At 69.5% G+C, this 57671-nt stretch carries 42 protein-coding genes and 1 pseudogene (1 of these 43 running past the window's edge); 29 read left to right on the top strand and 14 right to left on the bottom strand.

The annotated features are described in order from the left end of the window. The 5 genes from K206_RS37695 to nadC form a co-directional block, all read left to right on the top strand. A protein-coding gene (locus K206_RS37695) for a serine aminopeptidase domain-containing protein (RefSeq protein WP_196812850.1) crosses the window boundary here: on the top strand, positions 1–1366 show its 3' portion. It extends 404 nt beyond the left edge of the window; 1366 of the gene's 1770 nt are visible here — the last part of the coding sequence; its start codon lies beyond the left edge, outside the window; its stop codon occupies positions 1364–1366. A gap of 178 nt (positions 1367–1544) precedes the next feature. Continuing rightward, complete coding sequence (locus K206_RS0107045; protein WP_020201709.1) at positions 1545–2948, top strand: mechanosensitive ion channel family protein; 1404 nt, start codon at positions 1545–1547, stop codon at positions 2946–2948. A 371-nt stretch (positions 2949–3319) separates the two neighbouring features. After that, positions 3320–4510, top strand: coding sequence for an acyl-CoA desaturase (locus K206_RS0107040; protein WP_020201708.1), 1191 nt, complete (start codon positions 3320–3322; stop codon positions 4508–4510). Positions 4511–4666: 156 nt separating this feature from the next. After that, entirely contained in the window at positions 4667–5818 is a 1152-nt protein-coding gene (nadA, locus tag K206_RS0107035; protein ID WP_020201707.1) for a quinolinate synthase NadA, read from the top strand. Positions 5819–5841: 23 nt separating this feature from the next. Beyond that, positions 5842–6708 (top strand): carboxylating nicotinate-nucleotide diphosphorylase, encoded by an 867-nt coding sequence (gene nadC / locus K206_RS0107030; RefSeq protein WP_020201706.1) that lies wholly within the window; start codon positions 5842–5844, stop codon positions 6706–6708. Positions 6709–6789: 81 nt separating this feature from the next. Here nadC and nadB read toward each other — a convergent pair whose 3' ends face one another. The 4 genes from nadB to radC all read right to left on the bottom strand — a co-directional run bounded on the left by nadB (position 6790) and on the right by radC (position 9940). Further along, positions 6790–8388, bottom strand: a complete 1599-nt coding sequence (gene nadB / locus K206_RS0107025; RefSeq protein ID WP_020201705.1) for an L-aspartate oxidase — start codon at positions 8386–8388, stop codon at positions 6790–6792. Between the two features lie 216 nt (positions 8389–8604). After that, positions 8605–8775 (bottom strand): 50S ribosomal protein L33, encoded by a 171-nt coding sequence (gene rpmG / locus K206_RS0107020; RefSeq protein ID WP_017227115.1) that lies wholly within the window; start codon positions 8773–8775, stop codon positions 8605–8607. Positions 8776–8788: 13 nt separating this feature from the next. Further along, entirely contained in the window at positions 8789–9022 is a 234-nt protein-coding gene (gene rpmB / locus K206_RS0107015) for a 50S ribosomal protein L28 (RefSeq protein WP_006575661.1), read from the bottom strand. 243 nt (positions 9023–9265) lie between these two features. Further along, entirely contained in the window at positions 9266–9940 is a 675-nt protein-coding gene (radC, locus tag K206_RS0107010) for a DNA repair protein RadC (RefSeq protein ID WP_020201704.1), read from the bottom strand. A 110-nt stretch (positions 9941–10050) separates the two neighbouring features. Between radC and K206_RS0107005 the strand changes: the two genes are divergently transcribed. The 7 genes from K206_RS0107005 to K206_RS0106975 all read left to right on the top strand — a co-directional run bounded on the left by K206_RS0107005 (position 10051) and on the right by K206_RS0106975 (position 17328). Beyond that, on the top strand, positions 10051–10542 hold the full coding sequence (locus K206_RS0107005; RefSeq protein WP_020201703.1) for a peptidylprolyl isomerase: 492 nt from the start codon (positions 10051–10053) through the stop codon (positions 10540–10542). Positions 10543–10590: 48 nt separating this feature from the next. Beyond that, positions 10591–11547, top strand: coding sequence for a 4-hydroxy-3-methylbut-2-enyl diphosphate reductase (ispH, locus tag K206_RS0107000; RefSeq protein WP_020201702.1), 957 nt, complete (start codon positions 10591–10593; stop codon positions 11545–11547). A gap of 743 nt (positions 11548–12290) precedes the next feature. Further along, on the top strand, positions 12291–13496 hold the full coding sequence (locus K206_RS0106995) for a branched-chain amino acid ABC transporter substrate-binding protein (RefSeq protein ID WP_020201701.1): 1206 nt from the start codon (positions 12291–12293) through the stop codon (positions 13494–13496). A gap of 206 nt (positions 13497–13702) precedes the next feature. Continuing rightward, positions 13703–14638: a branched-chain amino acid ABC transporter permease gene (locus tag K206_RS0106990; protein WP_020201700.1), complete on the top strand. Its 936-nt coding sequence runs from the start codon at positions 13703–13705 to the stop codon at positions 14636–14638. 11 nt (positions 14639–14649) lie between these two features. Further along, on the top strand, positions 14650–15807 hold the full coding sequence (locus K206_RS0106985) for an ABC transporter ATP-binding protein (protein ID WP_020201699.1): 1158 nt from the start codon (positions 14650–14652) through the stop codon (positions 15805–15807). Between the two features lie 13 nt (positions 15808–15820). Beyond that, positions 15821–16597, top strand: a complete 777-nt coding sequence (locus tag K206_RS0106980) for an ABC transporter ATP-binding protein (RefSeq protein WP_020201698.1) — start codon at positions 15821–15823, stop codon at positions 16595–16597. Positions 16598–16611: 14 nt separating this feature from the next. Next, on the top strand, positions 16612–17328 hold the full coding sequence (locus tag K206_RS0106975) for an ABC transporter ATP-binding protein (RefSeq protein ID WP_020201697.1): 717 nt from the start codon (positions 16612–16614) through the stop codon (positions 17326–17328). 86 nt (positions 17329–17414) lie between these two features. Here the strand turns inward: K206_RS0106975 and K206_RS0106970 are convergent, their stop codons facing one another. Together K206_RS0106970 and K206_RS0106965 are read right to left on the bottom strand one after the other, a co-directional pair. Further along, positions 17415–18602: an acetylornithine transaminase gene (locus K206_RS0106970; RefSeq protein WP_029043321.1), complete on the bottom strand. Its 1188-nt coding sequence runs from the start codon at positions 18600–18602 to the stop codon at positions 17415–17417. Between the two features lie 317 nt (positions 18603–18919). Beyond that, the gene (locus tag K206_RS0106965) at positions 18920–19975 is read right to left on the bottom strand and encodes a CDP-6-deoxy-delta-3,4-glucoseen reductase (protein ID WP_029043320.1); all 1056 of its coding nucleotides are present in this window, start codon (positions 19973–19975) and stop codon (positions 18920–18922) included. Positions 19976–19984: 9 nt separating this feature from the next. On the opposite strand from K206_RS0106965, the gene K206_RS0106960 reads away from it, so the two are divergent. From K206_RS0106960 to hutG, 7 genes and pseudogenes are all read left to right on the top strand, one after another. Then, entirely contained in the window at positions 19985–20965 is a 981-nt protein-coding gene (locus K206_RS0106960; protein ID WP_020201694.1) for an NAD-dependent epimerase/dehydratase family protein, read from the top strand. Between the two features lie 389 nt (positions 20966–21354). Further along, a pseudogene (locus K206_RS0106955) lies at positions 21355–21540 on the top strand (UTRA domain-containing protein); the annotation flags it as partial. Between the two features lie 78 nt (positions 21541–21618). After that, positions 21619–23196, top strand: coding sequence for a histidine ammonia-lyase (gene hutH, locus K206_RS0106950; RefSeq protein WP_020201692.1), 1578 nt, complete (start codon positions 21619–21621; stop codon positions 23194–23196). Positions 23197–23425: 229 nt separating this feature from the next. Continuing rightward, positions 23426–24010 carry a HutD family protein gene (locus K206_RS0106945; protein ID WP_020201691.1) on the top strand — a complete coding sequence of 195 codons (585 nt, stop codon included), beginning with the start codon at positions 23426–23428 and terminating at the stop codon, positions 24008–24010. Further along, positions 24007–25257: an imidazolonepropionase gene (hutI, locus tag K206_RS0106940; RefSeq protein ID WP_020201690.1), complete on the top strand. Its 1251-nt coding sequence runs from the start codon at positions 24007–24009 to the stop codon at positions 25255–25257. The genes K206_RS0106945 and hutI overlap by 4 nt, the downstream gene beginning before the upstream one ends. Beyond that, positions 25254–26654 carry a formimidoylglutamate deiminase gene (locus K206_RS0106935; protein WP_020201689.1) on the top strand — a complete coding sequence of 467 codons (1401 nt, stop codon included), beginning with the start codon at positions 25254–25256 and terminating at the stop codon, positions 26652–26654. The genes hutI and K206_RS0106935 overlap by 4 nt, the downstream gene beginning before the upstream one ends. A gap of 200 nt (positions 26655–26854) precedes the next feature. Further along, complete coding sequence (gene hutG / locus K206_RS0106930; protein WP_020201688.1) at positions 26855–27667, top strand: N-formylglutamate deformylase; 813 nt, start codon at positions 26855–26857, stop codon at positions 27665–27667. A gap of 102 nt (positions 27668–27769) precedes the next feature. Here hutG and K206_RS0106925 read toward each other — a convergent pair whose 3' ends face one another. Further along, positions 27770–28582 (bottom strand): TetR/AcrR family transcriptional regulator, encoded by an 813-nt coding sequence (locus tag K206_RS0106925; protein ID WP_081651340.1) that lies wholly within the window; start codon positions 28580–28582, stop codon positions 27770–27772. 258 nt (positions 28583–28840) lie between these two features. On the opposite strand from K206_RS0106925, the gene K206_RS37690 reads away from it, so the two are divergent. The 3 genes from K206_RS37690 to K206_RS0106910 all read left to right on the top strand — a co-directional run bounded on the left by K206_RS37690 (position 28841) and on the right by K206_RS0106910 (position 34028). After that, complete coding sequence (locus K206_RS37690; RefSeq protein ID WP_020201686.1) at positions 28841–30133, top strand: MFS transporter; 1293 nt, start codon at positions 28841–28843, stop codon at positions 30131–30133. Positions 30134–30219: 86 nt separating this feature from the next. Then, positions 30220–32430 carry a hypothetical protein gene (locus K206_RS0106915; protein WP_020201685.1) on the top strand — a complete coding sequence of 737 codons (2211 nt, stop codon included), beginning with the start codon at positions 30220–30222 and terminating at the stop codon, positions 32428–32430. A gap of 413 nt (positions 32431–32843) precedes the next feature. Beyond that, the gene (locus K206_RS0106910; RefSeq protein WP_081651339.1) at positions 32844–34028 is read left to right on the top strand and encodes a porin; all 1185 of its coding nucleotides are present in this window, start codon (positions 32844–32846) and stop codon (positions 34026–34028) included. 37 nt (positions 34029–34065) lie between these two features. Here the strand turns inward: K206_RS0106910 and cls are convergent, their stop codons facing one another. The 4 genes from cls to K206_RS0106890 form a co-directional block, all read right to left on the bottom strand. After that, positions 34066–35628 (bottom strand): cardiolipin synthase, encoded by a 1563-nt coding sequence (gene cls, locus K206_RS0106905; protein WP_081651338.1) that lies wholly within the window; start codon positions 35626–35628, stop codon positions 34066–34068. Positions 35629–35758: 130 nt separating this feature from the next. After that, a complete protein-coding gene (locus K206_RS0106900; RefSeq protein WP_020201682.1) occupies positions 35759–36946 on the bottom strand; it encodes a fumarylacetoacetate hydrolase family protein in 1188 nt (395 codons plus the stop codon). Positions 36947–36995: 49 nt separating this feature from the next. Next, positions 36996–38780 (bottom strand): IlvD/Edd family dehydratase, encoded by a 1785-nt coding sequence (locus tag K206_RS0106895; RefSeq protein WP_020201681.1) that lies wholly within the window; start codon positions 38778–38780, stop codon positions 36996–36998. Positions 38781–38994: 214 nt separating this feature from the next. Further along, entirely contained in the window at positions 38995–39996 is a 1002-nt protein-coding gene (locus K206_RS0106890; protein ID WP_020201680.1) for a substrate-binding domain-containing protein, read from the bottom strand. Between the two features lie 478 nt (positions 39997–40474). Here K206_RS0106890 and K206_RS0106885 point away from each other — a divergent pair, with 478 nt between their 5' ends. Next, positions 40475–41827: an MFS transporter gene (locus K206_RS0106885; RefSeq protein ID WP_020201679.1), complete on the top strand. Its 1353-nt coding sequence runs from the start codon at positions 40475–40477 to the stop codon at positions 41825–41827. Between the two features lie 21 nt (positions 41828–41848). Here the strand turns inward: K206_RS0106885 and K206_RS37685 are convergent, their stop codons facing one another. The 3 genes from K206_RS37685 to K206_RS0106870 form a co-directional block, all read right to left on the bottom strand. Further along, entirely contained in the window at positions 41849–44512 is a 2664-nt protein-coding gene (locus K206_RS37685) for a bifunctional diguanylate cyclase/phosphodiesterase (protein ID WP_020201678.1), read from the bottom strand. 162 nt (positions 44513–44674) lie between these two features. Next, positions 44675–45685 (bottom strand): sensor domain-containing diguanylate cyclase, encoded by a 1011-nt coding sequence (locus K206_RS0106875; RefSeq protein ID WP_020201677.1) that lies wholly within the window; start codon positions 45683–45685, stop codon positions 44675–44677. Positions 45686–46049: 364 nt separating this feature from the next. Then, positions 46050–47087, bottom strand: a complete 1038-nt coding sequence (locus K206_RS0106870; protein WP_020201676.1) for an alpha/beta hydrolase — start codon at positions 47085–47087, stop codon at positions 46050–46052. Between the two features lie 183 nt (positions 47088–47270). Here K206_RS0106870 and K206_RS0106865 point away from each other — a divergent pair, with 183 nt between their 5' ends. The 6 genes from K206_RS0106865 to K206_RS0106840 form a co-directional block, all read left to right on the top strand. Continuing rightward, positions 47271–48125, top strand: coding sequence for an AraC family transcriptional regulator (locus tag K206_RS0106865; protein ID WP_020201675.1), 855 nt, complete (start codon positions 47271–47273; stop codon positions 48123–48125). A gap of 640 nt (positions 48126–48765) precedes the next feature. Next, positions 48766–50259, top strand: coding sequence for an efflux transporter outer membrane subunit (locus K206_RS0106860; RefSeq protein WP_052165800.1), 1494 nt, complete (start codon positions 48766–48768; stop codon positions 50257–50259). Positions 50260–50275: 16 nt separating this feature from the next. Beyond that, positions 50276–51346, top strand: a complete 1071-nt coding sequence (locus K206_RS0106855; protein ID WP_020201673.1) for an HlyD family secretion protein — start codon at positions 50276–50278, stop codon at positions 51344–51346. A gap of 3 nt (positions 51347–51349) precedes the next feature. After that, positions 51350–54121 carry a ribosome-associated ATPase/putative transporter RbbA gene (rbbA, locus tag K206_RS0106850; protein WP_020201672.1) on the top strand — a complete coding sequence of 924 codons (2772 nt, stop codon included), beginning with the start codon at positions 51350–51352 and terminating at the stop codon, positions 54119–54121. 86 nt (positions 54122–54207) lie between these two features. Further along, a complete protein-coding gene (locus tag K206_RS0106845) occupies positions 54208–55332 on the top strand; it encodes an ABC transporter permease (protein ID WP_029043316.1) in 1125 nt (374 codons plus the stop codon). 89 nt (positions 55333–55421) lie between these two features. Further along, positions 55422–57671 (top strand): DUF3141 domain-containing protein (locus tag K206_RS0106840; protein WP_020201670.1); only part of this gene is annotated, 2250 nt, incomplete at its 3' end.

Here is a 57671-nt window from a genome sequence, read left to right as displayed (position 1 = left end):
GCTGGCGCTGCTCGCGCCGGTGGCGAGCGGGCGCATGCTGATGCGCGAGATGCGCATGATCGCCCAGACCTGGCGCTCGCTGGCGGGGCGCGCGGTGACGGCGGCGGCCGATGCTGCGCCGGTTTCCGCGCCGGCGGGCGCCGACATCCTGGGCATCCACTTTACCGCGGCCGACCTCGAGGCGTTCTCCCGCATCGACCTGCGCGCCGCCGCGAGCGCGCCGGCGCCGCGCGTGTTCATCGCCGGGGCCGGGCCCGATGAGGCGCTGCCCCGGCACTACGCGGCGCTGGGCGCGCAGGTCAGCACCGTGCCGTTTCCCGAGGTGATCGGCTGGCTGCAGGACCCGCTGCACGGCACGCCGCCCGACGCCACCTTCGCCGCCGTCGCCGGCTGGCTCGCCGGCATGGCGCCGGCCGCCGGCAGGGCCGGAGCGCGGGCGGGGGAGGGCATTGGCGCGGCGGGCGTGGCGCCGTGCCTGCGCGCGGCGGCCTGGGTGGAAACGCCGGTGCGCTTCGGCCACGGGCTGTTCGGCATGCTGTGCGAGCCGCGCGGCGAATGGCCCGGGCGGCCGGCCGTGCTGATCAACAACGCGGGCGGCACGCACCACGTCGGCGCCGGCCGTGGCGGCGTCATGCTGGCGCGGCGGCTGGCCGAACACGGCGTGGCGTCGTTGCGCATCGACGTGCGCGGCATCGGCGACGCCAGCATCGGCGCGCGGGCCATCAAGGACGCGGTGCCGGCCGACCCGGAAGGCTATCTCGACGCGATTGCCGCCTGCGACTGGCTGCAGGCCCGCGGCTATGGCGAGGTGGTGGTATTCGGCGTGAGCTACGGCGCCAACGTCGGCCTGCATGCGGCCGGCGCGCATCCCGGCGTGGTGGGCGCGGTGCTGGTCAACCTGCAGCGGCTGCTGCGCCGGGAGACCTTCACCCGCCCGCGCTGGCTGATCCACGGCCGCAGCGCGCCCACGGCGGAAGAGGGCGTGCCCGGCACGGACGCGGCCTCGGTGCTGCCCCGGCCGGCCCCGGCCGAGCAGCAGGAGATCGAGGCGCTGCTGCGCAAGCTCGAGGCGCGCGGCACCGTGCTGCGCCTGCTGTTCGGGCCGGAAGATCCCGGGCCGTACGAGCTGGCGCGTTTCTTCGGGCCGCGGCTCGAAGGCCTGGCCGGGTTCGGCATGCTGCAGATCGAGACCATCGAAGGGCTCGACCACGGCATGCTGAACCCGCCGGGGCGCGCGCGCGTGATCGGCTATTGCGTCGATCTGCTGAGCGGCGCGCTGCATCCCGGCGCGGACCTGCCGGCCCGGTTGCGCCGCGCAGTGCAGCCGTGGCGCGGCATGCCCAGCTGCCGCGGACGGTGCGGCTGAGGCCGGCCGCGCCACGGAGGTGGGTCCAGGAAGTGGGCCCAGGAAGTGGGCCCAGGAAGTGGGCCGCCGCGCCGCGGGCGGCTAGAATGGCTGACCTTTCGCGGGTCGGGCGCCGGGCGCCCGTGCCGCCCGCCGGCCGCGCCGCTTGCCGCGCGTGCCTGGCCAGCCACATCCAAGCATGAACCCGAATTCCCTGACCGAACTCCATGTATCGCATCCCGCCTTTGGCCGCATGCTCAACGACCTGATCCTCGATGCCGGCGGCCCCGGCTTCATCTGGCAACTGGCGGTGCTGGCCGGCTGCCTGGCGGTGGCGTGGCCGCTGGCGCGGCTGGTGGTCAAGCGGCTCGAGGCCCGCTACGACGGCTCCAGCTTCGCGCTGCGCTTCGCCGCGACCAGCCTCGAGCGCGCCATGTTCCCGCTGTTCGGCTGGCTGCTGGTGACGGTCGGGCGCTTCGGGCTGGAGCAGCTGATGTCGGTCAGCGTGCTGCGGCTGGCGCTGGTGCCGCTGTCCGGCATCACGTTCCTGTATTTCGCCTTCTACATCCTGCGGCGCGTGCTGTCCGGCAATGGCCAGCTGCAGGGCATGCTGCTGCTGGTGGAGAAGGTGCTGACCACGCTGGTGTGGGCCGGCATGGCGCTGTACGTGCTGGGCCTGCTGTGGGACGTGGTCGGCTGGATGGAGTCGGTGCGCTTTTCCGTCGGCGGCAAGCAGAAGATCAACCTCGCCGACACGCTGGCGGGGGTGGTGTGGATCCTGCTCACGGTGCTGGTGGCGATGTGGTTCGGCTCGTGGCTGGAAGAGCGCCTGATGCGCTCGGCCGGGCTGGACAGCAACCTGAAAGTGGTCCTGACCAGACTTTCGAAGGCGCTGCTGCTGCTGGTGTCGCTGCTGCTGAGCCTGTCGCTGGTCGGCATCGACCTGACGGTGCTGTCGGTCTTCGGCGGCGCGCTCGGCGTGGGCCTCGGCCTGGGCTTGCAAAAGATCGCCAGCAACTACATCTCGGGTTTCATCATCCTGCTGGACCACTCGGTCAAGCTCGGCGACCAGATCACGGTGGACAAGTACACCGGCATCGTCTCGCAGATCCGCACGCGCTACACCGTGGTGCGCAACGGCGACGGCGAAACCCTGGTGCCGAACGAGCAACTGGTGGCGCAGGCGGTGCAGAACCATTCGTTCTCGAACACCAATGTGCGTGTGGCCACACGCGTGCAGGCCGACTACGCCGCCGACCCGGAAACGGTGCTGGCGCTGCTGGCAGAAGCGGCGCAGGGCGTGCCGCGCCTGCTGGCCGAGCCCGCGCCGGCGGCATTTCTGGTGGCGTTCGCCGACAATGGCATCGAATACGAGCTGGCCGGCTACATCGCCGACCCGCAGAACGGCAAGCTGGGCGTGCAATCGGCGCTGAACCGGGCGATATGGCGCACGTTCCGCGAACATGGCATCTCGATCCCCTATCCGCAGCGCGAGGTGCGGATGCTCGGCCAGGCGGCGCCGGCGGTCGGCGGGGAAGGCGAAGAAGTATTTGATAAGACGCTTTTGGCGGCCTCCGCCGCGCGCGAGGGCGATGCAACATAGGCATTCGCGGGACGTTTGATGCACCTTGCGGAACGTTCCGCGTTGCTTACCATCAAATTCGGGGAAAAACGGATGTTCCGTTGATGACGTTCCGGTAGAATTGTCATAGTTGCGGGTTCCGAATTTTCGACCTCCCGCCCCCACACCAGACAGCCGCCAGATTGCAGCGGCTCGTGCCCAGTCCCGCCGGCGGCAGAATCTGCCCAAGGCGCCAGACGCGCATGCCGGGGGCTCCGGCGAGCGCCGGGGTTTCCGGCAGGCGCCCTACGACGCAATCACTGATTTTGCAGTCCTTTTTCTGCACCTGTTTGCGGTCCGCCCTGTCGTGCCGCAATAGCGCAATAGCACCTGTTTAATCGACGGAGAACAGTTTGTTCGACACTATTCTTGACTGGGCCTCGAACGGCCTTGCCAACTGGTCCTGGTGGGAGATCGTCATCTACACGCTGGTGGTGACGCACATCACCATCGCGGGCGTCACCATCTACCTGCACCGCTGCATGGCGCACCGGTCGCTGGATCTGCACCCGATCGCCGCGCATTTCTTCCGCTTCTGGCTGTGGCTGACCACCGGCATGGTCACGAAGGAGTGGACCGCCATCCACCGCAAGCACCACGCCAAGTGCGAGACCGAGGAAGATCCGCACAGCCCGCAGACCCGCGGCATCCGCAAGGTGCTGCTGGAAGGCGCCGAGCTGTACCGCGCCGAGGCCAAGAACCGCGAAACCGTCACCAAGTTCGGTCACGGCACGCCGGACGACTGGGTCGAGCGCAATGTGTACTCGCGCTTCGGCTGGCAGGGCGTGGGCCTGATGCTGATCATCGACGTCGCGCTGTTCGGCGTGATCGGCCTGAGCGTGTGGGCCGTGCAGATGCTGTGGATCCCGATCCACGCCGCCGGCATCATCAACGGCCTGGGCCACTGGTGGGGCTATCGCAACTACGATTGCGAGGACGCCTCGACCAACGTGTCGCCGTGGGGCCTGATCATCGGCGGCGAAGAGCTGCACAACAACCACCATACCTACCCGACCTCGGCCAAGTTCTCGATCAAGTGGTACGAGTTCGACGTGGGCTGGGGCTACATCCGCGCCATGCAGGCGGTCGGCCTGGCCAAGGTCAAGAAGACCCCGCCCAAGGCGCGTCTGGTGGAAGCCCGCCCGGTGGACCACAACACGCTGGAAGCCATCATCGCCAACCGCTACGACGTGATGGCGCGCTACGCCAAGGCCGTCAAGAGCGCGTACAAGCAGGAACTGGAAAAGCTCAAGGAAGCCCGCGTGGCCGAGTACAGCAGCTTCAAGCCGGCGCGCAAGTGGTTCCACCGCGAGGAAGGCAAGCTGGCCGACCCGCAGCGCAAGCAGCTCGCGAACATCGTCGAGCAGAACAAGTCGCTGCATACCTTCGTGGAAATGCGCCGCGAGCTGGCCGCGATCTGGGGTCGCTCCAACCTGACGCGCGAGCAGTTGCTGCAGCAGCTGCAGGCCTGGTGCCACCGCGCCGAGGCCAGCGGCATCCAGGCCCTGCACGATTTCTCGCTGCGCCTGCGCCGCTACGCGTAAGGCCAGGCCCGTGGCGGGCCGCAGCCCGATCCGGCGCGGCCTGTTACAATGCACTGCGCCCGAAAGCCCCGCCCCTGGCGGGGCTTTTGTTTTCGCTAAACTCCCCCATGTCAGGGCCAGCAGCGAGGCACGCGGCGGCCAAGAGGAGTATCGGAGATGACCCCACAAACGATCAAGACCGTCGAGTTCGAGAAACCGAACCTCTCGGCGGTGTCCCCCGAGGGCGTGAGCTGCGTCGCCCACGCCTGGGCCAAAGTGCCGCCGGTGCTGTCCGCGCCGGAGCGCGACGCGCTCAAGGAGCGCATCAGGGCACTGCTCAAGGCCCGCGACGCGGTGCTGGTCGCCCACTATTACGTGGATGCCGACCTGCAGGACCTGGCCGAGGAAACCGGCGGCTGCGTGTCCGACTCGCTCGAGATGGCGCGCTTCGGCCGCGATCACCCGGCCAAGACGCTGGTGGTCGCCGGCGTGCGCTTCATGGGCGAGACCGCCAAGATCCTGAGTCCCGAAAAGACCGTGCTGATGCCGGACCTCGACGCGACCTGCTCGCTCGACCTGGGCTGCCCGGCCGACGAATTCACCGCGTTCTGCGACGCGCACCCCGACCGCACCGTGGTGGTCTACGCCAACACCAGCGCCGCCGTGAAGGCGCGCGCGGACTGGATGGTGACGTCCAGCATCGGCCTGAAGATCGTCGAGCACCTGCATGCCCAGGGCAAGAAGATCCTGTGGGCGCCCGACAAGCATCTCGGCAGCTACATCCAGAAGCAGACCGGCGCCGACATGCTGCTGTGGCAGGGCTCGTGCCTGGTGCACGACGAGTTCAAGGGCATCGAACTGGACCTGCTGCGCCGCGAATTCCCCAAGGCCAAGATCCTGGTGCACCCGGAGTCGCCGGCCCATGTGGTCGAGCAGGCCGACGTGGTCGGCTCCACCTCGCAACTGATCGCGGCGGCGGTGGCGCTGGACGCCGACGAGTTCATCGTCGCCACCGACAACGGCATCCTGCACAAGATGCGCATGGCCGCGCCGGGCAAGCGCTTCATCGAGGCGCCCACGGCCGGCAACAGCGCCACCTGCAAGAGCTGCGCGCACTGCCCGTGGATGGCCATGAACGCGCTGACGAACCTGGCCGAGGTGCTCGAGCGCGGCCACAACGAAATCCACGTCGACGCGCAGATCGGCCGCCAGGCCGTGACCTGCATCGACCGCATGCTCGATTTCGCCGCGCAGCAGAAGGCCAATGTGCGCCCGCGCGGGGATCTCGCCGCGGAGCAGGCGCTGTTCAAGGGCATCGGCCCGGCATGAGTGACAGGAGCAAGGCAGGCAGCATGAGCATCAACAACCCGATTTTCGACAGTTTCGGCCCCGCGCTCGCCGAGGCGCTGCAGGCCAACGTGCGCGCGGCCATCGCCGAGGACGTCGGCAGCGGCGACCTCACCGGCCTGCTGGTGCCGGCGGACAAGCGCGCGCAGGCGCGCGTGATCGTGCGCGAAGAGGCCGTGCTGTGCGGCCAGCCGTGGTTCGAGGCGTGCATGCGCGCCGTTGACCCGGCGCTGGAAGTGCGCTGGCTGCAGGCCGAGGGCGCGCGCATGGCGCCCGATTCCGCGGTGTGCGAGATCGCCGGCCCGGCGCGCACGCTGCTGACCGCGGAGCGCCCGTCGCTGAATTTCCTGCAGCTGCTGTCCGGCGTGGCCACCGCCACGCGGCGCTACGCCGACCTCATCGCAGGCACCCGCGCGCGCGTGCTGGACACGCGCAAGACCCTGCCCGGGCTGCGCCTGGCGCAGAAGTACGCGGTGCGCGTCGGCGGCGGCGAGAACCAGCGCCTCGCGCTCTACGACGGCATCCTGATCAAGGAAAACCACATCGCGGCGGCCGGCAGTATCACCGCGGCGATGCGGGCCGCGCAGGCGCTCGAGACCGGCGTGTCGGTGCAGGTGGAAGTGGAGACCCTGGCCGAGCTCGAAGAAGCGCTGGCCGCCGGCGCCAAGTCGATCCTGATCGACAACTTCACCGTGCCGATGATGCACGATGCCGTGCGCATCAACGCAGGGCGCGCGCTGCTGGAAGTGTCGGGCGGAGTCAACGCGGACACCATCCGCGTGTTCGCCGAGACCGGCGTGGACCGGATCTCGGTGGGCGCGCTGACCAAGGATGTGCGCGCCACCGACTACTCGCTGAGGATCTCAGCCTAGCGCGGCGCAGCCGCGCTCCGTTCTCACTCTCCCCCCCGGCCCCTCTCCCGCAAGCGGGAGAGGGGAGCAAATCCCAAGATCCTACTTCCCCGCTTCCCGCTTGAACACCGGCTGCATGACGGTCGGCAGTGCCTTGGGCAGCGTGTCGGGATAGTCCCGGCTGTAGTGCAGGCCGCGGCTTTCGTGCCGCGAGTAGGCGCTGTCCACGATCAGCGACGCCACCTCGACGAGGTTGCGCAACTCCAGCAGGTCGCGCGTGACGCGGAAATTGGCGTAGTACTCGGCGATCTCCTCGCGCAGCAGGCTGATGCGGTGCTGCGCGCGCTCGAGCCGCTTGCTGGTGCGCACGATGCCGACGTAGTTCCACATCATGCGGCGCAGCTCGTCCCAGTTGTGCGAGACCACGACTTCCTCGTCGGCGTCCGCCACGCGGCTCTCGTCCCATACCGGCAGGGCGATGTCGGGCTGGCCGGCCTTGTCCTGCGATGCGATGTCGAGCGCCGCGGCGCGGCCGATCACCATGCATTCCAGCAGCGAGTTCGATGCCAGCCGGTTGGCGCCGTGCAGGCCGGTGCAGGCGGTTTCGCCCACGGCGTAGAGGTTCGCCAGGTCGGTGCGCCCGGCGGTGTCCGTCACCACGCCGCCGCAGGTGTAGTGCGCCGCGGGCACCACGGGGATCGGCTCGCGCGCGATGTCGATGCCCAGCTCCAGGCAGCGCGCGTAGATGGTGGGGAAGTGCTCGCGCAGGAACGACTCGGGCTGGTGGCTGATGTCGAGGTGCACGTAGTCCAGGCCGCGCTTCTTCATTTCGAAGTCGATCGCGCGCGCCACCACGTCGCGCGGCGCCAGCTCGGCGCGCGCGTCGTGCTCGGGCATGAAACGCGTGCCGTCGGGCAGCTTGAGCAGGCCGCCTTCGCCGCGCACCGCCTCGGAGATCAGGAAGGACTTGGCGTAGGGATGGTACAGGCAGGTCGGGTGGAACTGGATGAACTCCATGTTCGAGACCCGGCAGCCCGCACGCCATGCCATCGCGATGCCGTCGCCGGTGGCCGTGTCGGGGTTGGTGGTGTACAGGTACACCTTGCCCGCGCCGCCGGTGGCCAGCACCGTGTGGGTGGCGGTGAGGGTGCGCACCTCGCCGCTGGCGTCGTCCAGCACGTAGAGGCCGTAGCAGCGGTTGCCCGGCAGGCCGAGCTTGCGCGAGGTGATGAGATCCACGGCGAAGTGGTCCTCGATCACGGTGATGTTCGGGTGGTTGCGCGCCTGCTCGGTCAGCGTGGTCACGACCGCGTGGCCGGTGGCATCGGCGGCGTGGATGATGCGCCGGCGGCTGTGGCCGCCTTCGCGCGTGAGGTGGAAGCCGAGTTCGGCCTGCTCGTCGCGCGTGAACGGCACGCCGCGGTCGATCAGCCACTGGATCGCTTCGCGCCCGTGCTCCACGATGAAGCGCGTGGCGCCGTCGTCGCACAGCCCCGCGCCGGCGACCAGCGTGTCCTGGGTGTGCTCGTCGTGACTGTCGCCGGAGTCGAGCACGGCCGCGATGCCGCCCTGGGCCCAGTCGCTGGCGCCCTGCGTCATGGCGCGTTTGCAGATAATGACAACCCGATGGGTGTCGGCCAGTTGCAGCGCGACCGTCAGACCGGCCAGTCCGCTGCCGACAATGGCGACATCGAAGTTCATGATGCGAAGGGGCGCGCGCGGCGCGCGGCCGGGTGGCAGGAAAGCTGGAAAGTGTACACCCGGCGCGCCGTCACGTGGGCATGCGGGTGCGCGCGGGCGCCGGCGGGATGCGGGTACGGAACGCAGCGACGGCCGGCCCGGAAAAGCAAAAACCCCGCATGAGCGGGGTTTTCACGGACATGCCGCGCGAATCGGCATGCGGAACGCAACGATCAATTACTTGATCTTGGTTTCCTTGTACGACACGTGCTTGCGCACGACGGGATCGAACTTCATGATCTCCATCTTTTCCGGCATGGTGCGCTTGTTCTTCGTGGTCGTGTAGAAGTGACCCGTACCTGCAGTCGACTCCAGCTTGATTTTGTCGCGTCCGCCTTTGCTGGCCATGATGTACTCCTAATTAGACTTCGCCGCGTGCGCGCAGGTCGGCGAGCACGGAGTCGATGCCTTTCTTGTCGATCAGGCGCAGGCCGGCGTTCGAGACGCGCAGGCTCACCCAGCGGTTTTCCGATTCAACAAAGAAACGACGATTCTGCAGGTTGGGCAGAAAACGGCGCTTGGTCTTGTTGTTTGCGTGGGAAACGTTGTTGCCGACCATCGGCGCTTTCCCGGTCACTTGACAGACGCGTGCCATGAAGCACTCCTAAATCTTCTATTCGTGGACAATGTTCGCAACAGATCAACAAAAGGCGCGCGGCCCGGACTGCAGCGGTTAAGACTTCAGCAAAACGGGCATTATAGACCGGAAAGCTCCGGCGGATCAATGCCTTCCGCAGTTTACCGTGCACAGGCGGGCCGTTCGTGCCGTTTCACGCACTATTGCACGGCTTCCGGTCCGGTCCGTGTGCGCCATGTACCGCATGTGGCGGCATGTGGCTCACAGTTCGCCATGCTCCGCGAACGAGTGGATCGTGGTGCCCGCCACGATGAAATGGTCGAGCACCCTGACGTCGATCAGCGCCAGCGAGCGCGTCAGCGAGCGGGTCATCGACAGGTCCGCGCTGCTGGGCATGGCGTTGCCCGACGGATGGTTGTGCGCCACGATCACGGAGGCCGCATTATGCAGCAAGGCCTGGCGCGCCACCTCGCGCGGATAGACGCTGGTCTGCGTCAGGCTGCCGCGGAACAGTTCCTCGCTGGCCAGCAGGCGGTTGCGCGCGTCGAGGAACAGGCACATGAAGACCTCGTGCTCGTAGGCCGACAGCGTCAGGCGCAGGTAATCGCGCACCGCGGCCGGCGAATCGAGCCCGCCGGGCAGCGTCAGGCGCTCGGCCAGCCCGCGCCGGGTCAGTTCCTGGGCGGCCTGCAGCTGGGCGTACTTGGCGGTACCCATGCCGCGGACGCGGGCAAATTCCTCCGCCTTGGCGGAAAACAGGCAACTGAGCGTGCCGAAGTCGTTGAGCAGCTCGCGCGCGAGGTCGACCGCGCTCTTGCCGGCCACGCCCACGCGCAGGAATACGGCGAGCAGCTCGGCGTCCGACAGCGCGGCGGCGCCCTCGCGCAGCAGTTTTTCGCGCGGCCGCTCGCTGCTGGGCCAGTCGGTAATGCGCATGACACGATCCCCCCGGAACAATGGCACTGCGTGGCGGCGCGCGCCGGCATGGACAAGGCGGCGCGCGGTCGAGTCGCTTACAATACGGGTTGTCGACTGGTTGAGCACCCATGAATCTGCAAACTTTTGCGTCAGGGCCGCAGGGCGGCGCCGCTGACGGTCGCAAGACCGTGCAGCCGGATTCCTTCCTGACCCTGCACTACAGCATCTCCCTCGAGAACGGCACGGAGATCATCAGCACGTTCGAAGAAAAACCCGCCACGCTGCTGCTGGGCCAGGGCCAGTTCGCGCCCACCCTGGAGCAGGCCCTGCTGGGCATGCCCGAGGGCGAGCGCATGACCTACCGGCTGGCGCCGGAGCATGCCTTCGGCCCGCGCAATCCGGAACTGCTGCAGCGGGTGTCGCTCGCCACGCTGCGCGAAAACAGTTCGTTCGAAGAGAACTACACGCCGGGCGACCTGGTCGAGTTCAATGCGCCCGGCGGCGGCAAGTACGCCGGTGTGCTCAAGGAGATCGGCGAGACCGCCGCGCTGTTCGATTTCAATCATCCGCTGGCCGGGCAGACCATCCTGTTCGATGTCCAGCTGATCGGCATTCTCTAGGCTGAACCAGGCCGGTCCCGCGCCGGCCGCATTGCACTGAATTTCCGCATGTCCGAACTCACCACAGCCGCCGAAGCCGAGATCCTGATGGCGCAGCCCCGCGGCTTCTGCGCCGGCGTGGATCGCGCCATCGAGATCGTCGAGCGTGCCCTCGCGCGCTACGGCGCGCCGATCTACGTGCGCCACGAGATTGTCCACAATGCCTACGTGGTCGAGGACCTGCGCCGCAAGGGCGCGATCTTCGTGCAGGAGCTGGAGGAAGTGCCGTCCGGCTCCACCGTCATCTTCAGCGCGCACGGGGTGTCCAAGGAAGTGCGCGCCGACGCGACCGCGCGCGGCCTCAACGTGTTCGACGCCACTTGCCCGCTGGTGACGAAGGTCCACGTCGAGGTGGGCAAGATGCGCGCCGAGGGCTGCGAGATCATCATGATCGGCCACGCCGGCCACCCGGAGGTCGAGGGCACGATGGGCCAGACCGAGGGCGGCATGCTGCTGGTGGAATCGGCCGAGGACGTGGCGAGGCTCGCCGTGTCCGACCCGAGCCGGCTGGCCTTCGTGACCCAGACCACGCTGTCGGTGGACGAGACGCTGGAGATCGTCGCCGCGCTGAAGGCGCGCTTCCCGCAGATCCGCGAGCCCAAGAAGCAGGACATCTGCTACGCCACGCAGAACCGCCAGGACGCCGTGAAGTTCATGGCGCCGCAGGTGGAAGTGGTGATCGTGGTGGGCAGCCCCAACAGCTCGAACTCCAACCGCCTGCGCGAGCTGGCCGAGCGCCTGGGCGTGCCGGCCTACATGATCGACTCGCCCGACCAGCTCCGCCCGGAATGGGTCGCGGGCAAGCGCCGCATCGGCCTGACCGCCGGCGCGTCCGCGCCGGAGGCGCTCGCGCAGTCCATCGTCGAGCGCCTGCGCCTGCTCGGCGTGCGCCACGTGCGCGCGCTCGACGGCATCGAGGAGAAGATGTCGTTCCCGCTGCCGCGCGGACTGGTGCCCTCGGCCTGATCCACGTGCTTCCGGCACCGGCCCGTTCCCCGGGCCGTGCCGCCGCGCCGGCGGCACGCGCCGGCCGCTGCCTTCCTTTCCGCTTTCCCGCTTGACTGCCTGCGCCGACGCCGCGTGCCGACGTTGCGCGTCGACTCCACGCGCCCCCGCCCGCCCGTCCTTCCGTGCCCGCCCTTCGGCGGTGCGCCGCGGGCCGGCGCCGCGCACCCGCATGCGGCCGTCCCGGGCCGGTCGCGGCCATGCACCAGGATGCGGCATGAATATGCCGCGACCCCCCGCCGATAATGCACGGCGGCGGTGCCTATTCGCCTTTACGTGTCTGTCGCGGCAGACAAATAAGGGAATTCCCTAGAGTTAGGAGTTTCCCTATTATGGTGCCGGGCTATTAGGCTCTTGTATTAGAAGGGACACGCTCCTATTAAATGAAACGTCTATTTAATACGGTCCCTTCGCGAGTGATGCAAGCGCAGCAAAAGCCGGGTCTGGATGGGGGTAGGCACGATTCTTGTTAGTAACGAAGGCTAGCCCGCGAGTAGGCGGGAATTGCCCCAATGTGTGCATTGGGGAAATTCCCTAGCTCACTTTGTGGGTTAATCCTTCAGGTTGTTGCGTCGCATATTGCATCCGCAAAAAAAGGGGATACAATTCGCGCGTTTCAAATTGAAACTAAACAAAGGCGGTTCAGGGGAAACGTCCGGGGGGCGTTGGTTTACCCTGATCATGTGAATCCTAGGAGATCACTCATGCAAATCACGTTTGCCAAGATTCTGCCGATCGCAGCCGCAGTGGCGCTGGTTACTGCTTGCGGCAAGAAGGAAGAAAAGCCGGCCGATGCGGCAGCGTCGGCACCTGCTGCCGCAGCCGCTCCCGCAGCCGGCAGCGGTGACACCGTAGTCAAGATCGGCCACGCGGCTCCGCTCACCGGCGGCATCGCTCACCTTGGCAAGGACAACGAAAACGGCGCCCGCCTGGCCGTGGAAGAAGTCAACAAGGCCGGCCTCGAAATCAACGGCAAGAAGATCACGCTCGAACTGGTCGGCGAAGACGACGCGGGCGATCCGAAGACCGGCACCGCCGTGGCGCAGAAGCTGGTCGACGAGAAGGTCGTGGCCGTGGTCGGCCACCTGAACTCGGGCGTATCGATCCCGGCCTCCAAGATCTACAGCGATGCCGGCATCGCGCAGATCTCGCCGTCGTCGACCAACCCCGACTACACCAAGCAAGGCTTCAAGACCACCTTCCGCGTGGTGGCCACCGACGCCCAGCAGGGCCCGGCGCTGGCCAACTACGCCACCAAGAGCCTGCATGCCAAGTCCGTGGCCATCGTCGACGATGCCACTGCCTACGGCAAGGGCCTGGCCGACGAGTTCGAGAAGACCGTCAAGGCTTCGGGCGTGAACGTGGTGGCGCGTGAAGCCACCAACGACAAGGCCACCGACTTCAAGGCCATCCTGACCAAGATCAAGGGCAAGAAGCCCGACGTGATCATGTACGGCGGCATGGACGCCACCGGCGGCCCGTTCGCCAAGCAGGCCAAGGAACTCGGCATCGGCTCCAAGATCGTCGGCGGCGACGGCGTGTGTACCGACAAGGTGGCCGAGCTGGCCGGCGACGCGGTGTCCAACATCATCTGCTCGGAAGCCGGCCTGGCCCTGTCGAAGATGGAGCAGGGCGCGGACTTCGACAAGCGCTACCAGGCTCGCTTCAACGCCCCGGTGCAGATCTACGCGCCGTTCACGTATGACGCCGTGATGGTCATCGTCGACGCCATGAAGCGCGCCAACTCGACCGAACCGGCAGCCATCCTGGCCGAAATGCCCAAGACGAACTACAAGGGCCTGATCGGCAACATCGCCTTCGACGACAAGGGCGACATGAAGGAAGGCACGATCACGCTTTACGAATACAAGGACAAGAAGAAGACCGTCCTCGACGTCGTGAAGATGTAATCCGGGCTTACCGGCCCATCCGAACGGCACCGCGAGCATTTTGCGGTGCCGTTTTTTTAGCCTCGCCGAACATACGGCATCCTTACCAGGGGTGCACCAGGCAGGCCGCTTACCAGCACATAACACACTACCAAACCACTCACACATTACCGTCTGCCCGGCAACCACTCCACGCCGCGGAGCCTCGGACGGAGCAAGGAGTTTTCATGGATATCTTTATCCAGCAGATCGTGAATGGTCTGGTGCTCGGCAGCATCTATGCGCTGATCGCACTTGGCTACACCATGGTCTACGGCATTCTCGGGATCATCAACTTCGCCCACGGCGACGTGCTGATGATCGGCGCACTGACTGCCCTCTCGGCGATCCTCGGATTGCAGAAATTCGCCCCGGGCCTGCCCGAATGGCTCACGCTGGTCATCGCGACGCTGATCGCCATGCCCGTGTGCGCGGTCCTGGCCTACACCATCGAGCGGGTCGCCTACCGGCCGCTGCGCAACGCGCCGCGCCTGGCGCCGCTGATCACCGCCATCGGCGTGTCCATCATCCTCCAGACGATGGGCATGCTGATCTGGTCGCGCAATCCGCTGACCTTCCCGCAACTGCTGCCGTCCAGCCCGATCGACATCGGCTCGACCGGCGCCACCATCACCGGCAAGGAAATCGTCATCATCGGCATGGCGCTGATGGTCATGGCGGGCCTGCTGACGCTGGTCAACCGCACCAAGCTCGGCCGCGCCATGCGCGCCACCGCCGAGAACCAGAAGGTGGCCGGCCTGATGGGCGTGAACCCGAACTTCGTGATCTCCGCCACCTTCATGATCGGCGCCGCGCTGGCCGCGCTGGCCGGCGTGATGATGGCCACCAACTACGGCAACGCCCACTTCTACATGGGCTTCATCCCCGGCCTGAAGGCGTTCACCGCCGCGGTGCTGGGCGGCATCGGCAACCTCGCCGGCGCGATGGTCGGCGGCATGCTGCTGGGCCTGATCGAAGCGCTCGGCGCCGGCTACATCGGCGACCTCACCGGCGGTGTCTTCGGCTCCAACTACCAGGACGTGTTCGCCTTCATCGTGCTGATCATCGTCCTTGTGTTCCGTCCGTCCGGCATCATGGGCGAGCGGGTTTCCGAACGCGCCTGAGGAGAGAATCCATGAGTGCCCCGATTCCATCCACGGCGCAACCCGCGCCGCTGACCAAGACCCCGGCCAAGACCCTGGCCGCGCTGCTTGCCTTCCTGGTGGTCGCCCTGTGCGCGCCGTTCCTCGTGCAGACGCTGGGCGGCAACTACTGGGTGCGCGTGCTCGACTTCGCGCTGATCTACATCATGCTGGCCCTGGGCCTGAACATCGTGGTGGGCTTCGCCGGCCTGCTCGACCTCGGCTACATCGCCTTCTACGCGGTCGGCGCCTACCTGATGGCGCTGCTCGGCTCGCCCCACCTGGCGAACCAGTTCGAGTGGATCCACAACCTGTTCCCCAACGGCCTGCACCTGTCGATGTGGTTCGTGCTGCCGATCGCGGTGGCGGTGGCGGCCACGTTCGGCGTGCTGCTCGGCGCGCCGACGCTCAAGCTGCGCGGCGACTACCTGGCCATCGTGACGCTGGGCTTCGGCGAGATCATCCGCATCTTCATGAACAACCTCGACCGCCCGATCAACATCACGAACGGGCCGAAGGGCATCACCGCGGTGGACCCGGTCCATATCTTCGGCTTCGATTTCTCGAAGTCGCACGAGATCTTCGGGCTCAAGTTCACGCCGGTGTTCATGTACTACTACCTGCTGGTGTTCCTGGTCATCGTGATCGTGTTCATCTGCCTGCGCCTGCAGAACTCGCGCATCGGCCGCGCCTTCGTCGCCATCCGCGAGGACGAGATCGCCGCCAAGGCGATGGGCATCAACACCCGCAACGTCAAGCTGCTGGCCTTCGCGATGGGCGCCTCGTTCGGCGGCGCCTCGGGCGCGGTGTTCGGCGCGTTCCAGGGCTTCGTGTCGCCGGAATCATTCGTGTTGTGGGAGTCCATCTACATCCTCGCCATCGTGGTGCTGGGCGGCATGGGCCACATCCCGGGCGTGATCCTCGGCGGCATCCTGCTGGTCGGCTTCCAGGAACTGCTGCGCGTGGTCGCCGAGCCGGCCCAGCGCATGGTCTTCGGCCACGCCATCGTCGACGCGGAAGTGCTGCGCCAGCTGCTGTTCGGCCTGGCCCTCGTGATCGTGATGCTGTACCGCCCGGCCGGCCTGTGGCCGTCGCCGCGCAAGGAAGACCGCCCGGTCGTGCGCCGCCCCGGCAGCGTCGGCCGTTTCTGACCAGGAGGACAAGATGAGCAACGAGAACTTCCTCCTGTCGGTACAGGGGGTCAACAAGCGCTTCGGCGGGCTGCAGGCCCTGTCCGACGTGGGCCTGCAGATCCGTCCGGGCCAGATCTACGGCCTGATCGGCCCCAACGGCGCCGGCAAGACCACCTTCTTCAACGTGATCACCGGCCTCTACACGCCGGACTCGGGCGAGTTCGTGCTGGGCGGCCAGGCCTACCAGCCGACCGCCGTGCACGAAGTGGCCAAGGCCGGCATCGCCCGCACGTTCCAGAACATCCGCCTGTTCGGCGAGATGACCGCGCTGGAAAACGTCATGGTGGGGCGCCACGTGCGCACCAAGGCCGGCATCTTCGGCGCCATCTTCCGCCCGCCGCACGTGCGGCACGAGGAAGAGGGCATCGAGGACATGGCGCATGACCTGCTCGAGTACGTGGGCATCGGCAAGTACGCCAACTTCACCTCGCGCAACCTCTCCTACGGCCATCAGCGCCGCCTCGAGATCGCCCGGGCGCTGGCCACCGAGCCCAAGCTGCTGGCCCTGGACGAGCCCGCCGCCGGCATGAACGCCACCGAGAAGGTGGAGTTGCGCGGCCTGCTCGACAAGATCCGCAGCGACGGCAAGACCATCCTGCTGATCGAGCACGACGTGAAGCTGGTGATGGGCCTGTGCAACAGCCTGACCGTGCTCGACTACGGCAAGGTCATCGCGCAGGGCCTGCCGCAAGACGTCCAGAACAATCCAGCGGTGATCGAGGCTTACCTCGGTACCCCGACGCACTGACGGGGAAAGAGACGATGAAAGATACGCTACTGAAGATTTCCGGCCTGAAGGTCGCCTACGGCGGCATCCAGGCCGTCAAGGGCATCGACCTCGAGATCCGCGACGGCGAGCTGGTGACGCTGATCGGCGCCAACGGCGCCGGCAAGACCACCACCATGAAGGCCATCACCGGCCTGCAGGGCTGGGCCGGCGGCGACGTCGAGTACATGGGCAAGTCCATCAAGGGCGTGCCCAGCTACGTGCTGCTCAAGCAGGGCCTGGCGATGGTGCCGGAAGGCCGCGGCGTGTTCGCGCGCATGACCATCACCGAGAACCTGCAGATGGGCGCCTACACGCGCAGCGACGAGGCCGGCATCAAGGACGACATCGACCGCATGTTCGGCATCTTCCCGCGCCTGAAGGAACGCGCCAACCAGCTCGCCGGCACCATGTCCGGCGGCGAGCAGCAGATGCTGGCGATGGCGCGCGCGCTGATGAGCCAGCCCAAGCTGCTGCTGCTCGACGAACCCTCGATGGGCCTGTCGCCGATCATGGTGGCGAAGATCTTCGAGGTGGTGCGCGACATCTCGGCGCAGGGCGTGACCGTGCTGCTGGTCGAGCAGAACGCGCGCCTGGCCTTGCAGGCCGCGCACCGCGGCTACGTCATGGAGTCCGGCCTCGTCACCATGAGCGGCGACGCCAAGCAGATGCTGGACGACCCGAAGGTGAGGGCGGCTTACCTGGGCGAGTGACCGCCGCCTCCGCGCATCATGAAAAAGCCCCGCGCGAGCGGGGCTTTTTCTTTTCGTGCCGGCTCGCAGCCGGCGGGCGCCGGGAATCAGGCCAGCTTCTTGAGCAGCGTGCGCAGCATGCCGATCATCTGGTCGATCTCTTCCCGCGTGACGTTCAGCGCCGGCATGAAGCGCAGCAGGCTCGGGCGCGGCGCGTTGAGCAGCAGGCCTTCGGGCTGCATCTCGCGCGCTTCCTCGACCAGCTGCGGGCCGATGTCCTTGTTGAGCACCAGCGCGCGCAGCAGACCTTCGCCGCGCTCGCCGCCGAGGCCGAACTCGGCCGACAGCGCCAGCAGTTGCTCGCTCAGGTAGGCGGCCTTTTCCTGCACGCCCTGCAGGAAGCCCGGCTTGGTCAGCTCGCCGATCACGGCGCTGCCCACCGCGGTCATCAGCGGGTTGCCGTTGTAGGTGCCGCCCTGGTCGCCGGCCTCGAAGCTGGCCACCTCGGCCTTGCACAGCAGCGCGGCCAGCGGCACGCCGCCGCCGATGCCCTTGCCCAGCGTCATGATGTCCGGCTCCACGCCCGACAGCTCATACGCGAACAGCGTGCCGCAGCGCCCGCAGCCGGTCTGCACTTCGTCGACGATGAACAGCAGCTTGTGCTGGTCGGCCAGCTTGCGCAGGCCCTGCATGAATTCGCGCGTGGCGGGGATCACGCCGCCTTCGCCCTGCACCGGCTCGAGCATGATGGCCACGGTCTTGTCGGTGATGAGCTTTTCCACCGAGGCCAGGTCGTTCAGGTCGGCCTTGGGGAAGCCCGGCACCTGCGGCGCGAACAGCGTGTCCCAGCCGGCCTTGCCCGACGCGCTCATGGTGGCGAGCGTGCGGCCGTGGAAGCTGTGGTCCATCGTGATGATCTCGTAGGCGCCGCCCTTGTGCTTGCGGCCCCATTTGCGCGCCAGCTTGATCGCGCCTTCGTTGGCCTCGGCGCCGCTGTTGGCGAAGAAGACCTTGTCGAAGCAGCTATGGTCGGTGAGCTGCCTGGCCAGCCTCAGCATGGGTTCGTTGTAGAACGCCGGGCTCGGGTTGAGCAGCTTGCCGGCCTGCGCCGTCAGCGCGTCGATCATGACCTGGCTGGAGTGGCCCAGGCAGTTGACCGCCCAGCCCTGCACGAAGTCCAGGTAGCGCTTGCCGTTATGGTCCGTGAGCCACGAGCCCTTGCCTTCGGTGAAGACCAGTTCGGGCCGGTTGGTGATGTACATCAGGGATTGGACGGGATACTCAGCAAATGCCATGGCGGACTCCAGGGGTCGGCGTGAAACGGGGGAGAGGAGAGCGGTTGGTCGCGCGCAAGGGGGGCGCGCAAAAAAAGGGACTGCAAAAAAGGGACTGCAAAAACAAAAAGCCACGGGGGTTGCCCGTGGCTCGTCGACCTGAACAAAAGCGATGGACGGTCAGCCGCGCGGCACCCCGGTGGGGAGCATCGTACGGTAGCTGCGTCGGACCATTGCGTAGTTCATGGCGGCAAATATAAGGCGCACGCGCCCGGCTGTCAAAACGAATTTTGGACGGGCCGGGCATTGTTGCGGCAACAGGACGGTCCGCGCGGCGCTCAGGCCGCCGGGGCCGCGTGCATGTCGGCCTCGGAGGTGAACGAGTCGGCGAAGAAGGCGTCTTCGTGCAGGTCGCAGCGCAGCGTGAAGTCCTTGCGCGCGGCGTTGACCATCACCGGCGCGCCGCAAGCGTAGACCTCGAAGCCGGCCAGGTCGGGATGGTCTTCCATCACCGCCTCGTGGACGAAGCCGGTGCGGCCGTCCCAGTCGTCGGCGGGCTGCGCGTTGGAGATCACCGGCACGTAGCGGAAGTTGGGCAGCTCGCGCGCCCACTGCTCGCACAGCGCGTGCATGTACAGGTCGGCCGGGCGGCGGCCGCCCCAGTACAGCGTCATCGGGCGCGTGATGCCGGTGTAGGCGGCATGCTCGACGATGGCCTTGATCGGCGCGAAGCCGGTGCCGGAGGCCAGCAGGATGATCGGCTTGTCGGAGTCCTCGCGCAGGAAGAAGCTGCCGAGCGGGCCTTCGAAGCGCAGGATGTCGCGCTCCTTCATGGCGGGCTGGCCTTCCCTGGCGCCGAACACGTAGTCGGTGAAGGTGCCGCCGGGCATATGGCGGAAGTGCAGCTCGATCGGGCCTTCCTGGTGCGGCGGCGTGGCGATCGAGTAGCTGCGGCGCTTGCCGTCGCGCAGCAGGAATTCCACGTACTGGCCGGCCAGGTACTGCAGGCGCTCGGTGGCCGGCAGCTGCAGGCGGGCCACGATGACGTCGTCGGCCACGCGCTCCAGGCTGGCCACGCGGCACGGCACCTTCTTGATCGGGATGTCGCCGGCGCCCTGCACCTCGCGGCATTCGATGGTGATGTCCGAGGCGGCCCGGGCGCAGCAGAACAGCGCGCGGCCCTCGGTTTCCTCCTGCGCGGACAGCGCGGAGGCGGCGTGGTCGCCCTGTACGATGCTGCCGGCGGTGACGCGGCCCTTGCAGGAACCGCACGCGCCGTTCTTGCAGCCGTAGGGCAGGCCGATGCTGTGGCGCAGCGCCGCGGCGAGGATGGTCTCGTCGTCGGCGGCTTCGAACTGGCGCCCGCTGGGCATGACGGTAACTTGGTAAGCCATAATCACTCTATGAGCAAAAAACTGTCGCGACGCCGCCTGGGCCGGCCGCGCCTGCTGATCGTAGGCTGCGGGGACGTGGGCACGCGCTGCCTTCGTATTCTGTCGACGCGCTGGCGCGTCTTTGCCACCACTTCGCAGCCATCGCGCCGCAGTGAGCTGCGCGACGGCGGCGCCGTGCCGCTGCTGGCCGACCTGGACCGCCCGGCCACGCTCGCGCGCCTGGCCGGACTGGCCAGCCGCGTGCTGCACCTGGCGCCGCCGCCGGCCGCCGGCGAGGGCGACCCGCGCACGCTGGCGCTGCTGCGCGCGCTGCGGCGAGGCGCCTGGCGGCGCTCGCCAGCCCGTGCCGCCGGCTGGTCTGCCAAGCCCGCCATTCTACCCGAGCAGGACGACAAACGGCCCGGGCGCCGGCCCGCGCGCCCGGCCCTGGTCTACGCCAGCACCTCGGGCGTGTACGGCGACCGCGCCGGCGCGCGCCTGCGGGAGTCGCACCCGGTGCGCCCGCAGACCGCGCGCGCGCGCCGCCGCGTGGCCGCCGAGCGCGCCGTGCGCGGCTTCGGGCGCGACAGCGGCTGGCGCGCCTCGATCGTGCGCATCCCCGGCATCTACGCCGAGAACCGCCTGCCGCTGGCCCGCCTGGCCAAGGGCACGCCGGCGCTGGCGCCGCAGGACGACGTCTACACCAACCACATCCATGCGCTGGACCTGGCGCGCACGATGGTGGCCGCGCTGTTCCGCGGGCGCGCCCAGCGCGTGGTGCACGCCAGCGACGACACCGAGATGCGCATGGCCGACTATTTCGACCTCGTGGCCGACCGCCGCGGCCTGCCGCGCCCGCCGCGCCTGAGCCGCGCGCAACTGCGCGAGGCGGTCGCGCCCAACCTGCTCAGCTTCATGAGCGAATCGCGCCGGCTGGAAAACACCCGTCTCAAGCGGGAGCTGCGCCTGCGCCTGCGCTATCCCACGGTGGCGTCCTTCTTCGACGCCTGACCCTGACCTTGTCCCTGACAGCCTGAACCGGCCTGAACCGGCCTGAACCGGCCTGAACTGGCCTGAACCGGCCTGAACTGGCCTGAACCGGCCGTCCCGCCGCGCGCCATGTGCCGGCGGCGCCGGTTTTTCCCGCCGCCCCGGGTTAACCGCGCGTTGACTTGTATATACAGGATTGCTAAATTGCCGGGAAACAACCGGCGACCGGCGACCGGCGCCGCCATCGTTCGCCTCGCACCAAGGGAGCCAGGGAAGATGGGATTTCGCATGCGGGGACGTGGATTGCCTGCCTCCGCGCCACGGCACCGGCGGGACCGCGCCCGCGTTTTCCGGGCGCAAGGCCGTGCCGGCGGCGGCGATCCGCGCCGGGCACCGACGCCATGAAACCCGCCATCGCCGCCACGCCCGAGCAGGCCGCGCAACTGGAAATGCCCGGCAGCCAGCCCTGCCTGCTGCTGACGCGCCGCACCTGGACCGGCGGCACGCCCGTCACCTTCGTGCGCTGCCTGCATCCGGGCAGCCGCTACCGCCTCGGCAGCCGCTTCCGCGCCGACGGCAGCCCGGCCTTCGGCTGATCCGCCGGACGCCGGCTTTTTCGCAGGTCCAACCGGACGACGCTTGCCGAACATGGCTGTATAGATAGGGAAAGACAAATGACCGATACCAGCACCCAGCCCGCCACCGCCCGCCCGCTGCTGATCCTGCGGCCCGGCGCCGTGGCGCTGGCCGACCTGCGCCGCATCCACCGCGGCGAAGTGCGCCTGGCGATGGACGATGCCGCGTGGGCAGGCGTGCGCGCCGCGCAGGCCACCGTGCAGGACATCATCGACGCCGACGCCGTGGTCTACGGCATCAACACCGGCTTCGGCAAGCTGGCGCAGACGCGCATCGCGCACGACAAGCTGGCCGAGCTGCAGCGCAACCTGGTGCTGTCGCACAGCGTCGGCACCGGCGCCGACCTCGCGCCCGACACGGTGCGCCTGATCCTCGCGATCAAGGCCGTGAGCCTGGCGCGCGGCCATTCCGGCATCCGTCCCGAGATCATCGCGGCGCTGCTGGCGCTGGCCAACCACGGCGTCACGCCGTGCATTCCGGCCAAGGGCTCGGTCGGCGCCTCGGGCGACCTCGCGCCGCTCGCGCATCTGTCGTGCACGCTGATCGGCGTGGGCGAGGTGATGATCGGCGGCCGGCGCCGCCCCGCCGCCGAAGGGCTGGCCCATGCCGGGCTGGCACCGTTCACGCTGGGTCCCAAGGAAGGGCTGGCGCTGCTCAACGGCACGCAGGTCTCCACCGCGCTGGCGCTGGCCGGGCTGTTCGCCGCCGAGGACCTGCTCGCCGCCGGCCTGGTGGCGGGCGCGCTCTCGCTCGAGGCCATCAAGGGCTCGGTCAAGCCGTTCGACGCGCGTATCCACGCCGCGCGCGGCCAGCCCGGCCAGATCGCCGTGGCCGGCGCGGCGCACGCGCTGCTCGACGGCAGCCGCATCGTCGATTCGCACCGGCAGTGCGGCCGCGTGCAGGACCCGTACTCGATCCGCTGCCAGCCGCAGGTGATGGGCGCGTGCCTGGACAACCTGCGGCACGCCGCGCGCGTGCTCGGCATCGAGGCCAACGCCGCCTCCGACAACCCGCTGGTGTTCCCCGAGCAGGGCGACGTGATCTCCGGCGGCAACTTCCACGCCGAGCCGGTGGCCTTCGCCGCCGACATCATCGCGCTGGCGATCGCCGAGATCGGCGCCATCTCCGAGCGCCGCCTCGCGCTGCTGCTCGATACCGGGCTGTCCGGCCTGCCGCCGTTCCTGGTGCGCGACGGCGGCCTGAACTCCGGCTTCATGATCGCGCAAGTCACCGCCGCCGCGCTGGCCTCCGAGAACAAGTCGCTGGCGCATCCGGCCAGCGTCGACAGCCTGCCCACCTCGGCCAACCAGGAGGACCACGTGTCGATGGCCACCTACGGCGCGCGCCGCCTCGGCGAGATGGCCGAGAACACCGCGGTGGTGGTCGGCATCGAAGCGATGGCCGCCGCGCAGGGCATCGAGTTCCACCGCCCGCTGCAGTCGTCGCCGCTGCTCGAAGGCGAGATCGCGCGCATCCGCGCGCGCGTGGCTTTCGTGGAGAGCGACCGCTATCTCGCGCCCGACATCGAGGCGATGAAGCAGTGGGTCAGGCAGGGCGACGCGGGCGCGGGCTGGCCGGAGGCGGTGCGGGCGGTGCTGCCTTCGCATGCCTCGTAGAACCACTGGCTCCGGCGTATCCGGCGGCCCTGTTCGTGCTCCCCTCTCCCGCGAGCGGGAGGGGCCGGGGGGAGAGGGCCGACGCCCCCGCAAGCGACACGCGCCAAGTCACCGCGGCCCGGCCCGAAACCCGAACCCCAAAGACCCGACCAGCAGGAGAACCAGAGATGAACGCCAACGAACACCAACTCACCAAGGCGGCCCGCGCGACGCCGAAGGCGCGGCACGCATGAACGGCGCGCAACGCTTCTCGCTCGCCGCGCTGGCGCCGCGGCCGTGGAAGAACGGCGGCGGCGTCACGCGCGAGATCGCGGCCTTTCCGCCCGGCGCCGGCATGGATGCCTTCCAGTGGCGCGTGAGCGTGGCGGACATCGGCGCCGACGGTCCGTTCTCGGCCTTCCCCGGCATCGACCGCCAGATCGCGCTGCTCGGCGGCGCGGGCGTGCGCCTGCTGGCCGACGACGGCAGCTTCGACCACCGGCTCGACAAGATCGGCGCGCCGTTCGCGTTCGCCGGCGAGCGCGGCGTGCAGGCCACGCTGATCGACGGCGCCACGCGCGATTTCAACGTGATGACGCGCCGCGGCCGGTGCCGCGCGAGCGTACTGGCGCAGCGCGGCGGTTTCACGCTCGCCGCCGGCACGGATGCCGTGCTGCTGTTTGCCGTCGAAGGCGCGTGGCACGTCGGCGACCAGACTCTTGCCGCCGGCGACGGCCTGCTGTTCGCCGCCGGCGTGCCCGCCACGCCGGTGCGCGCCGCGGCCGGCTCCGCGCTCTGCCTGACCGTCACCCTCGTCATGGAGAATCCCCGATGAATCAGAATCCGGCGCAGGCCACCTCGGCCGACGGCGTCTGGCACCGCTGCCACCTGCTGCCCGATGCCGATCCCGCCAACGCCATCCGCGACGCGGCGCTGGCCGTGCAGGATGGCCGCATCGCCTGGCTTGGCCCGCTCGCCGGTTTGCCGGCGGACTACGCCGGCCTGCCGCGCCACGACGCCGGCAATGCGTGGATCACGCCCGGGCTGGTCGACTGCCACACGCACCTCGTCTACGGCGGCCAGCGCGCCGACGAATTCGCCATGCGCCTGGCCGGCGCCGGTTATGAAGAGATCGCGCGCGCCGGCGGCGGCATCGTCTCCACCGTGCGCGCCACGCGCGCGGCCGACGAAGACACGCTGTTCGCGCTTGCCGCCGCGCGCCTGGCGCCGCTGCTGGCCGAAGGCGTGACCGCCATCGAGATCAAGTCCGGCTACGGCCTCGACCTCGCCACCGAGCGCAAGCAACTGCGCGTGGCGCGCCGCCTCGGCGCGGCCTTCGGCGTCACGGTGCACACCACCTTCCTCGGCGCGCACGCGCTGCCGCCCGAATACGCCGGCCGCGCCGACGACTACATCGCGCTGGTGTGCGACACCATGCTGCCCGCGCTGGCCGGCGAAGGGCTGGTCGACGCGGTGGACGCGTTCTGCGAATCGGTCGGCTTCAGCCTCGCGCAGACCGCGCGCGTGTTCGAGGCCGCCGCGGGCCACGGCCTGCGCGTCAAGCTCCACGCCGAGCAGCTCAGCAACCTCGGCGGCAGCGTGCTGGCCGCGCGCCACCGCGCGCTGTCCGCCGACCACCTCGAGCACCTCGACGAAGCGGGCGTGGCCGCGCTGGCCGGGTCCGGCACGGTGGCGGTCCTGCTGCCCGGCGCCTATTATTTCCTGCGTGACACCAACCTGCCGCCGCTGGCGCTGCTGCGCCGGCACGGCGTGCCGATGGCGATCGCCACCGACCACAATCCCGGTACCTCGCCGGTCACTTCGCTGCTGCTGATGATGAATATGGCTTGCACCCTGTTCCGGATGACCGTGCCGGAAGTGCTGGCCGGCGTCACCCGCCACGCCGCGCGCGCGCTGGGCGCGGCCGACCGGCACGGCCTGCTGGCGGCCGGGCGCGGCGCCGACTTCGTGCTGTGGCAGGTCGATTCCCCCGCCGAACTGGCCTACTGGTTCGGCCGCAATCCGGCCGCGGCGGTGGTGCGGCAAGGCCGCGTGTACGGGGCGGCGGGAGCGCGCGCATGAACGCCGGAACCCTGTTCGCCACCGCAGCGCTGCTGCCCGATGGCTGGGCGCGCAACGTCCTGTTCCAGTGGGATGGCGCGGGCACGCTCGTGACCGTGCGGCCCGATGCCGGCGCGGTCGATGCCGCCGGCGTGCCGCATGCCGCCGGCCCGCTGCTGCCCGGCATGCCCAACCTGCATTCGCACGCGTTCCAGCGCGGCTTCGCCGGCCTGACCGAATACCGCAGCGACGGCGGCGGCGGCGAGGCCGACTCGTTCTGGAGCTGGCGCAAGCTGATGTACCGCTTCGCGCTGCGGCTGTCGCCCGACACGCTCGAAGCCATCGCCACCCAGCTCTACGTGGAGATGCTGCGCGCCGGCTACACCAGCGTGTGCGAGTTCCACTACGTGCACCACGGCGAAGACGGCAAGCCCTACGCCGAGCCGGCCGAGATGTCGCTGCGCCTGCTGCGCGCCGCGCGCAACGCCGGCATCGGCATCACGCTGCTGCCGGTGCTGTACCAGACCGCCGGCTTCGGCGGCAAGCCCGCGCTGGCCGACCAGCGCCGCTTCCTGCACCAGACCGGCGCCATGCTCGACCTGCTCGCGCGGCTGGCGCCGCACTGCCACGGCCAGGCGCGTCTCGGCCTCGCCCCGCACTCGCTGCGCGCGGTGCCGCCGGAAAGCCTGGCCGAGGCGGTGGCCGGCCTGCACGCGATGGACGCGCTGGCGCCGGTGCACATCCACATCGCCGAGCAGCAGCGCGAGGTGGACGAATGCATCACGCTCACCGGCACGCGCCCGGTGGCGTGGCTGCTCGACCATGCCGAGGTGGACGGGCGCTGGTGCCTCGTGCATGCCACCCACATGGACTGGGACGAGCGCCGCCGCCTCGCGCACAGCGGCGCGGTGGCCGGCATCTGCCCGACCACCGAGGCCAACCTCGGCGACGGCGTGTTCGACGCCACGCCCTATCTCGCGCAGGGCGGCGTGTGGGGCATCGGCTCGGACAGCCACGCCAGCGTCAGCGTGGCGGAGGAGCTGCGGCTGTTCGAATACGGCCAGCGCCTCGGCCTGCAGCGCCGCAACGTGCTGGCCTCCGATACCCATCGCCAGGTGGCAGACCGCCTGTACCTCGACGCCGCGGCCGGCGGCGCGCGCGCTTCCGGCCGCGCCATCGGCGCGCTGGCGGTCGGGCAGCAGGCCGATTTCGCCGTGCTCGACGGTGCCCACCCGGCGCTGGCGGGCCTGTCCGGCAGCCAGGCGCTGGCCGTCCACGTGTTCGCCAACCACGGGCATGAGACACTAGCGGAAGTCCGCACGGCCGGCCGCGTGCGCGTGCAGCACGGCGTTCACCCGCTGCAGCCGCAGGCGGGCGAACGCTTCGCCGCCGCCCGCGCCAGCCTGCTGACCGACTGAATCCCGGCGCCGCCATGCGCCGCGATGCTTGACATGGCAAGCATCGGGCGCGGCGGCGCAAGGATGGCAGCGCCGCGGTGGCCGCGCGCTGCCGTCGCGTTACCACTGCATCACCGCATCACCGCATCACCACCGCATCACCACCGCGCCATCGCCGCAATACCGTGGCTACCGCCGTACCCCGTCGCAAACAGAACGATATGTCCTTCTCTACCGATACCCCCGCCTTCACGCTCCATCGCGGCACGCGCCCGCTGCTGGTGTCGATGCCGCACGTCGGCACCTACCTGCCGGCCTCCGTCTCCGGCCGCCTCACCGCCGAGGCGCGCACCGTGCCCGACACCGACTGGCACCTCGCGCGCCTCTACGATTTCGCGCGCGAGCTTGGCGCCTCCATCCTGGTGGCCACGCACTCGCGCTACGTGGTGGACCTGAACCGCCCGCCCGACAACGCCAACCTCTATCCCGGCCAGGACACCACCGGCCTGTGCCCGGTCGACACCTTCGACAAGACCCCGGTCTACGCCGACGGCAGCCTGCCCGCCGACGACGAGATCGCCGCGCGCCGCGACGCGGTCTGGCGCCCGTACCACGCCGCGCTGGCCGAGGAACTCGCGCGCCTGCGCGCCGCGCACGGCACCATCGCGCTGTGGGACGCGCACTCGATCCGCTCGGTGCTGCCGCGCTTCTTCGAGGGCAAGCTGACCGACTTCAACCTCGGCACCGCCAAGGGCGCCAGTTGCGACGCGGCGCTGGCCGACCAGTTGCTGGACATCGCCAGCGCGGTGCCGGATCACACCGCGATCCTGAACGGGCGCTTCAAGGGCGGCTACATCACGCGCCAGTACGGCGCGCCGGCGCAGGGCGTGCATGCCGTGCAGCTCGAGCTGACACAGTGCGCGTACATGAGCGAGGTCTATCCGTTCGCCTACGACGAGGCGCGGGCCACGCGCATCCAGCCCGCGTTGCGGGCGATGCTGGAGACGGTGCTGGGGTTTGTCGAAGCGCGTTGAGTCTCGCCGCCGCCTACGGTTGCCTGGCCAGGGGACCGTGCTCTGACCGGGGACGGCAGCGGGCGGCCTGCCGGCGGGCTTCGCGCCGCCGGTGGCATCCGCTCAGGCGGTCTTTGTCTTTGCCGGCCTGGCGCGCGCGGCCCGTGCCGGCTTCGCGCCGTCCCGCGGCCATGCGTCGATGCCGTCCAGCAGCAGGCGCAGCCCCTTCTCGAACGTCGTCGGCGTGTCGATGGCGGCGAAATCGTCGAGCATGAAGGCGCAGCCGGGATAGTCCCCGGCGGGGAACTGCCCGACATGGCCGCGCAGGTATTCCCGCTTCGCGCTCGGCTCCTGCTGGAAGACCTGCGCGCTGGCGACCGAGACCAGGAACAGCATCAGCAGGTGATGGGCGCTTGCCGCCTGCGCGCCGCTGAAGCCGCCGCTCTGCAGGATGCGGCCCATGCGGTCGAAGAACACCAGCCCGTAGTCCTTGCCATCCAGTAGCTGGTGCTGGAACAGCCGGTACCGGCTGGAGGTGGCGATCTGCGCGGTGATGCCCTTCCAGCGCGACTGCATCTGCTGCACTTCGCGCAGCAGCGCCTCCGCATCGGCGCGCCATTGCCCGGTGAGCGGCGGCGCGCGGTCGCAGACTTCCTTCAGCGCATAGTTGAGCATCAGGCTCAGGATGTCGTCGCGGCTTCCCAGGAAGTAATGGATCAGCGAAGTCGCGACCCCGAGCTCGTTCGCCAGCCGGGCGATCGTGATCTCGGCGAACGGCTCCTTCTGCGCGAGCTGGACCACGTGCTGGACGATGGCATCGCGCGACAGCCCGCCCGGGCTTGCGCCGGTCGCGTTTCTCGGCCTGCGCCCCGGCCGGCGCACCTGCGCCGCATTGGCCTTCTCCGACAAGATTTTCCCCGCCACTAAGTCATTCATCTTCGTTGTCAGCGCGCGCGGCGCACTGCCGGCGTCCTCTCGCGGCACGCAATTCCGCGCCAGTATAGCGTCTCTGCCTGCGCTCCATCGCCGCGGACGGGCAACTGCGACGGATCGCCGGTGGCGTCCGCGCCCGATCTATTTGACTATACGTCAATTCAAAGATAGAGTAATTGGCGTTACGTCAAAAAAGGGGCGCGGCAGCACGCGGCGCACCCGGACATCAGCCACCCTCGCCATCTCATCCGAAAGGCAACCATGTCGATCCACCTTGACCAGGATGTCGCCGCGCCCCCGCCGGCAGCCGCCTTTGCCGCGCCGCCGGCCGGCGGGCTTTCCGCCCCGCATCGGGCCCTGATCGTGTTCGGCGCGGCGCTGGGCCTTTGCGCCGGCTTCGCGCCGCTCTACTTCGGCACGATCTCGGTCTTCCTCCAGCCCATCGCCTACGAGTTCGGCTGGGGCCGCGCGCAGACCTCGGCGGCGGGCGTGCTCTCGATGCTGGGGCTGGCCGCGGGCTCGATCGTGGTCGGCCAACTGATCGACCGCTTTGGCGAAACCAGGGTCATCGGCGGCTCGGCCTCGGTGATGGCGGTCTTCATGGCGATTCAGTCGCTCTGCGGGAATTCGCCCTGGCTGTTCGCCGCGCTCAGCTTCGGCATCGGCGTGGCGGGCGCCGGCACCACGCCGCCGGGCTATCTCACGGTATTGGCAAGATGCCTGCGCGACAGGCTCGGCGTCGCGCTGGGGCTGGCGGGAATCGGCATGGGCGTCGGCACGATCTCCATGCCGGTCATCGCGCAGACGCTGATCGCGCACTACGGCTGGCGCAGCGCCTACGCCGGGCTCGCGGCCGGGGCGCTGCTGCTCGGCTGGCTGGCCTGCGCCATCATCTCGCGCGGCGCGCGTGGCCTGCGCGGGCATGCGCGGCAGCGCCGCCTGCCCGCGGGCAGCATGCCGGTGCCCGGATACACCGTGCGCGAAGCGCTTGCCGACCGGCGCCTGTGGCTGATCCTCGCCGTCACGCTGCTGGTATCGATGGCCACGCTCGGCATGTCGGTGCATTTCGTGTCGCTGCTCGTCGACGGCGGCATCACGCCGCAGCTGGCGGCGCGGGCCGTGGCGGTGAGCGGGGCGGGGGTGGTGCTGGGGCGGGTCGTCAGCGGTTATCTGATCGACCGGTTCGCGGCCAGGAAGGTGGCGGCGGCCGCGTTCTGCCTGGCCACCGCGGGCGCGGTGCTGATGGCGTCGGAGCTGTCGCGCGCGATCCAGTTCTCCGCCTTCGCCGGCCTGCTGCTCGGCTTCGCGCTCGGGGCGGAAGGCGATTTCCTGCCGTTCTTCGTCAAGAAATATTTCGGCCTCAAGTCCTTCGGGCGGATCTACGGGGTCCTCTTTTTCGTGCATGGCCTGGGCGGCATCGCCGGGCCGGTCCTGTTCGGCCTCTCGTTCGATCACTTCGCCACCTACAAGTACGCGCTGCTGTGCGCGTCCGGCGCCCTGTGCGCCGCGATGCTGCTGGTGCTGCGCCTGGGTTCCTACAGGTTTTCCTCGTAAGGGCGGACCGGCGGTCCGCGCCCGAGCGATGCATCGATCCGCAAGCGGTCATCGGAATATCGACCGAGTTTTCTGAAAGAATGGAAATGAGCACCAACCAAGAACACAGCGCAGCCAGCCTGCAAACGACCCATACCCCGGCCAGCCTTGCCGCGCAGGCGGTGGCAGCGCAGTACGCGCTCTACGACGCGCATCGCGCGCTCAACCAATGCAGTCCGGCCGACGCGCACGCGGTGAAGGCGCGCGCGGCCCTCGATGCCGCGACGCTGATGATCGCCAAGGCGAAATGGTATGCGGGCCGTTTTACCGGCAGCAATATGTATTTCGCGGCGTTCACGCAGAGCGCGCAGGACGCCGCGGAGGCCGCGCGGCATTTCGACGGCGCCGTCGAGGCGTGCCGGCGGGTGGAAGCCCTGCTCGATGGCACGGAACCGGACCCGGCCGCGCTGGCCGGAGAGGGCCTGCCGGCGATCGAGCTGTCGCGGCGCGGCACGGAGATCGAGTTCGCCGGCGACGTGCCCATCGTTCCCGCGATCTGCCCGATCGTGGTGCTGCGCGGATCGTCGCACGAGATGGGGCGGCAATACATCCAGCAGATCATCGACATCTTCGGCAAGTGGCCCGTGGAACGGCTCGCCGCGCGCCGGTTCCGCGCGCACGAGATCGAGATCGTCAAGAACTGGCACGTCCACATGCAGGAGAACACGCCGGAGATCGGCGAGATGGTGCGCGGCTGGATCGATGCCGCGAAAGAGCACGGCATCGAAATCAACTACTGGACGGCCATTCAGCTCTGGACCGGGCACTTCGAGCCGATCTGGAGCGGCATCCGCGGCCACGGCGTGCGCGACCTCACCGCCGACAGCCTGGATGAAGGCGAAGGCCAGGCCGACTCCTCCTACCTGGGCGGCCAGAGCATGAGCTCGGCGCACGCGGACCGTTCCGTCGACCTGTGCAGCGGCGCCTGCGCCTGGGGCGAGGCAACGTCGGACGGCGCGCTGGTCTCGGGCTCGACCACCGACCACGACTGCACGTTCCAGGTGACGATCGCCGCATTCCCCGACGACGGGCACGCGTTCATCTACACGCCGTTTTCCATCAACGGCTTCATCCCGGGCCTGGGGCAGTATTTTTTCGCCGGGCATCCGGGCATGAACAGCAAGGGCGTGGCCTACATCCACCACGGCGGCGGCCTGCACGGCATCGAGGAAACGAGCGACCGCGGCTACGGCCTGCGGCGCGGCGCGTCGGTGTTCCACAACCTGCGCTTCGCCGATACCGCCGCGGACGCGCTCGGCAACGAGATGGGATGGCCGATCGGCGACGTGGGCACCATCCTCGGTTCGGTGGGGGGCTTCTACGCGGACGGGCGCTATGCATACGTGTGCGAGGCGAGGCCGTCGAACGCCGTGGGCAGCGACCCCATCCTGCGCGAACTCTCGTTCGACGAGCAGGGCCGGTCCTACGAGTTCCTGTATGCGAACAACAATTCCATGCACCCGCGTTCCGCCGCCGGGTTCCTGGCCCCGGACCAGGGATATGCCTTCAACCCGGTCGAAGGCTGGGTCCAGAACCGGCCGGCGGACCTCGCCTATCTCGGCGACCGGCAGCTCGCGCCCGCGCTCTCGACCAAGAGCTCGCAAGGACGCAACCGCTACCTGTTCGAGTCGCTCAAGGCGGCGCATGGCCGCATCGACGTCGACGTGATGGCGCGCATCTATTCGACCAGCGCGCCCGAGCGCTACCGCGAGGACGGCCAGCGCATGTCCCACGCGGAGCGCGAGCAGGCCTGGCTTGCCGGCAGCCCGTGGCCCAGCTCGATCTGCCATCGCGTCAATGCGTTCACCGCCGTCATGCGTCCGGACGACGGCGATCAGGGCCTGTACATGGGATGCGTGGGGCCGGCCAACCGGCGCGCGCTCATGCATATTCCCGGCCACGGCTACTACTACCACGACGAAGCCAACGAGTTCTGGGAGATCCGGCTGCGCCGCACCCCCGGGGAGATGCTCGAGGACGCAAAGCTCCGCGCTTCCCAACTGCTCGACGACGCCCGGCGGCGGCTCGACGGCGCGCGCAGGGTCTCGCCCGGCGTGGCCGGCTCGGCCTACCTTGCCGGACTGATCCTGCGCGCGGACAACGCCCTGCAGGAAGGCATGGAGTGCGAGTCGTCGATGAACGATGGCAACGGCGGGGACGCCGCGCGCCGGCTGTCCAGGGCGCTGCGCCGCTACACGACCTGCCAGGTCCGCGCGAAGCAGGCGATCACGGAGCTCGAACTGAGCCTGTCGATGTAATCGACCTGCCGGCGTCGCCCCTGGCGGCGCCGGCATCGCCGCGGCCGGGCCAGTGCCAATGCCGCGGGCAATCCCGCCTGAAAAGAGCGGTCGATGCCGCGCCACGCAAGCCGCGGCGCGGCCCGGCCGATCACGTCTGCCGCAGTACCTTCGCAGCCCGTTCGCGGCTGCGATTCCTTCCGTCCCGGTTCTTCCCGCGCGACCCCGCTTGCGCGCCGGTCATGAGCGCAGCCAGTCCTCATGCCAGCAGTGGACACGCCTTTCTTGCAGCAGTAAATCCCCAGATTGGGGAAATAGATGTGTCATCAATATTGCATCTGGCATCGTGTAATTGACGATTGGTCAATTAGTGGCGCCAGACGGTTCTGGCTGCCGCAACGTCATCACGACTTCATCAGATCGGAGAGGTGCATATGCTTGGAAAGCGCGTCGGTTTGCTTTGTGTTGCCACGGTAGTGTCCTGCGGTTCCGCCAGTTCATGGGCGGAGGCCGACTCGATGGTCGATATTCAGCGCCTGGTCCTGCAGGGGGTGGGCCCGGGCGCGCTGGGCGTCATGCCGGGCAGGAGCATGCTGTCGTTGTACGGCACCGTCGACGTCGGGCTGGACTACACGCACGGGCCCAGCGGCAACATGAAGCGGGTGGAGAGCAACAACGCCTGGACCTCGAAGTTCGGCATCTACGGGCAGGAGAGCCTCGGCCGCGGGCTGACGGCGTTCTTCCGCCTGGAGAGCGGTTTCAACCCGGATTCCGGCACGCAGCAGAGCAAGACCTCCTTCTTCAACCGGGGCTCGTTCGTCGGGCTGTCGAGCACCGACTGGGGCACCGTCTCGCTCGGCAAGCAGCTCAGCGGCGCCTCGTCGCTGGCGATCGGCGCCGACCCGTTCCTGGCCACCGGGCACCAGTCCATCTATTCGTACCTGGCCGCCTTCAGCGACCTGGGCTACGGCTCGAGCCTCGACATCAACCGCATCAACAACTCGATCAGCTACACCACGCCGCTGCTGTGGGAGCACGTCGGCATCAACGCGTTCTACGCGCTGAAGGGAAACCAGGACGTCGGCCCGAGGACGCACAACCAGTCGCTGTCGATCTACTATGCGAGCCAGGAAAATTTCATGTCGGCGTCCTACTCCCAGAACTGGTGCGACCCGAGCCCGGCGGCAACGTCGCAATGCAGCCACGACGCCACCCGGGAGCCGTCGATCCGCACCGACAACGTCCTGCTCAACGTCTCGCACGACTTCGGCTTCCTGACCGGCACGGCGGTGCTGTCGTGGATCAACCCGAGGAACACCGGCGGCGCCAATGCCATGCTCTACTTCGCCGGGGTGCAGAAGAAGATCGGGGCGCACCTGCTGCGCGTCACGGCGGGGTTCCGCGACACCACGCAAAAGGCGAACCATGCCTGGGGCATGACGTTCGGCGACGACTATTTCCTGTCGAAGAGAACCTCGCTCTACGCCCGCTTCGGTTTCATCAGGAACAGCTCGGCCTCGGCCCTGACCTACAACTACGAGCCGGAGAACGGTTTCCCGCTGCCCAAGCCGGGCGGCTCGGTGCACAGCCTCACCGTCGGCATCGCGCACCATTTCTGAGCGGGCGCATGGCGGCCCGGTCCGCGCGCGGCAATCCCTACAGCAGCGAATCGGCCAGCCGGCAGAGGTTCTGCCAGGTGCGCCGGCGCAGCGGCCGCCGCTGCCAGGCGGCGCGGTCGACCTGCGCGCTGTCGCGGAAGTAGCGCGCCTGGATCTCGCGCATGCGCGCCACCACCGCGTGGTCGTAGATGACCAGCGCGGCCTCCGCGTTGAGCGCGAACGAGCGGATGTCCATGTTGGTCGATCCCACCATCGCCACTTCGTCGTCGATGGTCACGTGCTTGGCGTGCAGGAAGGCCGGCTTGTACAGGTGGATGTGCACGCCCGCGTCGAGCAGCACGCCGAAATAGGCTTCCTGCGCGGCCTGCGTGAAGCGCTGGTCGATCCGCCGCGACAGCACCAGGTGCACGGCCACGCCGCGGTAGCAGGCCAGTTGCAGCGCCTGCAGGAAGGCTTCGTCGGGAACGAAGTAGGGCGTGGTGATGACCACCCGCGCGCGTGCGCGGTGGATCATGCTGACCAGCGCCATCTGCGCGTTCTGCGTGCCGTAGCCGGGGCCGCTGGGCAGCATCTGCGCGGTGTGCGCGCCGGCGGCTTGCGGCGGCGGGAAGTTCCCGGCGACGAAGCCGCCACGTTCGGTCTGCGCGGCCTCGCCGGTCTCGCCGGTTTCCAGGTAGCGGTCGGCCAGGAACACCGCCTGCAGCTGCGTCACCACCGGGCCGGTCACGCGCGCCACCAGTTCCTCGTTGGGCAGGCCGGGCGTGGATTCGGCGTCGATCACGTTCTGCGAGCCGATGTAGCCGATGCTGCCGTCCACCACCAGGATCTTGCGGTGGTTGCGCAGGTCGAAGCGCGCGCTCTTGCCCTTGAGCACGGCCGAGAGCGAGCGCATCGGCAGCGCCTGCACCACTTCCACGCCGCCGTGGCGCAGCGTTTGCGCGAACGCGCGCCAGCCGGCGCGGGCACCCAGCGCATCCACCAGCAGGCGGCATTGCACGCCGCGCGCGGCGGCGCGCAGCAGCGCGTCGGTGAACGCGCGCGCGGTGGCGTCGGCCGCGTAGATGTAGACCAGCAGGTGGACCTGGCGCGCGGCGCCGTCGATGTCGGCGATCATGCGCGCGACCACGGCGCCGTAGTCGTCCATCAGTTCCACGGCGTTGCCGCGCATCGGCCAGTACGAGCCGAGCCGCTCGATCAGCCCGGCGGCGTCGGCGGACACGCCGGCGGGCAGCGGCTGCACCGGCGCGAAGCGCTCGAGCGGGCCGCGCACGCGCTCGATGCCCTGGTTGATGCGCGCGAGCTTGAGGCGGCGCGACTTCGGGTAGTAGATGCGGCCGAACAGCGCGTACAGCAGCAGGCCCAGCCACGGCAGGAAGAAGATCAGCAGCAGCCAGGTGCGCGCCGCCGCCGGCGCGCGGCGCTGCGGCACGTAGACCAGCATGACCAGCCGGATCAGCCATTCGGCCAGCGTGAACAGCCACGGCCATCCCGAGGACAGGCCGGCCGCCACCACGTCCGGCAGCGCGGCCAGCCAGGCGGCGGGCACGGTCGGGGAGAGCAGGGCGGGCAGGGAGGAAGGCGGTGGCAAGGATGGTGGCATGCGGCTCGGAGCGCCCGGCGGGCGACGTTCGGCGGAGCGCCAACCATACCAGAGCCGCGCGGCGGCGGGATGCGGACATTTCCGCCGTGCCGCCGCCGCTGGTGTCTCCGCCGCTGCCGGGCCGGCGCCGTCAGGCCGCGCCGAGCAGCCCGCGCTGCGCGAGGTTGCGGCACAGCGCGCGCACGCCGAAGGTCCACGGCGCGATCTCGGTGCACAGCCCCACCGTGTTGACCAGCGCGCCGAGCGCGGGCGCCGAGATGGTCACGACGTCGCCGAGGTGATGGGTGAAGCCGGCGCCCGGCGCGTCGCGGTCCTTGATCGGCGAGAACATGGTGCCGAGGAACAGCATGAAGCCGTCCGGGTACTGGTGGTGCGCGCCGCAGGTCTGGGCGACGAGGTCGGCCGGGTCGCGGCTGATCTCGCTCATGTGGCTCACGCCTTCGAGCACGAAGCCGTCGCCGGCGCCCTCGACGCGCAGCGACACGCTTTCCCGGCGCACCGAGTCGAGCGTGAAGCGCCCATCGAACAGCCGCACGAACGGGCCGATCGCGCATGAGCCGTTGTTGTCCTTGCACTTGCCGAGCAGCAGCGCGGAGCGGCCTTCGATGTCGCGCAGGTTGACGTCGTTGCCGAGCGTGGCGCCCACCACCCTGCCGGCGCTGCTGACCGCCAGCACGATCTCCGGCTCGGGGTTGTTCCACACCGAGGCCGGATGCAGGCCGATGTCGGCGCCGAAGCCGACCGCCGACATCGGCTGCGATTTCGAGAACACCTCGGCGTCGGGGCCGATGCCGACTTCCATGTACTGCGACCACGCGCCGCGCCGCTCGAGCTCCGCCTTGAGCCGCTGCGCGGCCTCGGAGCCGGGCTCGATCTGCGACAGGTCGGTGCCGATCAGCGCGGTGATGGTCTCGCGCACGTCCTTGGCGCGGGCCGGATCGCCGCCGGCCTGCTCCTCGATCACGCGCTCGATCAGGCTCACGGCGAAGGTCACGCCGCACGCCTTGATGGCCTGCACGTCGCACGGCGCGAGCAGGCGCACCGGCGCGCCGGCGTCGCCCGCCAGCGCCGGGGCCAGCAGCGCCTGCACGCTGCCGAGCGCCTCGCCGGGCGCGTGGCGGGCGAGCTCCAGCGCGTCGGCGCGCTCGAACAGGTCGGCGGTGGTCGGCACGGTGGCCGTGATGTCGAAGACGTGGCCGTCGCGCACGGCGACCACGCAGGGGCCTTCATGGTCGCCGGCGCGGCGCCACACGCGCCCGACCAGCAGCGCTTGTTCGAGATCGGCCGGCAGGCAGGCGGAGGGAGAGAGGGTTCGCATGGGTTGGCGGGAGAGTCGGTTGTCGGGGGCGCGTGCGTTCAGTGCGCGTTCAGTGCGAGTGGCGCGGCTCGCCGCGTTCCTCGATCACCTTCAGGTACAGCGTGGCCGGTTCCAGGCAGCCGCCGGTGGACAACTGGCCCACCAGCTTGCGGTACAGCTCCTGCCACGGCGTCTGCGACGGCGGCGCGGTGAAGCTGGCGTGCTCGCGGCGGCGCGCCAGCTCGTCCTCGGGCACCAGCAGGTTGACGCTGCGCGCGTTGAGGTCCACGCGGATGCGGTCGTCGGTGCGCAGCAGCGCCAGGCCGCCGCCCACCGCCGCCTCGGGCGACATGTTGAGGATCGACGGGCTGGCCGAGGTGCCGCTCTGGCGGCCGTCGCCCAGGCACGGCAGCGAGGTGATGCCGCGCTTGACCATCTCGTCGGGCGGCGCCATGTTGACGACCTCCGAGCTGCCCGGGTAGCCCACCGTGCCGCAGCCGCGGATCACCAGGATGCAGCGCTCGTCGATCTCCAGCGCCGGATCGTTGATGCGCGCGTGATAGTCCTCCGGCCCCTCGAACACGATCGCGCGCGCCTCGAAGGTGTTCTCCGCGCCGGGCTCGCTCAGATAGGTCTGCCGGAAGGCGTCGCCCACCACCGACATCTTCATGATGGCGCTGTCGAAGAAATTGCCCGACAGCACGATGAAGCCGGCGCCGTGCTTGAGCGGGTCCCCGGCAGCGCGGATCACGTCGCGGTCGGCGTCCGGCGCGGCATTGGCGATGTCGCCGATCAGGCGGCCCGACACCGTCAGGCATTCGCGGCGCAGCAGCCCGGCCGCGTCGATCTGGCGCAGCACGGCCGGCACGCCGCCGGCGCGGTGGAAGCTCTCGCCGAGGTATTCGCCGGCCGGCATGCAGTTGACCAGCAGCGGCACCTGCTCGCCCACGCGCTGCCAGTCATCCAGGCCCAGCGCGATGCCCATGTGGCGCGCGATCGCGATCAGGTGCGGCGGGCAGTTGCTGGACGCGCCCAGCGCCGACGCCACCACGATGGCGTTCTCGAACGCCGCGCGCGTCATGATGCGCGACGGCCGCACGTCCTCGCGCACCAGGTCGACGATGCGCTTGCCGGTGGCGTAGGCCATCTGCCCGCGCTCGCGGTAGGCCGCGGGGATGCTGGCGCAGCCCGGCAGCGACATGCCGAGCGCCTCGGCCAGGCTGTTCATCGACAGCGCGGTGCCCATCGTGTTGCAGTGGCCGATCGACGGCGACGAGGCCGTGGTCAGTTCCATGAAGCCTTCGTAGTCGATCTCGCCAGCGGCCAGCAGGTTGCGCGCGTGCCAGATCACGGTGCCCGAGCCGACCCGCTTGCCCTGGTGCCAGCCGTCGAGCATCGGCCCGCCCGACAGCACGATGGCCGGCAGGTCGACCGTGGCCGCGGCCATCAGGCACGCGGGCGTGGTCTTGTCGCAGCCGGTGGTCAGCACCACGCCGTCGAGCGGAAAGCCGTGCAGGATCTCCACCAGCCCGAGATAGGCGAGATTGCGGTCCAGCGCGGCGGTGGGGCGGCGGCTCTGCTCGGCCAGCGGATGCACCGGGAATTCCATCGGGATGCCGCCGGCGTCGCGGATGCCGGCCTTGGTGCGCTGCGCCAGCTCGATGTGGTGGCGGTTGCACGGCGCGAGGTCGCTGCCGGTCTGCGCGATGCCGATGATGGGCCGGCCCGATTGCAGCTCTTCGCGGGTCAGGCCGTAGTTCATGAAGCGCTCGACGTACAGCGCGGTCATGTCCGCGTGGGAAGGGTCGTCGAACCAGTTCTGGCTGCGCAGCCGGCGCGGCGTGGATTGGGACATCTTGCTTGTCTCCGTGAGGATCTGTTTGTGGTGCGTACCGGTGCCGGCGCGGCGGCGCGCATCGCTTCGCGCGCGCTGGCCAGGCCGGACAGGCGGTGCTCCGCGTGTTTAAGTTACCGGTAACAATTTCGGATGTTAGCACGCATGCGCGGACCTGCACAGCGGTGCCCGGGCCGCGTGGCGAAGCGGGCGGATGGTGTTGCCGCAGGGGTGTCTAGGCGCTTTCGCGGGCCAGCACGGCGTAGTCGATCTTCACGCTCTTGGGCGGCGCCTTGGCCGCGCCGGCGCCTTCGCGCGCGTCCAGCGCGGCCAGCAGCGCCTCGCCGGTGCGCAGGCCGATGCCATACGCGTCGACCGAGATGGTGGTGATGCCGGGATGGCAGCAGGCGGCCACCTCGAAGTTGCCGAAGCCCGCCACGGCGATGTCGCCGGGCACCGACAGGCCGCGGCGCAGGCATTCCATGACGGCGCCGAACGCGGACATGTCGCTCACGCACATGACGGCGTCGGTGTCGGGCCATTGCGCCAGCAGCGCGGCGATGGCCGGCGCGCCGTGGCTCATGGTGATGGGGGATTCGCCCAGGCGGATGATGCGCGGCTCGCCCAGCCCGAGCGCCTTGATCTCGGCCTGGTAGCCCTTCATGCGGTCCAGCCCGCGCCGGTCCAGCTCGCTGGCGCCGCCGAGAAAGCCGATGCGCCGGTAGCCGCGCCCGGCGAGGTAGCGCACCATCGCGCGCGCGGCCTTCACGTTGGAGAAGCCCACCGCGGTGTCGATCGGCGTGGTCGGCAGGTCCCACATTTCCACCACGGGGATGTTCGAGCGCTGCAGCAGCGCGCGCGTGGTCTCGGTGTGCTGCGAGCCGGTCAGCGCCACGCAGCGCGGCTGGTGGCGCAGCATGGAGCGCACCAGCCGTTCCTCGCGCTCGAGGTGGTAGTCGGTGTCGCCGATCAGCAGTTGCAGCCCGTGCGGCTCCAGCGCGTCGCTCAGGCCGCGCACGGTGTCGGAGAAGTTCGAGCTCGACAGTGAAGGCACCAGCACCGCGACGAACTCGGAGCGCCCCGAGGACAGCGCGCCGGCCGCCGCGTCGGCCACGTAGCCGAGCTCGTCGATGGCCTGCTGCACGCGCTCGCGCGTGGCCGGCGCCACGCTGTGCCCCGCCAGCACGCGGGAGACCGTCATCTTGGACACGCCGGCCAGCCGGGCGACATCCGACATGCGGGGCGGTCCAGACTGGCGCGTCGCGGTGCTGCGGGTGGCGGGGGTAGTGGCCATCGGTCGGCGCTGTGAGGGAGTGGAAGGTGCGCATATGATACCGGGCACATCGGCACGGTCCCCGGCACGCGCTTGCCGGGGACCGCTGCTAAGGGAATACCCTTGCCGCGGCGGGCTTGAAGCCGCGATTGTCTCTGTGCTATTTTTCGTTACCGGTATCAGGACGTTTGTTGGGAGACTATTCCGCACTGAAATGTTACCGGTAACAAATAGAATGGCCGGCATCGCCGCGGGCTTCCCGCCTCACCCTGCGCTTCGCGCCGCGGCTGGTGCCCGACCGATGTCCTGACCGACCCGCGGCGAACGGATTCGCCGCCTGAACCTCTTCCGGCCCGCCGCGAACGCATTCCCGCGCGGCAGCAAGGTACCCCTGCCATCAGCGTGGGGCCGGAAGCCATCATAAGAAACGGGAGACAAATTCATGCCCTCCATCACGCAGGCCGCCGCCATTCCCGCGGCCGCCGATACGTCCGAAGACCGCCTGTACCGCAAGGTCATGCTGCGGATCCTGCCGCTGCTGCTGCTGTGCTACGTGGTGGCCTACCTCGACCGCGTCAACGTCGGCTTCGCCAAGCTGCAGATGCTCGACGACCTCGGCATGAGCGACACCGTCTACGCCATCGGCGCCAGCGTGTTCTTCTGGGGCTATTTCCTCTTCGAGATGCCCAGCAACCTGCTGCTGCACCGCTTCGGCGCGCGCTTCTGGATCGCGCGCATCATGGTCACGTGGGGCATCGTGTCGTCCTCGCTGGCGTTCGTGGTGCCGCTGGCGGAGCTGTTCCACGTGCAGACCACCACCATGTTCTACTCGCTGCGCTTCCTGCTGGGGCTGTGCGAGGCCGGCTTCTTCCCCGGCGTCATCCTGTACATGAACTACTGGTTCCCGGCCAGGCGCCAGAGCGTGGCGATGTCCGGCTTCCTGGTGGCGATCCCGCTGAGCCTCACCGTGGGCGGCGTGATCTCGGGCTGGCTGATGGAAAGCACGCACGGCCTGGCCGGCATGCAGGGCTGGCAGTGGATGCTGCTGCTCGAAGGCATCCCGTCCGTGCTGGTGGCATTCCTGGTGCTGTTCGCGCTCGGCGACGGCATCCGCTCGGCGAAATGGCTGAGCAACGAGGAAAAGGCCGTGCTCGAGCGCAACCTCGCGCGCGAGAACAGCAACAAGTCGCACCGCGTCGGCGCCGCGCTCAAGAACCCGCGCGTCTGGCTGCTGACCTTCATCCTGCTGACCTTCAACACCGGTTTCTACGGCCTCGCGTTCTGGCTGCCGTCGATCATCCGCGCCTCCGGCGTGACCAACACCTTCCACATCGGCCTGCTCACCGCGATCCCCTACCTGAGCGCCATCGCCGTGATGGTCTGGAACGCCCGCCATTCGCGCAAGACCGGCGAGCGCCGCTTCCACGCCGCGGTGCCCGCGCTGATCGGCGGCGTGGGCCTGATCCTGAGCGCCGCGTTCGCGCGGCACGTGGAACTGTCGATCGTCCTGCTGACCATCTCCACGTGCGGCATTCTCGCGCTGATGCCGATCTACTGGACCTTCCCCGGCCAGATCCTGTCCGGCCCCGCCGCCGCGGCCGGCATCGCGCTGATCAACTCCATCGGCAACCTGTCCGGCTTCACCGGCTCGATGATCACCGGCATGGCCAAGGAACTGACCGGCAACATCAACAACGGCACCTACGCGCTCGGCGCGTGCCTGCTGGTGAGCTGCGTGCTGATCGTGCTGATTCCGCGCAGCCTGCTCAACGGGGAAGGGGAGGCGGCGCGCTGAGCCGCCGCCGCGCGAGGCGGGTCATGCGTTCCACGTCTGCAGCAGCATGGCCGGCACCCGCTCGGCGGGGATCGCCGGGCTGAACAGGAATCCCTGGCCCATGTTGCAGCCGCAGCGCCGCAGGAAGTCGTACTGGCCGGCGTGCTCGATGCCCTCGGCGACGGTTTCCATGCCCAGCTTGCGGCTGAGCGTGACCACCGCCTCGACGATGGCGGCGTTGCCGGTCCGCTCGTCGAGATCCGCCATGAAACTGCGGTCTATCTTGATGACGTGGACGGGGAGCGCCTGGAGGTGGGTCAGCGAGGCGTAGCCGGTGCCGAAATCGTCGAGCGCGATGCGCACGCCCTCGGCGCTGAGCATGCGCAGCGCGCGGCCGACGCCCTCCGCGCTGCGCCCGAGGAAGACCGTCTCCGTCACCTCGACCTCGAAGCGGTCGGCCGGGATGCGCTCGGCCGCCAGCCGGGACAGGAACTGCTCGGCGAAGTCGTCGTGGACGAACTGCGCCGCGGCGGCATTGATGGCGATGCGGCCGAAGCGCAGGCCGGCGTCGAGCCAGCGGTGCATGTCGGCTAGGATGCTGCGGAACATGCGCTCGTGCAGCTCGTCCGCGAGTTCCATGTTCTCGAAGGCGGCGGCGATGCCGGCCGGCGGCAGCATCAGTTCGTCGCCCGCGTGCCAGCGCAGCAGTGCCTCGAAGCCGGTCACGCGGCCGGAGCGCAGATCGACCTTCGGCTGGTAGTACGGGCGGATGCGGTTCTCGTCGACGGCGCGCCGTGCGCACTTGATCATCTCCGTGCGGCAGCGCGCCTTGCGGCGCATGTCGGGATGGAAGAAGGCCAGGTGGCCGCGGTTGCCGGTCTTGGCCGCGTACAGTGCCGTGTCGGCCGCCTTGAGCAGGTCGGCCGCGCCGGTGCCGTGCTCCGGGTGGCAGGCCACGCCGATGCTGGCGCGGCAGTCGAGGATGCGCTGCGCGTAGCTGAGCGGCTGCCGCAGGCGCGTGCCGATGGCGGCGCCCAGGCTGGCGATGTCGGCGCGGGTGGCGAACGGCAGCGCGATGCCGAACTCGTCGCCGCCGAGCCGCGCGATGAAGGCGCGGGCGGGCAGCACCTCGCGCAGGCGGTCCGCCAGCGCGCGCAGCAGGGCGTCGCCGGCGTCATGGCCGATCTGGTCGTTGGTTTCCTTGAGATCGTCGACGTCCACGATCAGGATGGCGGGGCCGGCATCGGGATCGCTGCCGCTGCGCTTGATCAGGCGCTCCATCTCGTGCTGGAACGCCGCGCGATTGGGCAGCCGGGTCAGGGCGTCGTGGGTTGCCATCCAGCGGATGCGCTCGTCGGCGGTCTGCTCGTCGGTCACGTCGCGGAACGTCACGAGCGCGCGCGCCATCTCGCCGCAGGGGCGGAACGTCTTCCATCCCTTGGTTCGCAGCCAGCGCTCGCGGCCGTCGTCGGCACGGCGGATGCGCAGCTGCGCATCGAACTCCTGCTGCCGGCTGCCGTCGTCGGGCGCGGCCAGCGCGGACTTGAGCAGCTCCCGGTCGTCGGGATGGATGAGCCTGCATGCGGTCTCGGCCTGCGGCTGTTCGTGCTTCGCGATGCCGAAGATCGCCTTCAGCTCGTCGGACCAGACCTGGCGGCCGGTGCGCTTGTCGTAGTCCCACACGCCGAGCTCGGCCGCCTGGATGGCCAGGCGGAAGCGCTGCTCGTTCTCGCGCAGCGCGTTCTCGGTTTCCTTGCGGTCGTCGATGTCCTCGAGCGTGCCGTACCAGCGCACGATCTCGCCGGCGCCGTCGCGGCGCGGCTGCGCGCGCGCCCGCACCCAGCGGTAGGCGCCGTCGCGCGTCTCGATGCGGTATTCGATGTCCACCGGGTCGCCGGTGCGCAGCGCGGCCTGCCATGCGGCGACGACGGCGGCGATGTCGTCGGCGTGGAGCGAGTCTGCCCATCCGTTGCCGCGCGTGGCCTCCGCGCTCTGTCCCGTCACCTCGACCCACTTCGGGCTGATTTCCTCGACGAGGCCGTCGGGCGACGCGGTCCAGGGCATGCCGGGATTGAGCTGCACGGTGTAGCGGTGGTGTTCCTCGCTGGCCCGCAATGCCGCTTCCGCCAGCATCCGCTCGTGGATGCATTCGCTGCGGCCGTGCCAGCTCGCGATGCGGCCGGCGTTGTCACGGCGCGCGATCGCGCGCGTGCGGTACCACAGCGCTTCGCCGTCGCCGAGGGCCACGCGGCAGCGCACCTCGAACGGGCGCCCGTTCGCCAGGGCCTGCCGGATCGCGCGCCCGATGATGGGATGGTCTTCGCGCGGGACCAGGTCGCGCCAGCGCCGCCCGATCAGCCGTTGGCGCAGCGAGCCGACCGCTTCGTCGCCGCTTTCGTCATCGCTTTCATTGCCCGCTTCATTGCCCGCTTCGCTGCCCGTCTTCTCGCCCGTCCCGTCGCCCGGGTCCAGCAACAGGCTGAGCGCGCCGCGCCGGTCCGCGGCCCACCGGACCGACGGGTCGAGGGCATCCCAGTCCTGCCGCGCGAAACCGGCAAGCGCGGGTTCGGGCGCGCCGGGCGGGACCAGGCTCTCCCGGCTGTTGCGCAGCGCGGCCGAGCCGGCGCGGGCGGTAGTGTGCTCGCCGGGCCAATCCGGTGGCGGCCCGGCCTTGTGGGCCGGGGAGCAATGCTGGCATGGTTCCATCGTCTGTTGGTACTTTGGTGTTTACCGCTGGTGGTGCGATACATCGTCGCGACGCCGTTTCGGATAGAAGCGGATCGCACGTTACCGGCTGCTTGTGGCAGGCGCGGTGACGGGATGCGGGGAATCGGTTCCGGGCCCGGGCCGGCGCGTTCGCGCGCGGACCTAGGCCGTCATGCTTTGCGCGGGCCACGCGGCCGCCGCCGGCGCCGCCCGCTGCGATGCGCGCTTGTGGGCATACATCGCGGCGTCGGCCGCGGCAAGCAGGTCGGTGACGGAGACGTGCCGCCTGTCGTCGAACTCGATGTGCCCGACGCTGTATTGCAGCCGGTATCCGCGGCACATGGCGCCCTGGTTCTCCACCGCGATGCGGTGCTCGATGCGCCGGGCGATCTTGTCGGACTGCTCGCGGTTCGCGCCGGCCAGCAGCATGACGAACTCGTCGCCGCCGAGGCGGCCGATGATGTCGCCTTCGCGCAGGCTGCCGCGTAGTACGTCCGCGAATTGCGACAGCGCCTGGTCGCCGACCGCGTGGCCGAAGGTGTCGTTGATCTGCTTGAAATTGTCCAGGTCGAAGAAAAACAGCGACGCCGGCTTGCGCAGGCGCTTGCACGTCGTCAGCATGTTCTCGGCAAGCGCCACGAAGCCGAGCCGGTTGGCGAGGTCCGTGAGCGGATCGTGCGTGGCCAGCTCCACCGCCAGCAGTTCCTGCTCCGCCATCCGTCCCAGGTCGCGCAGCAGGGAGCGGTCCTCCTCGCCGAAATCGCGCGGCCGGTCGTCGAGCACGCTCAAAGTGCCCAGCTTACTGCCATTGGAGGCCGACAGCGGGTAGCCGGCATAGAAGCGCACGTGCGGCTTGCCGGTCACGAACGGATTGTCCTTGAAGCGGTCGTCGCGCAGCGTGTCGGGTACGACCAGGATGTCGTTGCCGAGGATCGCGTGGGCGCAGATCGACGAACTGCGCGGCGTTTCCCGGAACGCGATGCCCGAGATGGACTTGTACCACTGCCGCTCGGCGTCGACGAAGCTCACCAGCGCGATCGGCACGTCGAACAGCCGCAGCGCGAGCCGGGTCAGGCGGTCGAACCGCTCGTCGGGCGGCGTGTCGAGGATCCGCAGCGCCCGCAGCGTATTGATGCGGACCTGCTCGGTGTCTGGCGTGGCGGCGGCTGGCATGGTGGCGATGATGTTCTTGTCCTGGCCGCGTCGGCCAGAAAAAACGCAGCCATGTCATGTCGGGACGGGGCTGCGGCAAGGGCATTCGGGCCGCGGCGCGGGTCGCGCGCGGCGTGGCTGGCGGCGGCAGTCGCCGTGGCCAGCAAAGCCTTCCATTATATAAGGGTTTACCCTTTATTCATCGTTGTTGCGCGATTTCCCACCCCGACGAAAGAGGGGTGGCATGCGCGGCAACGCGCTCCGTGCCCGTTTCCGGTGCGCGCAGCCGGCTCGCCGTTCCCGAAACGCCAAAGCGCAGCCGGCCAGGCTGCGCTTTGGCGCTTGTTGCTTGTTGCCTGTGTCGCCTGTTGCCGGGGCGTGCCGGTCAGCGAGCCAGGCTCGAGCGCAATGTCTCGCTGGCCTGATGCAGCGCCGAGCGCACCGCCGGCACGTCGGCCAGCGCGTTGAGCAGGCCGTAGTCATGGATCATGCCGTTGTAGCGCACCGACACCACCGGCACGCCGGCCTGGTCGAGGTGGCGCGCATAGGCTTCGCCCTCGTCGCGCAGCACGTCGTTCTCGGCGGTCTGGATCAGTGCCGGCGGCAGGCCCTTCAACTGCTCGGGCGAGGCCAGCAGCGGCGAGGCGTAGATTTCCGCGCGCTGCTTCGGGTCGGTGGTGTAGGCGTCCCAGAACCACTTCATCATGCCCTTGCTGAGAAAGAAGCCGTTGGCGTACTGGTCATACGAGGCGTTCTCGAAGCTGGCGTTCGTCACCGGCCAGAACAGGATCTGCGAGCGCAGCTTGGGGCCGTTTTCCAGCTTGGCCTTCAGCGCGACCACGGCCGCGGCATTGCCGCCGACGCTGTTGCCGACCACGGCCAGTTCGTGATCGTCCAGGCCCAGTTCTTTGCGGTGCGTGTCCACGTACTGGGTGGCGGCGTATTCCTGGTTGATCGCGGTCGGGTAATGCGCTTCCGGCGAACTGGTGTAGTTCACGAAGATCGCCTCCTGTCCGGAATCGACGACGAGGTCGCGGACGAAGCGCTCGTGGTCCTGATAGCTGCCGAGGATCCAGCCGCCGCCGTGGAAGAACATGAAGCCCGGCAGCGCGCCTTTGGCGCCGTGCGGGCGCACGATGGTCAGCTTCAGCGGCTGGCCGTTGTAGCTGATGGTCTTTTCGCTCACGTCGGCCGGCGGCAGCTTGGCGCCTTTCTGCGCGCCGAGCAGCACCTGGCGCGCATCGGCCGGCGCGAGGGTCTCGATCGGCTGGCCACCGCCCTTGGCGAGGGCGTCGAGGAAGCCCTGCACATGGCTTTCGACCAGCGGGCCGCCGGCGTTGCCGGCCAGGGCGGCGGATGCGGCGGCCATCAGCACGGCGGCTGCGGCGATGCGGGTCACGCGGGTTTTCTTGAGGATGTTCATTGTCATTCTCCTGGTGCGGTGAGAGGTGGCTTGCTCGGCGGCCGTCAGGGGCGCGCCGACGTTGCGGTGGACACCGGCACGCTCCGAAGCATTGGGGAGTGCTGGTTGGCAGGTACCACTTTGCCCGCGTTCTTGGTACGATACGTGCCATAAAGTACGGATAAATTGACTTGGAGTACGGATATGGTCGACCGCCTCGAAGCGCTGTTCGCGCGTTTCAGCGTCACCGCGCAGGTGTTCAATACCGGCGCGCTGTGCGGCATCAGCGACCTCACCGCCGAGGACACCGGCCAGCTGCATCTGGTGCGCTGGGGCGAGGTGGAAGTCGTGAACGACGGCAAGGTCGCCGCGCGCGTGCGCGAGCCGAGCCTCTTGCTGTATCCGCGCCCGCTGTCGCACCGCTTCATCACCGAGGCGACGCGCGGCGCGGACTTCGCCTGCGCCAACCTGAAGTTCGAGGGGGGCGTTTCACATCCGATCTGCGCCGCGCTGCCGGCGTTCGTGTGCCTGCCGTTGAACTGGATCGAAGGGGCGAAGGACGTGCTGGCGCTGCTGTTCGACGAAGCCTTCGCCGAGCGCTGCGGCCGGCAGGCGCTGCTGGATCGTCTGTTCGAGGTGGTGCTGATCCAGATCCTTCGCCACCTGATGGAGCATGGCCATGCCAGGGCCGGGCTGCTCGCGGGCCTGTCGCATCCGCGGCTGCGCCATGCCCTGGTGGCGATGCACGAAAAACCCGCGCGGGAGTGGACGCTGGAAGGGCTGGCCGGCGCCGCGGGCATGTCGCGCACGGTGTTTGCCAATACGTTCCACGAAGTCGTCGGCTTGACGCCGGGCCAATACCTGCAGGGCTGGCGCATCAGCCTCGCGCAACTGGCCCTGCATCGCGGCCATGCGCTGCGGCTGATTGCCGACGAGGTGGGTTATGGCAGCGAAGCGGCGCTGTCGCGCGCGTTCAAGGCGCAGACGGGAAGCTCGCCGCGCGAGTGGAAGCGGATGCAGGCCGCGTTGACGGGCGCCGGCCAGCCGGCCGGGAAATGAAAAAAGCGAAAAAGCCGCCTCTGCGTGAACAGAGGCGGCTTCCGAATTGGTGCCCGAGGCCGGAATCGAACCGGCACGCCTTGCGGCGGGGGATTTTCTTCCCACTTCGGCTTTCGCCGCCGACCTGCGCGAGGCAGGGCGTTCGTGGTCTGGAGCACGCCTTCACCATAGTCTTGCGACCGTAGGTGCCCGCCGTCTGCTCTCTACACCTTCCCTTGAACCTTTCGGTTCGCGGGCTTGGCTCGGCATTAGCTCGGACCTGAGTCCAGGGCCTTCACCGAGTTTGACGGGCTTCACCTCTGGAGTTTCCCCCGGAGGGCTCAAATTTGGTCTGAGTCCCCTGCGTCTACCAATTTCACCACTCGGGCGGAGTGGGTGCCGGCGGCTCGTGCCGGGAAACCCGGCTGGCCAGCACTGCGCTAAGCCGGCGATTATGCCGTAAATCCGGGTCGCCCACAACCTGAGCGCCGGGCCGCGCCGGCTCCCGGATTCCGCGAAGGAAGACTGTGGCATTTGATACATATCAGATATGTATCGGAGGGTTTTCCCTAGAATGAGGCAATCCCCTACAGGGGGATGCCACCCGTCCCCGGGGCGCATCGCATACCGCGGCGCGCCCCGCGCGGACCCAACGGAACCGATGCCACCAGCCCCCGCCCTGACATCAGCCCGCCTGCCCGCCCCCAGGCCAATCCTGGCTTGCGCCGGGGCGTTGGCGCTCGCCGCCTTGCTGGGCGGCTGCATCTCGATGGCGCCGCCCGACACGCGGCCACCGTTGCCGGTGCGCGCGTCGTGGGAGCCCGACGCCGCCGCGCAGCCGGCCGCCGCCAGTGCCGCCGCGCTGGACTGGCGCGACTATTTCGCCGATCCCACCTTGCGCGAGCTGATCGCGCAGGCGCTCGACAACAACCGCGACCTGCGCGTTGCCGCCGCGCGCGTGGCGCAGGCCTACGCGGCCTACGGCATCCAGCGGGCCGATCTGTTCCCGTCGCTTGCCGGCGTGGCCGGGGACACGCGCCAGCGCGTGCCCGGCGACCTCAACCTCACCGGCCGCCCGGTCATCAGCAGCCAGTACCAGGTCGGCCTGGCGCTGAGCCCGTGGGAACTCGATTTCTGGGGCCGCGTGCGCAACCTCAAGGACGCCGCGCTGGACAGCTATCTCGCCAGCGAGGCCTCGCAGCGCGCGGTCGGGCAAGGGCTGATCACCCAGGTCGCGCAGACCTACCTGGCGCTGCGCGAGCTGGACGAGCGCATCATGCTGGCCCGGCGCACCATCGACAGCCGCGCCGAGTCGCTGCGCATCTTCCGCCGGCGCGAGCAGGTCGGCTCCGCCTCTCGGCTGGAGCTGACCGAAGTCACCACGCTGTGGCAGCAGGCGCGCACGCTGGCCGCGCAGCTCGAGCAGGAGCGCGCCGCGCAGGCGCACGCGCTCGAGCTGCTGGTGGGCCGGCCCGTGGACATGGCGCCCGCCACCGGCCTGATCGACGACGCCGAGCTGATGCGCGAGCTGGCGCCGGGCCTGCCGTCCGCGCTGCTGGAGAACCGGCCCGACATCGTCGCCGCCGAGCACCAGCTGCGCGCGGCCAATGCCAACATCGGCGCGGCGCGCGCGGCCTTCTTTCCGCAGATCACGCTGACCGGCTCGCTCGCCACCGCCAGCGCGGACCTCAGCGGCCTGTTCCGCGGCGGCAGCCTGGCGTGGAATTTCGCGCCGAGCATCACGCTGCCGATCTTCCAGGGCGGCCGCCTGCGCGCCAACCTCGCGCTGACCGAGGCACAGCGCGCCGAGGCCGTGGCGCAGTACGAGCGCACCATCCAGGGCGCCTTCCGCGACGTGGCCGATGCGCTGTCCGCGCGCCGCTGGCTGGCCGAGCAGGTGGACATCCTGCAGGCCACCCAGGCCGCGCAGGCCGAGCGCGCGCGCCTGGCCAAGCTGCGCTACGACCACGGCGCCGCCGCTTTCCTCGAAGTGCTGGACGCCGAGCGCGACCTGCTCGCCGTCGAGCAGCAGGCCGTGCAGTCGCGCCGCGCGCTGCTGGCCAGCCGCGTCAGCCTCTATGCGGCGCTGGGCGGCGGCGGCACCGCCGTCGACGCCGCCCGGTCCGCGCCCGCGCCCGCGCCTCCCCCGCAATGAGCCAAGGTCATTCCCGATGAAATTTCCCGCCAAGAAGCTGGTTCCCGTCCTGATCGCGCTGGCCGCCGCCGCCGGCGGCTGGTACGCCTGGACCTCGCTCCGGGACACCGGCCCAGGCCCCGGCTTCACCAGCGGCAACGGCCGCATCGAGGCCACCGAGGTCGACGTGGCCACCAAGCTGGCCGGCCGCGTGGACGACATCCTGGTCTTCGAGGGCGATTTCGTCAAAGCCGGCCAGCCGCTGGCGCGCATGCAGGTGCAGGTGCTGCAGGCCCAGCGCGACGAAGCGCGCGCGCAGCACCAGCAGGCCATCAACAGCGTGGCCGCGGCCGAGGCGCAGGCCGCCGCGCGCCTGAGCGACAAGGCCACCTCGGAAGCGCTGCTGGCGCAGCGCGAGGCCGAGCTGGACGCGGCCGAGCGCCGGCTGTCGCGCTCGGAGACGCTGTCGAAGGAAGGCGCCTCCTCGATCCAGGAACTCGACGACGACCGCGCCCGCGCCCGCAGCGCGCGCGCCGCGGTGGCGGCGGCCCGCGCGCAGGTGGCGGCGGCGCAGTCCGCGGTGGAAGCGGCCCGCGCCCAGGTGGTCGGCGCGCGCTCCACGGTGGAAGCCACCCAGGCCACCATCAACCGCATCGAGGCCGACATCACCGACAGCGAGCTCAAGGCGCCGCGCGACGGCCGCGTGCAATACCGCGTGGCGCAGCCCGGCGAAGTGCTGGCCGCCGGCGGCAAGGTGCTCAACCTGGTCGACCTGTCCGACGTCTACATGACGCTGTTCCTGCCCGAGGCGCAGGCCGGCAGGCTGGCGATGGGCTCGGAGGCGCGCATCGTGCTGGACGCCGCGCCGCAGTACGTGATCCCGGCCACCATCTCGTTCGTCTCCAGCACCGCGCAGTTCACGCCCAAGACCGTGGAGACCGCCAGCGAGCGCCAGAAGCTGATGTTCCGCGTCAAGGCGCAGATCAGCCGCGAGCTGCTGCAGAAGCACCTCAAGCTGGTCAAGACCGGCCTGCCCGGCGTGGCCTGGGTGCGCGTGGACCCGAAGGTGGCCTGGCCGGCCAGCCTCGCGGTCACGGTGCCGGAGTAGGCGATGGCCGACGGGCGCGTTCCCGCCGTCGTGCGCCTGGCCGGCGTCTCGTTGCGCTATGGACGCAAGACCGTGGCGCTCGACCGCGTCGACCTCGACATTCCGGCCGACCGCATGATCGGCCTGATCGGGCCGGACGGCGTGGGCAAGTCGAGCCTGCTGGCGCTGGTGGCCGGCGCGCGCGCCGTGCAGGACGGCACCGTGCACGCGCTCGGCGGCGACATGGCCAGCCGCGCGCACCGCGACGCGGTCTGCCCGCGCATCGCCTACATGCCGCAGGGGCTGGGCAAGAACCTGTATCCCACCTTGTCGGTGGAAGAGAACCTGCAGTTCTTCGCGCGCCTGTTCGGCCATGACGCCGCCGAGCGCCGCCGCCGCATCGACGACCTCACCCGCAGCACCGGCCTGCACGCGTTCCTGGCGCGGCCCGCGGGCAAGCTCTCGGGCGGCATGAAGCAGAAGCTCGGCCTGTGCTGCGCGCTGATCCACGACCCCGACCTGCTGATCCTCGACGAGCCCACCACCGGCGTGGACCCGCTCGCGCGCGCGCAGTTCTGGGACCTGATCGCGCGCATCCGCCGCGAGCGGCCCGGCATGAGCGTGCTGGTGGCCACCGCCTACATGGACGAGGCGCAGCGCTTCGACTGGCTGGTGGCGATGGACGCCGGCAAGGTGCTCGCCACCGGCACGCCGGCGGAGCTGCTCGCGCGCACCGGAGCGGCGGACCTGGAATCCGCCTTCGTCGGCCTGCTGCCGGACGACAAGAAGCGCGGCTACCAGCCGGTGGAGATCGCGCCGCTGCGCATCGGCGACGACACGCCCGTGGCCATCGAGGCCAGGGGCCTGACCATGCGCTTCGGCGATTTCGTCGCGGTGGACCACGTCGACTTCCGCATCCGCCGCGGCGAGATCTTCGGCTTCCTCGGCTCCAACGGCTGCGGCAAGTCCACCACCATGAAGATGCTCACCGGCCTGCTGCCGGCCAGCGAAGGGCAGGCCTGGCTGTTCGGCAACGAGGTGGACCCGCGCGACATCGACACGCGCCGCCGCGTGGGCTACATGTCGCAGGCGTTCTCGCTCTACAGCGAGCTCACCGTGCAGCAGAACCTGGTGCTGCACGCGCGCCTGTTCCACGTGCCCGAGGAGGAGGTGCCCGCGCGCGTGGACGAGATGGTGGCGCGCTTCGCGCTCGGCGACGTGCTCGGCAGTCTGCCGGACAGCCTGCCGCTGGGCATGCGCCAGCGCCTTTCGCTGGCCGTGGCGATGGTGCACAAGCCGGAGCTGCTGATCCTCGACGAGCCGACCTCGGGCGTGGACCCGGTGGCGCGCGACAGCTTCTGGCGCCTGCTGATCGCGCTGTCGCGGCAGGACCACGTCACCATCTTCATCTCCACCCACTTCATGAACGAGGCCGCGCGCTGCGACCGCATCTCGCTCATGCACGCCGGCAAGGTGCTGGTCAGCAACCCGCCCGCGCGCATCGTCAGCGACCGCGGCGCGGCCACGCTGGAAGACGCCTTCATCGACTACCTGGTGGAAGCCGGCGGCGGCGCGCCGGCCGAGGCGCAGGCTGCCGCGCCGGTACTCGATTCGGCGGCCGACTCCGTGACCGCACCGGCCTCGCCCGCCGCGGCGCCGGCCCGGCGCCTCTGGTTCTCGCCGGCCCGCATGATCAGCTACCTGTGGCGCGAAACGCTGGAGCTGCGCCGCGACCCGGTGCGCGCCACGCTGGCGCTGGTGGGCTCGGTGGTGCTGATGTTCGTGATGGGCTACGGCATCAGCATGGACGTGGAAGACCTGCGCTACGCCGTGCTCGACCGCGACCAGACCACGCTGAGCCAGAACTACGCGCTCAACATCGCCGGCTCGCGCTACTTCATCGAGCACGCGCCCATCACCGACTACGACGACCTGGACCGCCGCATGCGCAGCGGCGAGCTGTCGCTGGCCATCGAGATCCCGCCCGGCTTCGCGCGCGACGCGGCGCGCGGCAAGGCGGTGCAGGTGGGCGCGTGGATCGACGGCGCCATGCCCTCGCGCGCGGAGACCGTGCAGGGCTACGTGCAGGGCATGCACCAGAACTGGCTCGAGACGCAGGCGCGCGAGCGGCTCGGCCAGCGCGCCGCGCCGGGTTTCTCGATCGAGACGCGCTACCGCTACAACCCCGACGTCAAGAGCCTGCCCGCGATGGTGCCGGCGGTGGTCCCGCTGCTGCTGCTGATGCTGCCGGCCATGCTCACCGCGCTGTCGGTGGTGCGCGAGAAGGAGCTCGGCTCCATCCTCAACCTGTACGTCACGCCGGTCACGCGCGCCGAGTTCCTGATCGGCAAGCAGCTGCCCTACGTGCTGCTGGCCATGCTCAACTTCCTGCTCATGGCGCTGCTGGCCGTGACCGTGTTCGGCGTGCCGGTCAAGGGCAACTTCCTCGCGCTGCTGGCGGCCGTGCTGATATTCAACGTGGTGGCCACCGGCATCGGGCTGCTGGCCTCGACCTTCACGCGCAGCCAAATCGCGGCGATGTTCTTCGCCATCATCGGCACCATGATCCCCGCGATCCAGTTCGCCGGCATGCTCACGCCGGTGTCCTCGATGGAGGGCAGCGCGCGCCTGATCGGCGAGCTCTATCCCGCCACCTACATGCTCATCATCAGCCGCGGCGTGTTCAACAAGGCGCTGGGCTTCGCCGACCTGCACGCCGCCTTCTGGCCGCTGCTGGTGTCGGTGCCGGTGATCCTCGGCGCCACGATCATGCTGCTCGACAAGCAGGAGAAGTGATGGCGCCGACGCCGAACGCATCCGCCACGGGCACCCGGGCCGCAGCGCTGGCGGCCGGGCCGGCCGGCATGCGCGGGCAGCGGTGGCTGCGCATGCTGGTCAACGTCTACCGGCTCGGCTGCAAGGAGCTGTGGAGCCTGGCGCGCGACCTGACGATGCTGGTGCTGATCGTCTACACCTTCACCGCCTCGGTCTACTCCGCCGCCACCGCGCAGCCCGACACGCTGCACCTGGCGCCGATCGCCATCGTCGACGAGGACCACTCGCCGCTGTCGGCGCGCATCGCCTCGGCGTTCTTCCCGCCGCAGTTCACGCCGCCGCGCATGATCACCTCGTCGGCCGAGGACGCCGGCATGGACGCCGGCGACTACACCTTCGCGCTCAACATCCCGCCCAACTTCCAGCGCGACCTGCTGGGCGGGCGCGCGGCCGTGGTGCAGCTCAACGTGGACGCCACCCGCATGAGCCAGGCGTTCACCGGCAACGGCTACGTGCAGCAGATCGTCTCGGGCGAGGTGCGCGAGTTCCTGCAGCGCTACCGCGACACGGCGGTGCTGCCGGTGGACCTGGCCGTGCGCGTGCGCTTCAACCCCACGCTGACGCAGGCGTGGTTCGGCGCGCTGATGCAGGTGGTCAACAACATCACCATGCTGTCGATCATCCTGACCGGCGCCGCGCTGATCCGCGAGCGCGAGCACGGCACCATCGAGCACCTGCTGGTGATGCCGGTCACGCCCGCGCAGATCATGCTGGCCAAGGTGTGGTCGATGGGGCTGGTGGTGCTGGTCGCGGCGGCGCTGTCGCTGCTGCTGATCGTGCACGGCGCGCTGCACGTGCCGATCGGCGGCTCGGTGGCGCTGTTCCTCGCCGGCGCCGCGCTGCACCTGTTCGCCACCACCGCGATGGGCATCTTCCTCGCCACGCTGGCGCGCAGCATGCCGCAGTTCGGCATGCTGCTGATCCTGGTGCTGCTGCCGCTGCAGATGCTCTCGGGCGGCAACACCCCGCGCGAGAGCATGCCGGTGCTGGTGCAGAACCTGATGCTGGCCGCGCCCACCACGCATTTCGTCGAGCTCAGCCAGGCCATCCTGTTCCGCGGCGCGGGGCCCGGCGTGGTGTGGCCGCAGTTCCTCGCGCTGCTGGCCATCGGCGCCGTGCTGTTCGTGATTTCATTGCGGCGGTTCCGCAGGACCATCAGCCAGATGGCCTGAACCCGGCATCCGCCATATCCGTCGCCTTCACCGCTTTCACCGCATTCGCGCAGGTCCCCGGCGCGTTGCCTTCCAGGAGCCAGACCGCCATGTCATCCAAGGAATACGCCAGCCAGCAACCCGCATCGCGCTATCCCGGCTTCGGCTGGGGCGCGGCCGCCGCCTACGTCACCGATGCCCTGCAGCGCGGCGTGCTGTACGCCGACGTGATGCGCCAGCGCGGCAACCAGTACCAGGCCCACCTGGCCGAGGCCGTGCCCAACGTGCTGGACTTCGCCGCCGAGATCATCATGGATGGCCGCGAGCTGCCGCGCCCGGTCAACTACGGCCTGGTGCGCATCGCCGCGCCCGAGGACGTGCCCACCGTGCCCGGCAAGCGCCCGTTCGTGGTGGTGGACCCGCGCGCGGGGCACGGCCCCGGCATCGGCGGCTTCAAGCGCGACAGCGAGATCGGCGCCGCGCTGCGCACCGGCCACCCGTGCTACTTCATCGGCTTCCTGCCGGACCCGGTGCCGGGCCAGACCGTGGAAGACGTGATGCTGGCCGAAGCCGCCTTTCTGGAGAAGGTGATCGCGCTGCATCCGGGCAGCATCGGCAAGCCGGCCGTGATCGGCAACTGCCAGGCCGGCTGGCAGGTGATGATGACCGCCGCCATGCGCCCGGAACTGTTCGGCCCCATCATCCTGGCCGGCGCGCCGCTGTCGTACTGGGCCGGCTGGCGCGGCAGGAACCCCATGCGCTACTCCGGCGGGCTGCTCGGCGGGAGCTGGCTCACCGCGCTGACCGGCGACCTCGGCAACGGCCGCTTCGACGGCGCCTGGCTGGTGCAGAACTTCGAGAACCTCAACCCGGCCAACACGCTGTGGGGCAAGTCGTACCAGCTCTACGCCAACGTCGACACCGAGGCGCCGCGCTACCTGGGCTTCGAGAAATACTGGGGCGGCCACGTCTTCCTCAACGCGGTGGAGATGCAGTACATCGTCGACAACCTGTTCGTCGGCAACAAGCTCGCCACCGCGGAGCTGATCACCTCGGACGGTACGCGGCTGGACCTGCGCCACATCCGCTCGCCGATCGTGGTGTTCTGCTCCTACGGCGACAACATCACGCCGCCGCCGCAGGCGCTGGGCTGGATCACCGACCTGTACCGCGACGACGGCGACGTGCTCGGCCACGACCAGACCATCGTCTACGCCACGCACGACAGCATCGGCCATCTCGGCATCTTCGTCTCGGGCAGCACCGGGCGCAAGGAACACCGCGAGTTCGTCAGCAACATCGACCTGATCGACGTGCTGCCCGCCGGCCTCTACCAGGCGCAGATCAACGACAAGACCGCCGACACGCCGGGCGGCGGCCTGGTCGACGGCCCGTACATGCTCTCCATCGCGGTGCGCGGCATCGAGGACGTGCGCAAGATCGTGCAGCCCGACGCCGAGAGCGACTGGCGCTTCGCCACCGCCGCGCGCGTGTCCGAGGTCAACCTCGGCCTGTACCGCAGCGTGCTGCAGCCGCTGGTGCGCGCCTGCGTGACGCCGCAGTCGGCATGGTGGACGCAGGCGCTGCAGCCGCTGCGCGTGTCCTACCAGCTGTGGTCGGACCGCAGCCCGCTGGCCAGCGGCATCGCGCAGATGGCCGAACAGGTGCGCGAGCAGCGCGAGCCGGTGCCGGAAGACAACCCGCTGCTGCTGATGCAGAACGTCTGGTCCGACGCCATCGTGGCCGCGCTCGACCAGTGGCGCGACGTGCGCGACGACGCCTGCGAGAAGACCTTCGAAGCCATCTACGGCAACCCGTGGGTGCAGGCGCTGGCCGGCCTGAACCACGCCGACGGCGCGGCCGCGCGGCAGCATCCCGGCACCACGCCGGAACACCGCGCCTTCGTCGCCGCGGAGATGGAAAAGCTGCGCGGCGAGATCGGCAAGGGCGGCCTGCTCGAAGCCGGCGTGCGCGCCATGCTGTACATCCTCCACTCGCAGGGCGAGGCGGACGAGCGCCGCTTCAACCTCGCGCGCTCGCTGCACGCCGCGCACGACGCCCAGCACGGCAAGGCACGGCCCGGCCTGCACAACGCCGAAGGCCTGGCCGCCTTCAAGCAGATGGTACGGCGCCAGGCCAGCCTGCTCCGGCTCGCGCCGGAAGCGGCCATCGACGCCGTGCCGGCGATGCTCGCGGGCGCCCCCGCCGCCAGCATCCGCGAGATGACGCACACCATCGAGACCATCTCCACCGCCGTGCCGCTCGAAGCGGACGAGCAGCGCGACCTCGCGCGGCTGCTCGGCATGTTCCGCGCGGCGGCGGACGCCGGCGCGCCGCGCGCGCTCGCCGGGCCGGCCCCG

Origin of the sequence: Cupriavidus sp. WS (assembly GCF_000395345.1) — a bacterium.
GTDB lineage: Bacteria > Pseudomonadota > Gammaproteobacteria > Burkholderiales > Burkholderiaceae > Cupriavidus > Cupriavidus basilensis_B.
Note: the sequence above shows the minus strand (reverse complement) of the source record. Positions and strands in the feature narration are given on the sequence as shown.

What these genes read in the sequence shown, in the direction of transcription:
- K206_RS0106960 (WP_020201694.1), top strand. Translation starts at nt 19,985, where the DNA reads ATGAGCAAAAAACTGTCGCGACGCCGCCTGGGCCGGCCGCGCCTGCTG.
- K206_RS37685 (WP_020201678.1), bottom strand. Translation starts at nt 44,512, where the DNA reads ATGGAACCATGCCAGCATTGCTCCCCGGCCCACAAGGCCGGGCCGCCA.
- nadB (WP_020201705.1), bottom strand. Translation starts at nt 8,388, where the DNA reads ATGAACTTCGATGTCGCCATTGTCGGCAGCGGACTGGCCGGTCTGACG.
- K206_RS0106980 (WP_020201698.1), top strand. Translation starts at nt 15,821, where the DNA reads ATGAGCAACGAGAACTTCCTCCTGTCGGTACAGGGGGTCAACAAGCGC.
- K206_RS0106945 (WP_020201691.1), top strand. Translation starts at nt 23,426, where the DNA reads ATGAACGGCGCGCAACGCTTCTCGCTCGCCGCGCTGGCGCCGCGGCCG.
- K206_RS0106990 (WP_020201700.1), top strand. Translation starts at nt 13,703, where the DNA reads ATGGATATCTTTATCCAGCAGATCGTGAATGGTCTGGTGCTCGGCAGC.
- cls (WP_081651338.1), bottom strand. Translation starts at nt 35,628, where the DNA reads ATGCCACCATCCTTGCCACCGCCTTCCTCCCTGCCCGCCCTGCTCTCC.
- K206_RS0106860 (WP_052165800.1), top strand. Translation starts at nt 48,766, where the DNA reads ATGCCACCAGCCCCCGCCCTGACATCAGCCCGCCTGCCCGCCCCCAGG.
- K206_RS37690 (WP_020201686.1), top strand. Translation starts at nt 28,841, where the DNA reads ATGTCGATCCACCTTGACCAGGATGTCGCCGCGCCCCCGCCGGCAGCC.
- K206_RS0106865 (WP_020201675.1), top strand. Translation starts at nt 47,271, where the DNA reads ATGGTCGACCGCCTCGAAGCGCTGTTCGCGCGTTTCAGCGTCACCGCG.
- K206_RS0106965 (WP_029043320.1), bottom strand. Translation starts at nt 19,975, where the DNA reads ATGGCTTACCAAGTTACCGTCATGCCCAGCGGGCGCCAGTTCGAAGCC.
- K206_RS0106885 (WP_020201679.1), top strand. Translation starts at nt 40,475, where the DNA reads ATGCCCTCCATCACGCAGGCCGCCGCCATTCCCGCGGCCGCCGATACG.
- K206_RS0107005 (WP_020201703.1), top strand. Translation starts at nt 10,051, where the DNA reads ATGAATCTGCAAACTTTTGCGTCAGGGCCGCAGGGCGGCGCCGCTGAC.
- radC (WP_020201704.1), bottom strand. Translation starts at nt 9,940, where the DNA reads ATGCGCATTACCGACTGGCCCAGCAGCGAGCGGCCGCGCGAAAAACTG.
- K206_RS0106915 (WP_020201685.1), top strand. Translation starts at nt 30,220, where the DNA reads ATGAGCACCAACCAAGAACACAGCGCAGCCAGCCTGCAAACGACCCAT.
- rbbA (WP_020201672.1), top strand. Translation starts at nt 51,350, where the DNA reads ATGGCCGACGGGCGCGTTCCCGCCGTCGTGCGCCTGGCCGGCGTCTCG.
- K206_RS0106935 (WP_020201689.1), top strand. Translation starts at nt 25,254, where the DNA reads ATGAACGCCGGAACCCTGTTCGCCACCGCAGCGCTGCTGCCCGATGGC.
- K206_RS0107045 (WP_020201709.1), top strand. Translation starts at nt 1,545, where the DNA reads ATGAACCCGAATTCCCTGACCGAACTCCATGTATCGCATCCCGCCTTT.
- rpmB (WP_006575661.1), bottom strand. Translation starts at nt 9,022, where the DNA reads ATGGCACGCGTCTGTCAAGTGACCGGGAAAGCGCCGATGGTCGGCAAC.
- K206_RS0106985 (WP_020201699.1), top strand. Translation starts at nt 14,650, where the DNA reads ATGAGTGCCCCGATTCCATCCACGGCGCAACCCGCGCCGCTGACCAAG.
- ispH (WP_020201702.1), top strand. Translation starts at nt 10,591, where the DNA reads ATGTCCGAACTCACCACAGCCGCCGAAGCCGAGATCCTGATGGCGCAG.
- K206_RS0106975 (WP_020201697.1), top strand. Translation starts at nt 16,612, where the DNA reads ATGAAAGATACGCTACTGAAGATTTCCGGCCTGAAGGTCGCCTACGGC.
- K206_RS0106995 (WP_020201701.1), top strand. Translation starts at nt 12,291, where the DNA reads ATGCAAATCACGTTTGCCAAGATTCTGCCGATCGCAGCCGCAGTGGCG.
- K206_RS0106890 (WP_020201680.1), bottom strand. Translation starts at nt 39,996, where the DNA reads ATGTCGGATGTCGCCCGGCTGGCCGGCGTGTCCAAGATGACGGTCTCC.
- K206_RS0106855 (WP_020201673.1), top strand. Translation starts at nt 50,276, where the DNA reads ATGAAATTTCCCGCCAAGAAGCTGGTTCCCGTCCTGATCGCGCTGGCC.
- hutH (WP_020201692.1), top strand. Translation starts at nt 21,619, where the DNA reads ATGACCGATACCAGCACCCAGCCCGCCACCGCCCGCCCGCTGCTGATC.
- nadA (WP_020201707.1), top strand. Translation starts at nt 4,667, where the DNA reads ATGACCCCACAAACGATCAAGACCGTCGAGTTCGAGAAACCGAACCTC.
- K206_RS0106900 (WP_020201682.1), bottom strand. Translation starts at nt 36,946, where the DNA reads ATGCGAACCCTCTCTCCCTCCGCCTGCCTGCCGGCCGATCTCGAACAA.
- nadC (WP_020201706.1), top strand. Translation starts at nt 5,842, where the DNA reads ATGAGCATCAACAACCCGATTTTCGACAGTTTCGGCCCCGCGCTCGCC.
- K206_RS0106895 (WP_020201681.1), bottom strand. Translation starts at nt 38,780, where the DNA reads ATGTCCCAATCCACGCCGCGCCGGCTGCGCAGCCAGAACTGGTTCGAC.
- K206_RS0106875 (WP_020201677.1), bottom strand. Translation starts at nt 45,685, where the DNA reads ATGCCAGCCGCCGCCACGCCAGACACCGAGCAGGTCCGCATCAATACG.
- hutI (WP_020201690.1), top strand. Translation starts at nt 24,007, where the DNA reads ATGAATCAGAATCCGGCGCAGGCCACCTCGGCCGACGGCGTCTGGCAC.
- K206_RS0106925 (WP_081651340.1), bottom strand. Translation starts at nt 28,582, where the DNA reads ATGAATGACTTAGTGGCGGGGAAAATCTTGTCGGAGAAGGCCAATGCG.
- K206_RS0106970 (WP_029043321.1), bottom strand. Translation starts at nt 18,602, where the DNA reads ATGGCATTTGCTGAGTATCCCGTCCAATCCCTGATGTACATCACCAAC.
- K206_RS0106910 (WP_081651339.1), top strand. Translation starts at nt 32,844, where the DNA reads ATGCTTGGAAAGCGCGTCGGTTTGCTTTGTGTTGCCACGGTAGTGTCC.
- hutG (WP_020201688.1), top strand. Translation starts at nt 26,855, where the DNA reads ATGTCCTTCTCTACCGATACCCCCGCCTTCACGCTCCATCGCGGCACG.
- K206_RS0106870 (WP_020201676.1), bottom strand. Translation starts at nt 47,087, where the DNA reads ATGAACATCCTCAAGAAAACCCGCGTGACCCGCATCGCCGCAGCCGCC.
- rpmG (WP_017227115.1), bottom strand. Translation starts at nt 8,775, where the DNA reads ATGGCCAGCAAAGGCGGACGCGACAAAATCAAGCTGGAGTCGACTGCA.